Origin of the sequence: Aeromonas sp. FDAARGOS 1407 (assembly GCF_019048725.1) — a bacterium.
GTDB classification, from domain to species: Bacteria; Pseudomonadota; Gammaproteobacteria; order Enterobacterales; family Aeromonadaceae; genus Aeromonas; species Aeromonas enteropelogenes.
Genome location: NZ_CP077399.1, coordinates 1140001 through 1197671, shown reverse-complemented (window position 1 = coordinate 1197671; position 57671 = coordinate 1140001). Strand labels below are relative to the sequence as shown.

The 57671-nt window shown below is 61.8% G+C and carries 46 protein-coding genes, 2 rRNA genes and 1 pseudogene (2 of these 49 only partly in view); 18 read left to right on the top strand and 31 right to left on the bottom strand.

Features of this window, described 5'->3' with window-relative positions; translation table 11 throughout:
* A protein-coding gene (lptF, locus tag I6L37_RS05700) for an LPS export ABC transporter permease LptF (RefSeq protein ID WP_216993483.1) crosses the window boundary here: on the bottom strand, positions 1–918 show its 5' portion. The gene continues 195 nt to the left of window position 1, outside the view; the window shows 918 of its 1113 coding nt (coding positions 1–918); its start codon is at positions 916–918; its stop codon lies beyond the left edge, outside the window.
* A gap of 172 nt (positions 919–1090) precedes the next feature.
* On the opposite strand from lptF, the gene pepA reads away from it, so the two are divergent.
* The 4 genes from pepA (at position 1091) to I6L37_RS05680 (ending at position 6865) form a co-directional block, all read left to right on the top strand.
* Positions 1091–2599 carry a leucyl aminopeptidase gene (gene pepA / locus I6L37_RS05695; protein ID WP_026455991.1) on the top strand — a complete coding sequence of 503 codons (1509 nt, stop codon included), beginning with the start codon at positions 1091–1093 and terminating at the stop codon, positions 2597–2599.
* 174 nt (positions 2600–2773) lie between these two features.
* Positions 2774–3229 (top strand): DNA polymerase III subunit chi, encoded by a 456-nt coding sequence (locus tag I6L37_RS05690; protein WP_216993482.1) that lies wholly within the window; start codon positions 2774–2776, stop codon positions 3227–3229.
* A gap of 65 nt (positions 3230–3294) precedes the next feature.
* Positions 3295–6159, top strand: a complete 2865-nt coding sequence (locus I6L37_RS05685; RefSeq protein ID WP_216993481.1) for a valine--tRNA ligase — start codon at positions 3295–3297, stop codon at positions 6157–6159.
* 118 nt (positions 6160–6277) lie between these two features.
* Positions 6278–6865, top strand: coding sequence for a superinfection exclusion B family protein (locus tag I6L37_RS05680; protein WP_026455989.1), 588 nt, complete (start codon positions 6278–6280; stop codon positions 6863–6865).
* Positions 6866–6939: 74 nt separating this feature from the next.
* On the opposite strand, the gene I6L37_RS05675 is transcribed toward I6L37_RS05680, so the two are convergent.
* Positions 6940–7803 (bottom strand): GyrI-like domain-containing protein, encoded by an 864-nt coding sequence (locus I6L37_RS05675; RefSeq protein WP_216993480.1) that lies wholly within the window; start codon positions 7801–7803, stop codon positions 6940–6942.
* Positions 7804–8295 carry a GNAT family N-acetyltransferase gene (locus tag I6L37_RS05670; protein WP_216993479.1) on the bottom strand — a complete coding sequence of 164 codons (492 nt, stop codon included), beginning with the start codon at positions 8293–8295 and terminating at the stop codon, positions 7804–7806.
* Between the two features lie 161 nt (positions 8296–8456).
* Between I6L37_RS05670 and I6L37_RS05665 the strand changes: the two genes are divergently transcribed.
* Positions 8457–9902, top strand: coding sequence for a catalase (locus tag I6L37_RS05665; protein WP_216993478.1), 1446 nt, complete (start codon positions 8457–8459; stop codon positions 9900–9902).
* Between the two features lie 294 nt (positions 9903–10196).
* Here I6L37_RS05665 and I6L37_RS05660 read toward each other — a convergent pair whose 3' ends face one another.
* Positions 10197–10514: a DUF1496 domain-containing protein gene (locus tag I6L37_RS05660; protein WP_216993477.1), complete on the bottom strand. Its 318-nt coding sequence runs from the start codon at positions 10512–10514 to the stop codon at positions 10197–10199.
* Positions 10515–10736: 222 nt separating this feature from the next.
* Between I6L37_RS05660 and I6L37_RS05655 the strand changes: the two genes are divergently transcribed.
* Both I6L37_RS05655 and I6L37_RS05650 read left to right on the top strand, forming a co-directional pair.
* Positions 10737–11792, top strand: a complete 1056-nt coding sequence (locus I6L37_RS05655) for a hypothetical protein (RefSeq protein WP_216993476.1) — start codon at positions 10737–10739, stop codon at positions 11790–11792.
* Positions 11793–11941: 149 nt separating this feature from the next.
* On the top strand, positions 11942–12718 hold the full coding sequence (locus I6L37_RS05650) for an ABC transporter substrate-binding protein (protein ID WP_042025001.1): 777 nt from the start codon (positions 11942–11944) through the stop codon (positions 12716–12718).
* Positions 12719–12727: 9 nt separating this feature from the next.
* On the opposite strand, the gene I6L37_RS05645 is transcribed toward I6L37_RS05650, so the two are convergent.
* Entirely contained in the window at positions 12728–13561 is an 834-nt protein-coding gene (locus I6L37_RS05645) for a helix-turn-helix transcriptional regulator (protein WP_216993475.1), read from the bottom strand.
* 150 nt (positions 13562–13711) lie between these two features.
* On the opposite strand from I6L37_RS05645, the gene tyrS reads away from it, so the two are divergent.
* Positions 13712–14980 carry a tyrosine--tRNA ligase gene (gene tyrS, locus I6L37_RS05640; protein ID WP_216993474.1) on the top strand — a complete coding sequence of 423 codons (1269 nt, stop codon included), beginning with the start codon at positions 13712–13714 and terminating at the stop codon, positions 14978–14980.
* A 51-nt stretch (positions 14981–15031) separates the two neighbouring features.
* Here the strand turns inward: tyrS and I6L37_RS05635 are convergent, their stop codons facing one another.
* The 4 genes from I6L37_RS05635 to sgrR form a co-directional block, all read right to left on the bottom strand.
* A complete protein-coding gene (locus I6L37_RS05635; RefSeq protein WP_216993473.1) occupies positions 15032–15745 on the bottom strand; it encodes a hypothetical protein in 714 nt (237 codons plus the stop codon).
* A gap of 32 nt (positions 15746–15777) precedes the next feature.
* A complete protein-coding gene (locus I6L37_RS05630; protein ID WP_026457237.1) occupies positions 15778–16173 on the bottom strand; it encodes a thioesterase family protein in 396 nt (131 codons plus the stop codon).
* A gap of 190 nt (positions 16174–16363) precedes the next feature.
* Positions 16364–18541, bottom strand: a complete 2178-nt coding sequence (gene katG, locus I6L37_RS05625; protein ID WP_216993472.1) for a catalase/peroxidase HPI — start codon at positions 18539–18541, stop codon at positions 16364–16366.
* Positions 18542–18688: 147 nt separating this feature from the next.
* Complete coding sequence (gene sgrR / locus I6L37_RS05620) at positions 18689–20401, bottom strand: HTH-type transcriptional regulator SgrR (protein WP_216993471.1); 1713 nt, start codon at positions 20399–20401, stop codon at positions 18689–18691.
* A 100-nt stretch (positions 20402–20501) separates the two neighbouring features.
* Between sgrR and I6L37_RS05615 the strand changes: the two genes are divergently transcribed.
* Together I6L37_RS05615 and I6L37_RS05610 are read left to right on the top strand one after the other, a co-directional pair.
* Entirely contained in the window at positions 20502–20678 is a 177-nt protein-coding gene (locus tag I6L37_RS05615; RefSeq protein WP_156130297.1) for a hypothetical protein, read from the top strand.
* 107 nt (positions 20679–20785) lie between these two features.
* Complete coding sequence (locus tag I6L37_RS05610) at positions 20786–22054, top strand: O-acetylhomoserine aminocarboxypropyltransferase/cysteine synthase family protein (RefSeq protein ID WP_216993470.1); 1269 nt, start codon at positions 20786–20788, stop codon at positions 22052–22054.
* An 80-nt stretch (positions 22055–22134) separates the two neighbouring features.
* On the opposite strand, the gene I6L37_RS05605 is transcribed toward I6L37_RS05610, so the two are convergent.
* Entirely contained in the window at positions 22135–23037 is a 903-nt protein-coding gene (locus tag I6L37_RS05605; protein WP_216993469.1) for a DMT family transporter, read from the bottom strand.
* Between the two features lie 92 nt (positions 23038–23129).
* Entirely contained in the window at positions 23130–23549 is a 420-nt protein-coding gene (locus I6L37_RS05600) for a DUF2214 family protein (protein WP_216993468.1), read from the bottom strand.
* An 83-nt stretch (positions 23550–23632) separates the two neighbouring features.
* Here I6L37_RS05600 and I6L37_RS05595 point away from each other — a divergent pair, with 83 nt between their 5' ends.
* Positions 23633–25234, top strand: a complete 1602-nt coding sequence (locus tag I6L37_RS05595; RefSeq protein WP_216993467.1) for a sensor domain-containing diguanylate cyclase — start codon at positions 23633–23635, stop codon at positions 25232–25234.
* 120 nt (positions 25235–25354) lie between these two features.
* Here I6L37_RS05595 and I6L37_RS05590 read toward each other — a convergent pair whose 3' ends face one another.
* Genes I6L37_RS05590 through I6L37_RS05565 form a run of 6 tightly spaced genes read right to left on the bottom strand, consistent with a single transcriptional unit; the run spans position 25355 to position 30620 of the window.
* Positions 25355–26008 carry an HAD family phosphatase gene (locus I6L37_RS05590; RefSeq protein ID WP_216993466.1) on the bottom strand — a complete coding sequence of 218 codons (654 nt, stop codon included), beginning with the start codon at positions 26006–26008 and terminating at the stop codon, positions 25355–25357.
* A gap of 39 nt (positions 26009–26047) precedes the next feature.
* Positions 26048–27055: an ABC transporter ATP-binding protein gene (locus tag I6L37_RS05585; RefSeq protein ID WP_216993465.1), complete on the bottom strand. Its 1008-nt coding sequence runs from the start codon at positions 27053–27055 to the stop codon at positions 26048–26050.
* A 6-nt stretch (positions 27056–27061) separates the two neighbouring features.
* Positions 27062–27838 (bottom strand): ABC transporter permease, encoded by a 777-nt coding sequence (locus tag I6L37_RS05580; RefSeq protein ID WP_211030528.1) that lies wholly within the window; start codon positions 27836–27838, stop codon positions 27062–27064.
* Complete coding sequence (locus I6L37_RS05575) at positions 27831–28730, bottom strand: ABC transporter permease subunit (RefSeq protein WP_216993464.1); 900 nt, start codon at positions 28728–28730, stop codon at positions 27831–27833. Before I6L37_RS05575 ends, I6L37_RS05580 begins: the two co-directional genes overlap by 8 nt.
* The gene (locus I6L37_RS05570) at positions 28730–29563 is read right to left on the bottom strand and encodes an alkaline phosphatase family protein (protein WP_216993463.1); all 834 of its coding nucleotides are present in this window, start codon (positions 29561–29563) and stop codon (positions 28730–28732) included. Before I6L37_RS05570 ends, I6L37_RS05575 begins: the two co-directional genes overlap by 1 nt.
* A 10-nt stretch (positions 29564–29573) precedes the next feature.
* Positions 29574–30620 carry an ABC transporter substrate-binding protein gene (locus I6L37_RS05565; protein WP_216994126.1) on the bottom strand — a complete coding sequence of 349 codons (1047 nt, stop codon included), beginning with the start codon at positions 30618–30620 and terminating at the stop codon, positions 29574–29576.
* A 197-nt stretch (positions 30621–30817) separates the two neighbouring features.
* On the opposite strand from I6L37_RS05565, the gene I6L37_RS05560 reads away from it, so the two are divergent.
* Positions 30818–31630: a UTRA domain-containing protein gene (locus I6L37_RS05560; protein ID WP_216993462.1), complete on the top strand. Its 813-nt coding sequence runs from the start codon at positions 30818–30820 to the stop codon at positions 31628–31630.
* A gap of 226 nt (positions 31631–31856) precedes the next feature.
* Here I6L37_RS05560 and I6L37_RS05555 read toward each other — a convergent pair whose 3' ends face one another.
* From I6L37_RS05555 to I6L37_RS05540, 4 genes are all read right to left on the bottom strand, one after another.
* Positions 31857–32621 (bottom strand): helix-turn-helix transcriptional regulator, encoded by a 765-nt coding sequence (locus tag I6L37_RS05555; protein WP_026457035.1) that lies wholly within the window; start codon positions 32619–32621, stop codon positions 31857–31859.
* 481 nt (positions 32622–33102) lie between these two features.
* A complete protein-coding gene (gene dcuC, locus I6L37_RS05550; RefSeq protein ID WP_026457034.1) occupies positions 33103–34473 on the bottom strand; it encodes a C4-dicarboxylate transporter DcuC in 1371 nt (456 codons plus the stop codon).
* Positions 34474–35302: 829 nt separating this feature from the next.
* Positions 35303–36301 carry a sensor domain-containing diguanylate cyclase gene (locus I6L37_RS05545; protein WP_201941570.1) on the bottom strand — a complete coding sequence of 333 codons (999 nt, stop codon included), beginning with the start codon at positions 36299–36301 and terminating at the stop codon, positions 35303–35305.
* Positions 36302–36479: 178 nt separating this feature from the next.
* Positions 36480–37346 (bottom strand): AraC family transcriptional regulator, encoded by an 867-nt coding sequence (locus I6L37_RS05540; protein WP_216993461.1) that lies wholly within the window; start codon positions 37344–37346, stop codon positions 36480–36482.
* Between the two features lie 75 nt (positions 37347–37421).
* On the opposite strand from I6L37_RS05540, the gene I6L37_RS05535 reads away from it, so the two are divergent.
* From I6L37_RS05535 to I6L37_RS05525, 3 genes and pseudogenes are all read left to right on the top strand, one after another.
* Positions 37422–37820, top strand: coding sequence for a VOC family protein (locus I6L37_RS05535; RefSeq protein ID WP_216993460.1), 399 nt, complete (start codon positions 37422–37424; stop codon positions 37818–37820).
* A 236-nt stretch (positions 37821–38056) separates the two neighbouring features.
* Positions 38057–38176: pseudogene (locus tag I6L37_RS05530) on the top strand (glyoxalase); the annotation flags it as partial.
* 336 nt (positions 38177–38512) lie between these two features.
* Entirely contained in the window at positions 38513–39670 is a 1158-nt protein-coding gene (locus I6L37_RS05525; protein ID WP_216993459.1) for a helix-turn-helix domain-containing protein, read from the top strand.
* A gap of 53 nt (positions 39671–39723) precedes the next feature.
* Here the strand turns inward: I6L37_RS05525 and recD are convergent, their stop codons facing one another.
* From recD to I6L37_RS05495, 6 genes are all read right to left on the bottom strand, one after another.
* A complete protein-coding gene (recD, locus tag I6L37_RS05520) occupies positions 39724–41763 on the bottom strand; it encodes an exodeoxyribonuclease V subunit alpha (RefSeq protein ID WP_216993458.1) in 2040 nt (679 codons plus the stop codon).
* A gap of 8 nt (positions 41764–41771) precedes the next feature.
* The gene (gene recB / locus I6L37_RS05515) at positions 41772–45377 is read right to left on the bottom strand and encodes an exodeoxyribonuclease V subunit beta (protein WP_216993457.1); all 3606 of its coding nucleotides are present in this window, start codon (positions 45375–45377) and stop codon (positions 41772–41774) included.
* Between the two features lie 2 nt (positions 45378–45379).
* A complete protein-coding gene (gene recC / locus I6L37_RS05510) occupies positions 45380–48754 on the bottom strand; it encodes an exodeoxyribonuclease V subunit gamma (RefSeq protein ID WP_216993456.1) in 3375 nt (1124 codons plus the stop codon).
* 261 nt (positions 48755–49015) lie between these two features.
* Positions 49016–49408: a DoxX family protein gene (locus I6L37_RS05505; RefSeq protein WP_042070987.1), complete on the bottom strand. Its 393-nt coding sequence runs from the start codon at positions 49406–49408 to the stop codon at positions 49016–49018.
* A gap of 39 nt (positions 49409–49447) precedes the next feature.
* Positions 49448–50134, bottom strand: a complete 687-nt coding sequence (locus tag I6L37_RS05500; protein ID WP_042024970.1) for a pirin family protein — start codon at positions 50132–50134, stop codon at positions 49448–49450.
* Between the two features lie 29 nt (positions 50135–50163).
* A complete protein-coding gene (locus I6L37_RS05495) occupies positions 50164–50496 on the bottom strand; it encodes a hypothetical protein (RefSeq protein WP_216993455.1) in 333 nt (110 codons plus the stop codon).
* A 253-nt stretch (positions 50497–50749) separates the two neighbouring features.
* Here I6L37_RS05495 and I6L37_RS05490 point away from each other — a divergent pair, with 253 nt between their 5' ends.
* Positions 50750–51658 (top strand): LysR family transcriptional regulator, encoded by a 909-nt coding sequence (locus I6L37_RS05490; protein ID WP_216993454.1) that lies wholly within the window; start codon positions 50750–50752, stop codon positions 51656–51658.
* 76 nt (positions 51659–51734) lie between these two features.
* Here the strand turns inward: I6L37_RS05490 and I6L37_RS05485 are convergent, their stop codons facing one another.
* Entirely contained in the window at positions 51735–52085 is a 351-nt protein-coding gene (locus I6L37_RS05485; RefSeq protein ID WP_201980767.1) for a hypothetical protein, read from the bottom strand.
* Positions 52086–52284: 199 nt separating this feature from the next.
* On the opposite strand from I6L37_RS05485, the gene I6L37_RS05480 reads away from it, so the two are divergent.
* Positions 52285–53007 (top strand): response regulator, encoded by a 723-nt coding sequence (locus I6L37_RS05480; RefSeq protein ID WP_042024967.1) that lies wholly within the window; start codon positions 52285–52287, stop codon positions 53005–53007.
* 4 nt (positions 53008–53011) lie between these two features.
* On the top strand, positions 53012–54400 hold the full coding sequence (locus tag I6L37_RS05475; RefSeq protein ID WP_216993453.1) for an ATP-binding protein: 1389 nt from the start codon (positions 53012–53014) through the stop codon (positions 54398–54400).
* A gap of 80 nt (positions 54401–54480) precedes the next feature.
* Here the strand turns inward: I6L37_RS05475 and I6L37_RS05470 are convergent, their stop codons facing one another.
* The 3 genes from I6L37_RS05470 to I6L37_RS05460 form a co-directional block, all read right to left on the bottom strand.
* Positions 54481–56433 carry a ligand-gated channel protein gene (locus I6L37_RS05470; RefSeq protein WP_216993452.1) on the bottom strand — a complete coding sequence of 651 codons (1953 nt, stop codon included), beginning with the start codon at positions 56431–56433 and terminating at the stop codon, positions 54481–54483.
* Positions 56434–56845: 412 nt separating this feature from the next.
* Positions 56846–56960 (bottom strand): 5S ribosomal RNA (rrf, locus tag I6L37_RS05465).
* Between the two features lie 179 nt (positions 56961–57139).
* A 23S ribosomal RNA gene (locus tag I6L37_RS05460) occupies positions 57140–57671 on the bottom strand; it runs 2357 nt beyond the window's last position.

Below are 57671 nucleotides of genomic sequence, written 5' to 3'. Positions count from 1 at the left end.
GATGGCCGGCAACAACTTGGCATAGCGCCCCTGACGGGGGTTGACCCTGGCCAGCGGCACTACCAGCAGGGTCAGCACCGGAATGGAGAGGGGCAGCGAGATGCGCCACTGCAGCTCCGCCATCAGGCTGTTGTCCTGGGTCCCCAACAGCTCCACGGTCGCCTTGGCGGCCGCCTTGCGATTGGAGTGTTCCATCTCCTGCTGACGGACGACCAGCCCATACTCGCGAAAATCGGAGATCTGGAACTGCTTGCCGGAGAAGTGCCCCTCGTAACGGGAACCATCCTTCAGAGTCAGCCATTGCAGCCCGTCATCATCAACGCTCACTACACCTTCGTCCGCAACGACCACTGAAGGAGGCTTGTTCCCCTCGGCCCGCTGCAACACGAAGACTTTCTGCAACTTGGAGCCGTTTTCGTTCAAATCCTGGATGTAGGCAACCAGCCGCCCCTTGTCGAGCTCCATGAAACGACCGGCCTGCAGGAAGGAAACCCCGGGATCGGCCTTGAATTCGTCGATCACCTGGTATTCCCGCTCCTTGGCCAAGGGGGCTACCCAACCGGTATTGAAGGCGGCCACGGCCGCCGTCAGCAAGGCCAGTACCATGGCGCTGCGCATCACGAAACGATGGCTGAAACCCACCGCATGCATCACTGTCATCTCGCTTTCTGCGTACAGACGACCGTGGGCGAACAAGATGGCTAAAAACAGGCTGATTGGCAGCATCAACAAGGCCATGTTCGGCAGGTTGAGCAGCAGCAGGGTGGAAACCAGACGCGTCGGCACCTCACCATCGGCGGCATCGCCAATGATCTTGATGAATTGTTGGCTAACAAAGATAAGCAGCAATACGAATAACACTGCCAGCTGGGTTTTCAGGGTTTCCCTGAACAAATATCGGAAAACGATCACAGTCATTCCCAAGTAAACTTGTGTTTTTAGTCGAATGCCTGAAAAATAGGGCCGTATACTGGATTTTTACCAGTTTGAACTGCGGAGCCAGTGGCTGTTCGCTCCGCCTCTGATACCCCAACAAGCACCGCATTATTCAATAAAAGGTGCCTTTTGTCTTTAGGATGTAGGAGATTCCATGGAGTTCAGTGTAAAGAGTGGCAGTCCTGAGAAGCAACGCAGTGCCTGCGTCGTCGTCGGCGTCTTCGAACCCCGTCGTCTCTCTCCGGTTGCCGAACAACTGGACAAGATCAGCGATGGCTACATCAGCTCGCTGCTGCGCCGTGGTGACCTGGAAGGGAAACCGGGTCAAATGCTGCTGCTGCATCAAGTTCCGGGCGTGCTCAGCGAACGTGTGCTGCTGGTGGGTTGTGGTAAAGAGCGCGAGCTCGACGAGCGCCAGTACAAGCAGATCATCAACAAGACCATCACCACCCTGAACGAAACCGGCTCCATGGAAGCGGTCTGCTTCCTGACCGAGCTGCACGTCAAGGGTCGGGATACCTATTGGAAGGTGCGCCAGGCGGTGGAAACCACCAAGGCGGGCCTCTACAGCTTCGATCAGTTCAAGACCAACAAGGCCGAGCCGCGTCGCCCGCTGCGCAAGCTGGTATTCAACGTGCCGACCCGTCGCGAGCTGACCATAGGCGAAAAAGCCATCGCTCACGGTCTGGCCGTGGCGAAAGGGGTGCGGGTCTGCCGCGACGTGGCCAACATGCCGCCCAACGTCTGCAACCCGGCCTATCTGGCCTCCCAGGCCCGTCGTCTGGCCGATGCCTTCGACAACATCACCACCAAGGTGGTGGGCGAGCAGGAGATGGCCGAGCTCGGCATGAACTCCTACCTGGCGGTGGCCCGCGGCTCGGAAAACGAAGCCATGATGGCCATCATCGAATACAAGGGCCATCCGGATGCCAAGCCCATCGTGCTGGTGGGCAAGGGGTTGACGTTTGACTCCGGCGGCATCTCCATCAAACCGGCGGACGGCATGGACGAGATGAAGTACGACATGGGCGGCGCCGCCTCCGTGCTCGGTACCATGCACGCCCTGGCCCAGCTGCAGCTGCCCATCAACGTCATCGGCGTGTTGGCGGGCTGCGAGAACATGCCGGGTGGCAACGCCTATCGTCCGGGTGACATCCTCACCTCCATGTCCGGCCAAACCATCGAAGTGCTCAACACAGATGCGGAAGGCCGTCTGGTACTGTGCGATGCCCTCACCTATGTCGACCGTTTCGAGCCGGATACCGTGATCGACGTGGCGACCCTGACCGGTGCCTGCGTCATTGCCCTGGGTCACCACACCTCGGGTCTGCTGGCCAACCACAACCCGCTGGCCCATGAGCTGCTCAACGCCTCCGAACAGGCCGGTGACCGTGCCTGGCGCCTGCCCCTGTTCGACGAGTATCAGGAGCAGATCGACAGCCCGTTTGCCGACATGGCCAACATCGGCGGTCGTCCGGCTGGCACCATCACCGCCGCCGCCTTCCTGTCGCGCTTCACCAAGAAGTACAACTGGGCCCACCTGGATATCGCCGGGACCGCCTGGAAGAGTGGCAAGGAGAAGGGTTCCACCGGTCGTCCGGTGCCCCTGCTGACCCAGTTCCTGCTGAACCGGGCCGGCGTGGATATCGAAGAGAAAGAGTAACTCTCCTGCCCCATCTGATGCGTGCATCAATGGGGTTGGCGTTACCCCGAACCACAAGGAAGAGGCCCGCCTCTTCCTTGTTTCATTCTTGTGTCAGTGAGCCGCCGACAGGACAACGCCCTGTCAGCCTCGGCGACGGTCAATTTTCCGTCACCGCAAAACGGGATCCACCTGATGAGCCAAGTGACTTTTTACCTGATGAGCGAACAGGATGACGAACGGGGCAGTGCCGTCGAGCGATTCGTCTGCCAACTGGCGGCCGACTCCTGGGGCACAGGCCACCTCTACCTGTTCTGCGACGACGAGGCCCAGGCCCTGCGCCTGGACGAACTGCTGTGGCAACTGCCGCCGGATCGCTTCGTGCCGCACCAGCTGCAGGGCGAAAGCGGCCAGGCACCGGTGGAGATAGGCCACCAGCCACCGAAGCGGCGCTACACCCGCCTCGTCAATCTGGCCAGAGAAACACCTTTGTTTGCAGGACACTTCGCTCAAGTGGTAGATTTTGTCCCCACTGACGAAACGCAAAAGCAGCAAGCCCGCGAGCGCTACAAGCACTATCGCCAGGCGGGCCATACCCTCGAGATGAGGGATCAGCCCGTCCTTGCCGCACCGGATCCGGCGCAGCCCTGACTGCGCCGCCTGTGATCCACGACGAATCAACACCAGAATCCATCCATCCAGAATACGGCGAGACCATGGAAAAGACTTTTAATCACAACGCCATCGAACAGGCGCTCTACCAGCACTGGGAATCTCAGGGCTACTTCAAGCCCCACGGCGATACCAGCAAAGACTCCTTCTGCATCATGATCCCGCCGCCGAACGTCACCGGCAGCCTGCACATGGGTCACGCCTTCCAGCAGACCCTGATGGACACCCTGATCCGCTACAACCGCATGCAGGGCAAGAACACCCTGTGGCAGGCGGGTACCGACCACGCCGGTATCGCCACCCAGATGGTGGTTGAGCGCAAGATCGCCGCAGAAGAGGGCAAAACCCGTCACGATTACGGCCGTGATGCCTTCATCGACAAGATCTGGCAGTGGAAGGAAGAGTCCGGTGGCACCATCACCCGCCAGATGCGCCGTCTCGGTGATTCCGTGGACTGGGAGCGCGAGCGCTTCACCATGGATGAGGGTCTCTCCGCCGCCGTGCAGGAAGTGTTCGTCCGTCTCTACGAAGATGGCCTGATGTACCGCGGCAAGCGCCTGGTGAACTGGGATCCCAAGCTCAACACCGCCATCTCCGATCTGGAAGTGGAAAACCGCGAGATCAAGGGCCACATGTGGCACCTGCGCTACCCGCTGGCCAACGGCGCCAAGACCGCCGAGGGCAAGGATTACCTGATCGTCGCCACTACCCGTCCGGAGACCATGCTGGGCGATACCGCGGTCGCCGTGAACCCGGAAGATCCCCGCTACAAAGCCCTGATCGGCCAGCACATCCTGCTGCCGCTGGTGAACCGTCTGATCCCCATCGTCGCCGATGAGCACGCCGACATGGAGAAGGGCACCGGCTGCGTGAAGATCACCCCGGCCCACGACTTCAACGATAACGAAGTCGGCAAGCGCCACAGCCTGCCGATGATCAACATCTTCACCCTGGACGCCCACGTGCGCGCCGAGGCCGAAGTGGTCGATACCAACGGCAACCCCTGCACTGCCTACGACGCCGCCCTGCCGGCCGAGTTCGCCGGTCTGGAGCGCTTCGCAGCCCGCAAGGCGATCCTGGCCAAGCTGGAAGAGCTGGGCCTGCTGGACGAGATCAAGGATCACGTGCTGCAGCAGCCTTACGGCGATCGCGGTGGCGTGCCCATCGAGCCGATGCTGACCGACCAGTGGTACGTACGCGTGGCGCCCATGGCCAAAACCGCCATCGAAGCCGTCGAAGATGGCCGCATCCAGTTCGTGCCCAAGCAATACGAGAACATGTACTTCTCCTGGATGCGCGACATTCAGGACTGGTGCGTCTCCCGTCAGCTGTGGTGGGGTCACCGCATCCCGGCATGGTATGACGACGCCGGCAACGTCTATGTGGGCCGCAGCGAAGAGGAAGTGCGTACCAAGCACAACATCCCGTCCGTGACCGTACTGCGTCAGGACGAAGACGTGCTCGATACCTGGTTCAGCTCCGCCCTGTGGACCTTCTCCACCCTAGGCTGGCCGAACAACACAGAAGCGCTCAAGACCTTCCACCCGACCGACGTGCTGATGAGCGGCTTCGACATCATCTTCTTCTGGATCGCCCGGATGATCATGATGACCATGCACTTCATCAAGGACGAAAACGGCCAGCCACAAGTGCCGTTCAAGACCGTCTACATTACCGGCCTCATTCGTGACGAAGAAGGCCAGAAGATGTCCAAGTCCAAGGGCAACGTGCTGGATCCCCTCGACATGATCGACGGCATCAGCCTGGAAGATTTGCTGGAGAAGCGCACCGGCAACATGATGCAGCCGCAGATGGCCGAGAAGATCGCCAAGCGGACTGCCAAGCAGTTCCCGGAAGGGATCGGCGCCCACGGCACCGACGCCCTGCGCTTCACCCTGGCGGCGCTCGCCTCTACCGGTCGCGACATCAACTGGGACATGAAGCGCCTGGATGGCTACAACAACTTCTGCAACAAGCTGTGGAACGCCTCCCGCTATGTGCTGATGAATACCGAAGATCAGGATTGCGGCTTCTCTTCGCAAGGTAATGGCGGCGAGATGCAGTTCAGCCTGGCGGATCGCTGGATCCAGTCCCAGCTGCAGGTGGCCATCCGCGATTTCCGTACCGCGCTCGATACCTACCGCTTCGATATCGCGGCCGGCGTGCTGTACGAATTTATCTGGAACCAGTTCTGTGACTGGTATCTGGAACTGACCAAGCCGGTACTGACCAAGGGCTCCGAGGCCGAGCAGCGCGCTGCCCGCCACACCCTGGTGACTGTTCTTGAGACTCTGCTGCGTCTGGCGCACCCGATCATTCCGTTCATCACCGAGACCATCTGGAAGTCGGTGGCCCCGCTGGCCGGCGTACACGCCGACACCATCATGATGCAGGCCTTCCCGGAGTTCGACGCCACCAAGGTGGACGACGCCGCGATGGCGGATCAGGAGTGGGTGAAGGAGTTTATCGTCAGCATCCGCAACATCCGCGCCGAGATGAACGTGGCGCCGAGCGTGCCCCTCAACGTGCTGCTCAAGTGCGATGCCAAGGATGCCGAGCGCGCCGCAGAAAACGAGGCCTTCCTCAAGTCCCTGGCCCGTCTGGAATCCATCCGCGTGCTTGGCGAAGGTGAAGCCGCGCCCCTGTCGGTGAAGAAGCTGATCGGTGCCACCGAGTTGATGATCCCGATGGCCGGTCTCATCGACAAGGATGCCGAACTGGCCCGTCTGGCCAAAGAGGTAGCCCGTCTGGTGGGCGAGTGCGGCCGCATCGAAGGCAAGCTCGGCAACGAGGCCTTCGTCGCCAAGGCGCCGGAAGCGGTCATCGCCAAGGAGCGCGAGAAGCTGGAAGATTATCGTCTCCAGCTGACCAAGCTGGAAGCCCAGCAGGCCGAAATCGCCGCCCTGTAAGTCGACCCGTCCAGTCCCGAAAAGCCCCCTGCCAAGGGGGCTTTTTTATTTGTGCTGCGTTGGCACACCCTTTGCTGAGTGTTGTTCACTATCCACAACAGTTTGGGAAGGATGAGCGATGAAACGGTGGATCCAACATTTCTATCAACTGAACCGCCTTAACTGGCTGATGGTCTGGTTGCTGCTCTGCTGCAGCATCATATTGCTGTTTCCGGCCGCTCTGATGAACGGCGCCGTCAGCCAGTGGGCCACGGATCACGCGGCCTGGCTGGGGGTCGGCATGCTGATCGCCATCTCCTACTTCTGCAGTCAGGGATTCCTCATCGCCTGGGAGTGGGGTTGCGAAGAGTGGCAATCACGCCGCCAGCAGGACCAGCTGGCCCAGATGATCGGCTTTCTCGACTTCAACGAGAAGGCGGTGCTGCGGGAGTTCGTGCTGCAGCGTAAAAGCGTCATAAACCTGCCGATCACCGAACCTGCCGTCAAAAATCTGATGGATGCCGGCGTGCTCACCTACGCCTATGGCAGACCGCTGCGGGAGAAGGATGACGAGAACCAGATCCGTGCCCTGATGATCGCCCTGCCGGCCCGGCCGCTGCTCACCTACAAAGTGCTGGGGCTTTCGCGCGGCAAGATGAGCGAGGAGCAGGTGGAGCAGATCATGAACGCCCGTCCCAAGTTCGCCCAGAAGAGCTTCCAGCGCTAAACGCCGCTTCCCGAAAAGAACAGAGCCGGACACTGTCCGGCTCTGTTTTATCCCTCTTTTATCAGCCCTGTGGCTTACCCCTTGAGGCTGGAGCAGAAGCTCACGTCATCCTGCAGCGGATCGTTGCTCACGCTGTGGTAGAGCTCGAAGCAGGGGCCGTCGCCAAACTCCAGCCCGGCCGCGACTATGTCGCCGATGTGCTCCTGCCAGCGCGGCCCGTACTGGCTGCGATCCGTGATGAGGTAGCGGGACTGGGCATAGCGTCCGGCGGGGATGAGCTGGGTCTCCACCTCCCCTTCGCCACGCACCTCGGCCGGTACCGTGATGCCGATGTCGGTGCGGCACTGGGCCGGCGGCGTCACCTCCGGGTTGTCGTGGTAGATGAAGATCCACTCCCCGCCCTCCAGGCCACGCACGGCCGCCCACTGGTGCAGCCGGCCGCAGACGGCGTCATATCCTTCACCATAGGGACCGGTCACCCGGATATAGGCCAGGGTACGGGCATCCATCTCGACAGTTTTCATGGTGTTGCTCCTTGCTGATGTCTGGCCTTCAGCATAAGGGAGCAGGTCATCCCATGCGTGTCCCTCCTTGCTCTCCAGGTGTCCATTCTTGCGCTTGTCGCGGCGAAACTCCCCCGGAGTGCAGCCGTAGTGGCGACGAAACGCCTTGGCAAACGCCTGGGAGCTGGCAAGCCCCGCCCCGAGGGCAATGGCGGTAACGCTGGCGTCGGTGTAACAGAGCTGCCAGGCCGCCCGCTGCATGCGCAGGCGCCGGCACATCTCCCCTGGCGTCTCGCCAGCCACGGCGGTAAACACCCGGTGGAAGTGGTAGAAGGAGAGGCAGGCGTGGCTCGCCAACGCCTCGATGGAAAGGTCGGGATCCTGCTCCAGCGCCCGGATCACCGGCCGCAATCTGGCCCGATAGTCGACAACCACTCAGCCCGCCTCCCTGATCCGCGCCATGTAGAGGGCATCCACATACTCGCCCTGACGAAAGGCGTAACCACGGGCCAGCCCCTCTTCCACAAAACCGAACTTGCGATAGAGCGTTTGCGCCGCCTGATTGTCGGTATAGACGGTGAGCTCGATGCGGCGCAGGTTGAGCCAGTTGTCGGCCATCTCCAGCGCCGCCACCAGCAGAGCCGAGCCCACCCCCTTGCCGGCCCAGTCATCCCTTACCCCCATGCCGATAGAGGCAACATGCTTGCGCCTGGGATTGGGCTCGATATGGAGTGAAATATTCCCTGCCAGCAGGCCATCGACCTCCGCTACCAGCGCCACCACGCTGCCGCTCTCCAGCCGCTTCTGCCAGACCCCCAGGGTCGGATAGGGCAGTTGCAAGGTGCCCGCCTGGGCATTGGGCATGGCGTAGAGATCCCGCAGGGCGGGGGCGTCGGCCGGTTCGGCATGGCGGATGGTGATATGCATCTGAGGCTCCTTCTCGAAAGCTTCATCATGCAGCATCACAAGGAGCCGGTCACCCCCTGCCACACCCATTTGCAATGCCTATCAAAAGGTGAGGAAAGGCCCATTGGCGCCTTTGTCTCGTGATCCGTAGGCTGGACCCCATATCAACGAGGAGAAGCATCATGACCGACAAGACCCTGCACAGCGCCAACGGCGCCCCCGTCGTCGACAACAACAACAGCCTCACCGCCGGCCCGCGCGGCCCCGTCCTGCTGCAGGATGTCTGGTTGCTGGAAAAACTCGCCCATTTCGATCGCGAGCGCATCCCGGAGCGGGTGGTGCACGCCAAGGGCTCGGGCGCCTACGGTACCTTCACCGTGACCCATGACATCAGCCAGTTCAGCAAGGCCGACCTGTTCAACGCCATCGGCAAGCAGACCCCGGTATTCCTGCGCTTCTCCACCGTGGCGGGCGAGAAGGGTGCCGCCGATGCCGAGCGCGACGTGCGCGGCTTTGCCCTCAAGTTCTACACCGAGCAGGGCAACTGGGATCTGGTGGGTAACAACACTCCGGTCTTCTTCATCCGCGATCCGCTGAAGTTTCCCGACTTCATCCACACCCAGAAGCGCGACCCGCGCACCAACCTGCGCAGCGCCACCGCCGCCTGGGACTTCTGGTCCCGTCACCCGGAATCCCTGCACCAGGTCACCATCCTGTTCAGCGACCGCGGCATCCCCAAGAGCCTGCGCGAGATGAACGGCTACGGCAGCCACACCTTCAGCTTCATCAACGACGCGAACGAGCGCTTCTGGGTCAAGTTCCACTTCAAGACCGAGCAGGGTCACAGCTTCTACACCGATGAAGAGGCCGCCACCGTGGTCGGCCAGGATCGGGAGACCAGCCAGGCCGACCTTTACAACGCCATCGAGCGCGGCGACTTCCCGCGCTGGAAGGTCTATGTGCAGGTGATGCCGGAGGCCGAGGCCCACACCAGCAAGGTGCACCCGTTCGACCTCACCAAGGTGTGGCCCCACAGCGACTACCCGCTGATCCCGGTCGGCGTGCTGGAGCTCAACCAGAACCCGGACAACTACTTCGCCCACGTGGAGCAGGCCGCCTTCACCCCGGCCAACGTGGTGCCCGGCATCGGCTTCTCGCCGGATCGCATGCTGCAGGGGCGGCTGTTCTCCTACGGCGACACCCAGCGCTATCGCCTCGGGGTCAACCACGGCCTGCTGCCGGTCAACGCCCCGCGCTGCCCGTTCCACACCGCGCACCGTGATGGCGCTATGCGCAGCGATGGCAACGGTGGCGCCAGCCCCAACTACCAGCCGAACCGCTTCGGCACCCAGACCCCGAGTGGCCAGCACGAGCCGGCCCTGAGCCTGGAAGGAGCGGCGCTGCACTACGATTTTCGCGACTACGACAGCGACTACTACAGCCAGCCGGGGGCGCTGTTCCGCCTGATGGACGAGGGGCAACGCGCGCGGCTCACCGCCAACCTGGCCCGCTCCCTGGTCAATGTGGAGGACGACGCCATCGTCGCGGCCCAGCTCAAGCACTTCGAGCAGGCCGACCCCGAATATGCCAAGCGGGTAGAGCTGGCCCTGGCTGCCCTGCAGCGCTAAGCGGTCTGCCAATAAAAACGGGGGCCCGAGGGCCTCCGTTTGTACAGTCGCCAGTTGTCATGCACAAAAAACGGAGCCGAGGCTCCGTTTTTCAATGCTGCATCAATCTCGGACGGAACGTGCTTCCCGTTCTTCCCGCTCTCTGGCCAACAGGCGTTTGTACCACCAGCTACTGCGACGACGTTGTGCATTGGAAGAGCGACGAGCCATTTCTTAGGTTCCAGCCATGAGATGAAAGGAGGTGCATTATGCGATATGGATCACGTCTGTGTCTTTAGCTGGATCAAGAAAAGCTCACTGGCCGACGGTAATTGTCTGACGGTTTTTGTCCCTCGCCGGCTCGGCACTAGCCTCCACCGGGGAGCGCCAGATCAGGGGGCCATTGCTCTCCAGCTCGTTTTGCGGCCCGCACTCCAGCCAGGTATCTCCCTGCCGGATGCGCGCCCCCTGGGAATATTTCTGATCCTGGTACCAGCAGATACGCTCCGACAAGGCGTTCAGCGGCAACACCAGCTCGGTAGCGGCCGAATCATCCACGACCGTCGTCTTCAACGAGGCCTGCGCAGGGGTCTGCCAGAGAAGCGCCAGCAGGCAGGGCAAGAGGTATCTCATAGGGGTCATCCTGTTTTCTGTGGAAGCTCTTTTCAGGAAGCGACCACTCCCCGGGTTTACTTGACCGATAAATAGACGACTGGCTGGTATTCCGGAACCAATATGGTAGCCTGCCAGCGCCCGCCGGCAGCATCTCGCGGCCAGCAGCACATTCCCGGTGAATTTGTCGTTTCAAGACAAAATATAACCTTATTTATCAAATCGTTATTGGATATTATCCCGATGCGTATCATGCCGTTGCTCAAGGCGGCCTGCCTGAGCCTGATGTTGTCTGCCTGCGTTGCCCCCCTGTTGATGATGAGCCCCACCAGCCAGCTGATGTGGGCCCTGCTCAAGCCACTGGTCGGCTTCGACCCCAATGAAGTCAATCTGTTCGAACAACCGCTGATCAAGGATCGGATGACCGCCATCCTCGGCCCCAACTACGACACCACCATGCAGCTGCTCAAGACCGCCAACGAGCTGCAACAGGAGGGCCCCCTGTTCTACGTGATCTCCCGCTACGCCCCGGTACCGGACATCGCCAAGCAGGCCGGCATGGTGTGGAACTCGCAAACCAACCAGATGTCCGTGCTGCTGCAAAAAGGGGATGGCTCTACCCAGACCTTTGGTGAGAATCTGGCGGCCACGGCCCCCGTCTGGCCAAGCGCAATGCAAGGCTGGCAGAGCAATCCCATCACCCAGGCAGCCGCCACCCTGAGTGGTGCGGGCAGCAATGCCATCCTCGACACCGTCGTGAATGGGACCCAAGGCAGCGTCACCGACGCCCTGAGCCAGCAGGCTGGCAAGACCATCGCCGATACCGCCAAACAGGGCGTCAACAGCGTGGCGACCTCCACCAGCCAGGCGGCCACCAAGGCGGTCACGACTCAGGCCAAACAAGTCACCGGCAGCGCGGCAGCCAGCATCAGCCAGGAGGCCACCAAGGCGGTGACGACCCAAGCCAAGCAAGCCACCAGCAGCGCGGCAGCCACCGTCAGCCAGGAGGCCACCAAGGTTGTGACGACTCAGGCCAAGCAAGCCACCAGCCATGCGGCAGCCACCAAAGCGGTGACGACTCAGGCCAAGCAAGCCACCAGCCATGCGGCAGCCACCGTCAGCCAGGAGGCCACCAAGGCGGTGACAACCCAGGCCAAGCAAGCCACCAGCAGTGCGGCAGCCACCGTCAGCCAGGAGGCGGCCAAAGCGCTCAGCAGCGCGACCGCCCCCCTGAGCGACGAGGCGCAAACCGAAGCCCGGACCCAGGCCGAAGCCGAACTGGAAGCTCTGTTCAAATGACAACAGGCCACCGCGAGGTGGCCTGTTTTTTTCCGCTCTATTGGATTGGCCCGGTGACGCAGGATATCCACCACCAGCTTGTGACGTTATGGCAAAGGGCACATAGACTGTTAGATAGTCTCAGGCACACTCGATGGAAGGAGTGCACCATGCGCCACCTGCTCGCGGCTCTCGCCTTGCTCTCTCTGCTGATTGCCCTTCCGGCGCCGGCGCTTATCTACTATTCCGAGCAGAACATGCCGCTCAATGGCCAGGACAAGGACGGCAAATCCATCGGTATGGCCGTCGAGCTGCTGCGCCTGATGTGGCGCGAGATGGGTGAGCCGGAGCAGCCCATCCACTTTCTGCCCTGGGCTCGTGGCTGGTACCTGCTGACCCAGCAACCGGATGCCGTGTTGTTCAGTACGGCGCGCACCCGGGAGCGGGATCCCCACTTTCTCTGGGTCTGCCCCATCAGCAATTCACGGGTCTCCCTGATGGGCCGCAAACAGAATGCCCCCAAAGTCGCCAGCCGGGAGGATCTCGCCCCGCTGCGGATCGGCGTCATGCAAGCCGATGTGGGGGAGCAGCTGTTGCTGAACCGGGGACTGGCCCCGGGCAACATGATGGCAGTCGAGCGGATGGATCAGGTGGTGCGCCAGCTCATCATGGCACGCACCGATCTGGTGGCGGGCAACGAGGTGATGTTGCGCCATCAGGTCAGGGAGCTGGGCTTTCCCAACGAAGACTTCGTTACTGTCGCCATACTGGAAGAGCAGGACAACTGCTTTGCCTTCAATCCGCTGGCCGACAAACGACAGGTCGCCCGCCTGCAGCAGGCACTGGACAAGGTGCGCCAGAGCCGCGAGTTCCAGCAGTTGCTGGCCCGTTACCAGCAGGCCAGCACCCTGCCCAAATCCCAGTCCCCTCTGCTGCGCATAAAATAAACGCCGCCATTACTCTCCCGCCCCGGCAGGAGTCTGTGGCGCCGTGATCAGGTGATTCAGGAAGAAATGGAACAGCTCGGCGCGCGAACCGAGGCGCAACTTGCCATAAAGGTGCTTGCGGTGATTCTTCACCGTACCGCTGCCAATCCCGAGCTCGGCAGCAATCGCGTCGGTATCCAGCCCCTGCAGCAATAACCCGGCCACCTGCCGCTCCCGGCGGGTGAGCAGATCCCCTCCCACGCTAGCCATCCCCTGCTCCACCGCCCTCTTGATAAGGGCGCTGTCCGGCAGGGCGGTTCCCTCCGCCAGCCGCGGTTGTGCCTGCTGCCAGTGCTGGCGGCAAAGTGAGTGCACCAGGGGGAACAACTCCTCCAGCCTGGCCAGCTCTGCCGCCCCAAGGCTCTGGCGCTTGCCGAGGCGCCCCAGAAACAGCACCAGGGTCAGCTCCTCGCGCACCGGCAGGATAAGCCCCACCTCCTCCTGCCAGCCGGTAGCCTGGTAGAAGTGCTGACGATAGTCGGGATCCAGCCTGCCCTGTGACACCTGGGCCAGGGTCCAGACCCCTGCCCCCAGGCCCGCCTTCAACGCCTGCATAAAGGGATCCTGACTGAAGTGGCTGGTGAGGTAGCGATCAAACAACAGCGCCCGCTGATGGTTCAGGTTGTCATAGAGGTAAACGGGGCGCTGGCCGACTCCCAACAAGAGCGCGCAATCGAAGGCCACCTGCTGGCGAATGAGCCGCACCAGGGCCGCCGGAAAGGCACTGCCGTTCAGGGCCTCGACCACCTCGGTCAGGTGGGGAATAAGCGATGGGTTGGTGCTGGATGAGTGGCTGCCGGTCATGGTGTTGTCGCTCCCGCTGCGGGGAAGAGGGCACCCCGTCACACCCTGTGATGCTAGCACGCCAGTGGCAAAACTGTCCCCTGGGGGACATAGCGGCGAGGCCCCCCTAACGGTGAGGATAAGGGCTTTTCCCCTGTTGTTGGAGCCCCCATGATCAACCCCCATCTGCTTGACGAGCTGACCCGGCGCGGGCTTATCGCCCAGAATTCCGACCCGGAGGCGCTGGCCTCCCACCTGGCCGATCCGCGCACCGTCTATTGCGGGTTCGATCCCACCGCCGGCAGCCTGCATATCGGCCACCTGGTGCCGCTGTTGATGCTACGCCGCTTCCAGCTGGCGGGTCACACCCCGGTGGCCCTGGTGGGCGGCGCCACCGGCCTTATCGGCGACCCCAGTTTCAAGGCAACCGAACGAACCCTCAACAGTACCGACACCGTGCAGGGCTGGGTGGCCAGCCTGTCGGCCCAGATCAAGGCTTTGCTACCGGCAAGCGACGGACTGGCTGCCCCCGTGCTGGTCAACAATGCCGACTGGATGGGGCAGATGTCGGCCCTCGACTTCCTGCGCGACATCGGCAAGCACTTCTCGGTCAACGCCATGCTGGCACGGGAATCGGTGCGCCAACGGCTGGCCCGCCCGGATCAGGGCATCTCCTTCACCGAGTTCTCCTACGCCCTGCTGCAGTCCCAGGACTTTGCCGTGCTGCACCAGCGCCTCGGCTGCACCCTGCAGATTGGCGGCAACGATCAGTGGGGCAACATCACCAGCGGCATGGATCTCACCCGCCGCCTCCATCAGGCCCAGGTCTACGGCATGACCCTGCCCCTCATCACCAAGGCCGATGGCACCAAGTTCGGCAAAACCGAGGGCGGGGCAGTCTGGCTCGATCCGCTGCTCACCTCTCCCTACGCCTTCTACCAGTTCTGGCTTGGCACTGCGGACGAGGATGTCTACCGCTTCCTGCGCTACTACAGCTTCCTGCCCTTAGCTGCCATCGACGAGCTGGAGGCGGAGGATGCCACACGGCAGGGGCGCAAGCAGGCGCAGCAGGTGCTGGCGGACGAGCTGACCGAACTGGTCCACGGCAAGGAGGCGCTGGCGGCGGTGCGGCGCATCAGCGAGCTGCTGTTTTGTGGCGACGTGGCCCGCCTCGGGGAGAGCGACCTGGCCCAGCTGGCGCAGGATGGTATGCCGAGCAGCCGTATCGAGGGGGAGACAGACCTGGTTAGCCTGCTGGTGAGCTGCGGCCTGGTCAGCTCGAAGCGCATCGCCCGCGAGCTGCTGGCGGCGGGAGCCATCAGCCTCAACGGCGAAATCCGGCAGGATGAACAGCTGGGCCGGGGCGAGCGCCTGTTTGACCGCTACCTGCTGCTGCGCCGGGGCAAGAAGCAGTACCATCTGGTGGAGTGGCTGGATTGAGCCAACTGACTGATACGACAAGGGGGCCGACATGGCCCCCTTGCTGTTTTCTCATTGCGGCTTGTTGGCCCCAGGTAGCGGCCGCCAGGTGAGGCGAGTCACCTGGGTGCCCTGTACCTCGCACTGGAGGCCAAGATCCTGCCACCCCTTCTCCTGGCGCAGGGAGACCTCCCCCGCGATCCCCTGCTCGCTGACCTTGAGCTTATCCTGCTCGAAGATCACCTTGTCGCCCCCGGCCAGTGCCATCAGCTTGCCACTGCAGAGCCAGTGGGCAAGATCGGCCCCCTTGAGCTTGACACCGCCGCTGGCCGCCTTGCGCTCCGCCGGGCTGGGGGCGAACAGCCCGGCCAGCTCGGCAGCCCGTTTGGTGAGCCAGCTCTCGCGCTGCTGCATGCTCATCTTGCTGACAAACTCGGCGGGCTGACCCTTCTCGTCCAGCCACTGGACCAGCTTGCCCCCGTCATCGAAACCGAACCGGGCGGCAGGCTCCTTCACGCCGGACAGCTTGCCCCCCTTGAAGTAGTAACGGCTCTCCCCCTCCTGCTTGCCCTGCTCGTTCATGATGGGCACGGCGATGATGACGGGGGCGCCGTCGATCCAGGCCTGGATGTCGACGCCGTCGTAACTCAGTAGCCGGGTATCGAGGGCACTATCGGCCCCCTTCTCCATCAGGGTGAACTGCTCTTCAAGGGGGCTTGCCACGGCAGAAAGGGAACAGAGTCCCAGCCCCAGGCCGAGGCTCAGGGCGATCACGGTATTGCGCATAAGTGTCCTGTCATTGGCCATCAAGGCCAGGGTTAACTCTCTATCAGCCAGGCGCGCAGCCCCTCGCGATGGGTCTCGCTCAGGGGCAGGGACTGGCGGGTTTGGTAATCGAAATGGATCAGGGTCGTCTCGGCGGTGACGGCCAGCTCGCCTCCCTGCCAGGCTTCCTGCCAGAGCGTGAAGGAGCTTGAACCGATGCGGCGCACCCCGGTTTTGATCAGAACCGGCTGACCGTAGAACAGCTCCCGTTTGAACTGCACCGTGTAGCCCGCGATGATCAAGTGCCAGTTGTGCACGTCCAGCTCGGGGGAGAAGATCCGGAACAGGGGATCCCGCGCCGATTCGAACCAGACCGCCGGCACCGTATTGTTGATGTGTCCGAGGGCATCTGTCTCCTGAAAACGGGGGTGGATCTGCATTTCCAGCATGAGGTGACTCCTTGTCAGCAGGGATTGGCGACTCGCCATCATTGATGGATCAAGATGTTACCCGATGAGAGACCCAAAAGGACAGGTACATGCCGCGGCGCTCGTCACCGCCATGGTGTGTCGCAACCTGGCCGGCCGGGCACCAAAAAGCCCCGCACGGCAGGCCATGCGGGGCTTGGTTTCAGGGGGGTCAGTCCAGCAGATCGAAGCGATCCGCGTTCATCACCTTGTTCCAGGCTCTGACGAAGTCACAGACGAACTTCTCCTTGCTGTCGTCCTGGGCGTAGACCTCGGCGTAGGCCCGCAACACCGAGTTGGAGCCAAACACCAGATCCACCCGGGTGGCCGTCCACTTCAGCTGGCCGCTGCTGCGCTCCCGCAGCTCGTAGAGGTTGTTGCCGGCCGGCACCCACTGGTAGGCCATGTCGGTCAGGTTGACGAAGAAGTCGGTGGTCAGGGCGCCCGCCCTGTGGGTGAAGACCCCATGCTGGGTGCCGCCATGGTTGGTGCCCAGCACTCGCATCCCGCCCACCAGCACCGTCATCTCGTGGGCCGTCAGCCCCATCAACTGGGCGCGATCCAGCAACAGCTCCTCCGGCGTGACCACATAGTCCTGCTTCAGCCAGTTACGGAAACCGTCGGCCAGGGGCTCCAGCACGGCGAAGGAATCCACGTCAGTCTGATCCTGACTGGCATCGCCCCGGCCTGGCGAGAAAGGCACGTTCACCGTCACCCCCGCCGCCTGGGCAGCCTGCTCTATGCCCAGATTGCCCCCGAGCACGATCAGATCGGCGACGCTCACCCCGCATTCTGCGGCCAGCTTGTCATAGACGCCCAGCACCCTGGCCAGCCGCTCCGGTTCGTTGCCCGGCCAATCCTTCTGCGGTGCCAGCCGGATGCGGGCGCCATTGGCCCCACCCCGCTTGTCGGAACCGCGGAAGGTGCGGGCACTGTCCCAGGCGGTGGTCACCAGCTCGCCGATAGTGAGACCACTGGCGGCGATCCTCGCCTTGACCGCGGCCACGTCATAGTCGCTGCGACCGGCTGGTACCGGATCCTGCCAAATCAGATCCTCGGCCGGCACATAGGGCCCCACATAACGGCTCTTCGGCCCCATGTCCCTGTGGGTCAGCTTGAACCAGGCGCGGGCGAAGGCGTCGGAGAAGGCGGCCGGATCGGCGCGGAAACGCTCGGCTATCTTGCGATATTCGGGATCGAACTTCAGCGCCATGTCGGCATCCGTCATCATCGGCTTGCAGCGGATCGAGGGATCCTCCACATCCACCGGCATGTCCTCTTCGGCGATGTTGATGGGCTCCCACTGATGGGCGCCGGCCGGGGATTTTTGCAGCCACCAGTCGTACTTGAACAGGAGTTCGAAGTAGCCGTTGTCCCACTTGGTCGGGTGGGTGGTCCAGGCCCCTTCAATGCCGCTGGTCACCGTATCGCGACCGATCCCGCGACTGCTGTGGTTCATCCAGCCCAGTCCCTGCTCCTCAAGGGCGGCCCCCTCAGGCTCGGGGCCAAGGCGTTTGGCATCACCGTTGCCATGGGCCTTACCAACGGTGTGGCCACCGGCGGTCAGGGCCACTGTCTCCTCGTCGTTCATGGCCATGCGGGCGAAGGTGACTCGCATATCCTGTGCAGTTTTCAGCGGATCAGGCTGGCCATCCACCCCTTCCGGGTTGACGTAGATGAGCCCCATCATCACCGCCGCCAGCGGGTTTTCCAGATCCCGTTCACCAAAGTAGCGACCGCCCGGCTTGCTGCTCGGCACCAGCCACTCCCGCTCGGAGCCCCAGTAGATGTCTTTTTCCGGATGCCAGATATCCTCGCGGCCGAAGGCGAAACCGAAGGTCTTGAGCCCCATGGACTCATAGGCCACGGTACCCGCCAGGATCATCAGATCGGCCCAGCTGATCTTGTTGCCGTATTTTTTCTTGATGGGCCACAGCAGGCGCCGGGCCTTGTCGAGGTTGGCGTTGTCAGGCCAGGAGTTGAGCGGGGCAAAGCGCTGGTTGCCGGTACCGCCACCGCCACGACCGTCCGCGATGCGATAGGTACCGGCTGAGTGCCAGGCCATGCGGATCATCAGGCCGCCATAATGGCCCCAGTCGGCGGGCCACCAATCCTGGCTGTCGGTCATCAGGGCCGTTACGTCCCGCTTGAGCTCGGCTATGTCGAGCTGCTTCAGGGCCTCCCGATAGTTGAAACCGGCCCCAAGGGGATTGGTCTTGCTGTCATGCTGATGGAGGATGTCGAGGTTAAGACTCTTCGGCCACCATGCCATGCCGGAGGTCTCGACCGAGGTGGAGCCACCGTGCATGACCGGGCATTTTCCGGGGGCACTTGCTGGATGTTTGCTCATCGCTGTCCTCATTTACTTTATGGTCAATAACCTGAAACAGCATGGCACAGGGATATTGCATATTCTGTGCGCCTACAGCCGATTTTCTCCATTTCGGGGCAGGCAGAGCGATAGTGCGACTCCGTCTGTCAGCAGCCAACGGGCTGGCTACTGACGAGGATTTTCCTCCTCCGGCGGCCCTGCCAGCTCGGGCCGCAACCAGGCGCTGCGAAAATCGAACCAGCCAAGCGCGGTCATCCGAACCCCGTGCACCCCGACCCGGCTCTCCAGCTCCAGCCAGTGGTGAAACAGCGGCACGAACCAACCCTGGCGTTGCACCTCGGCCAGCAAAGCGCGCGGGCCTGGCTCCTCGCCGCGGGTACGCCACTGGGTCAACCCCTGCCACAAGCCCTGCTGGCCGGCCCATACCTTGCGCAGCAGCGGCGTCCCCTGCAGCCAGGCGTAGGGGGCGAAGGCGTGTTCGTGCTCCAGGTTGAGGGTGCCGAGCCAGAGATCCACGTCTTCATCTTCTCCGCTCACCCAGCGGCCGTAATCCAGGGTACGCACCTCGAGTTCGATGCCCTGCTCGGCCAGCAGGCTGGCCATGGCGTTGGCGCACTCGTTGAACTCCAGATGCTGGTTGAAACAGGCCAGAACCAGCCGCGTCGGTCGATGCGACGGTGCGGGTAGAGGTGAGGGCTGCGCTTCGCGCCAGTGGGGCAGAAGCCCCAGCGCGCTGGTCCAGCCCCGTTGCAGTTCGGGGGCGACCCGGGCCATCAGGGCGATGGGGTTGAGCAGCTGTGCCAGCCACTGGCGCAGGGCAGGATCCTGCAGGGATCCGGATCTGTCATCCTGCAACAGGAAGTAGCAGCCGGACTCGAGCTCGGACTCGCCGCGCATGGTGCCCAACTCCGGGCTGTCGCGCCCCAGCTGCAGGTGGCTCTCCAGCCGCTCCGCCAGCTCGGGCAGCATCCAGATGTCGATTTCGTCGAGCAGGGCACGCAACCCGAAGTAGTCGTCGAACGCCTCCAGACACAGGTGCAGGGGATCGTTGGCAGCCACCTTGTAAGGACCCGTGCCCACCGGCTGCAGGGCAAACCCCGCCTCCCCCTTGAGCTCGCGCGGCAATATGACGGCCACCGGCTCGGCCAGCAGGTGGGGCAGCAGGGGATCCGGGCTGTCGAGGTGCAGATCCAGGGTGCGCGGCCAGGGGCTCTCCAGTCGCGCCAGATGGGCGAACAGCGGGCGATCCCGCAAGGCGAGCAGGCTCTCCATCACGTCCTCCACCGCCAGCTCGCGGCCGTGGTGAAAACGCACCGCCGGCCTCAGGTAGAAGCGCCAGTGGCAGGGGCCGAGGCACTCCCAGTGGTGGGCCAGATCCCCCTCGATTTCCCCATTTTCCTCATTTCGCCGGGTGAGGCCGTTGAAGATCTGGCGGCTGAGGTGCACCTCGGAGCGGCGCATGGGACCGGTGGGCAGCAGCTGGGGCAGCGGCCTGTAGTAGGGCACCCGCAGGATCTGGCGCCCCTCCCGGGTGGCCTGACCGAGCTGTTCGATGAGCAGCGGGGTGAGCAGATCCAGCCGATCCTCGGCCAGTCGCACCGCCTGGGCGAGTTGGCCCTGACTGAGCAGATCCCGCAACCGGCGGCGAGTCAGACTCTCCTGACTGTCGAGCAGGGTGAGCCGGGAACGCCGTCCCCTGCCCGCCTCCGCCGACCAGCTGAGCCAGCCCTGTTCCTGCATCCGGCGCAGCAGCAGGCGGGCATTGCGCGGGGTGCAGCAGAGCAGATCCGCCACCTCGGCGAGGCTGATCTCCCGCTCATCGCAGCCAAGCTGCTGGGCGAGTCGTTGAAATTGCTGGTAGAGGCGACCGGTCGGCATAAAAGAGGAAATCCTGTTGCAATAAGTCATCAGTTTTTACTTCCTCATTTTAGCTCAATACTGCCGGTGAACATGAGAGAGAACCCACAGGAGCCCCATCATGAACCAGGTCATCCCCCCCAAACCGAACCGGATCCAGCAGTACCTGCGCCGTTACTTCAAGCGGATCCTGCCCCGTCCGCTGCCGTTTATCGAGGATCCCATGAGCCAGCTCAATCGCCTGATGCAGTGGGACATGAACCAGATCGACGACAGGGAATATCGCCGCCGCCTCTGACATGGCAGGGAATAGATACGGGAGATCTGCCTGTTTACATCGGCCACGGGACTGATAGATTGGACGTCTATCCATCCATGATGGCGATATCCAACAAGGAGTGTGTGATGAAAGATGCGACCCTGGCCCTGCACCACGGCTTTGCCAACGACCCTACCACCAAGGCGGTGGCCGTGCCCATCTACCAGACGGTGGCCTACGAATTCGAGAGCGCCCAGCACGGGGCGGATCTGTTCAACCTGGCGGTGCCGGGCAACATCTACACCCGCATCATGAATCCCACCAACGATGTGCTGGAACAGCGGATGGCAGCGCTGGAAGGGGGCATAGCCGCGCTGGTGGTTTCGGCCGGTTCCGCCGCCATCACCTACGCCATCCAGGCGCTGACCGCCGCCGGCGACAACATCGTCTCCACTCCCCAACTCTACGGCGGCACCTATACCCTGTTCGCCCACATGCTGCCGAGCTTCGGGGTCGAGGTGCGCTTCGCCAGGGATGACAGCGCCGAGGCCATCGCCGCCCTCATCGACGACAAAACCAAGGCGGTCTACTGCGAGAGCATCGGCAACCCGGCGGGCAACATAGTCGACATAGCAGCCCTGGCCAAGGTGGCCCACGCCCGCGGCGTGCCGCTCATCGTCGACAACACGGTCGCCACCCCGGTCTTGTGTAAACCCATCGAGCACGGTGCCGACATCGTCGTCCACAGCCTCACCAAATACGTCGGCGGCCACGGCAACTCGCTGGGCGGTGTGGTGGTCGACTCGGGCAAGTTCCCCTGGGCGGATCACGCCGAGCGTTTCCCCCAGCTGACCCAACCCGAACCTTCTTATCACGGGGTGGTCTACACCGAGGCCTTCGGCCCGGCCGCCTTCATCGGACGGGTGCGCACCGTGCCGCTGCGCAATACCGGCGCGGCGCTGGCGCCTATGAACGCCTTCCTGCTGCTGCAGGGGCTGGAGACCCTGAGCCTGCGCATGGAGCGCCACGTGGACAACGCCCTGCAGGTCGCCCACCACCTCAAGCATCACCCCAAGGTGGCCTGGGTCAGCTACGCCGGTCTGCCGGGTCACCCCCACTACCTGCTGGCGGAGAAGTACATGGCCGGCCGCCCCTCGGCCATCCTCTCGTTTGGCCTGAAAGAGGGCTACGAGGCAGGCGTGCGCTTCTACGATGCACTGAAGATCTTCAAGCGTCTGGTCAACATCGGCGACGCCAAGTCGCTGGCCTGTCACCCCGCCTCCACCACCCATCGCCAGCTGAGCGAAGAGGAGCAGGCCAAGGCCGGGGTCAAGCCGGAGATGATCCGGCTGTCGGTGGGGATCGAGGCAATCGAGGACATACTGGCAGATCTGGATCAGGCGCTGGAGGCCTGATCGCCCGCCGTAGCTCCCTCAACCGGCAGCAAAGAGAAGGCCCCGCCAAGCGGGGCCTTCGTCTCTCTGGCCGAGCCGTATCAGCGACTATCGGCCGGCACCTTGTCGCGACGGGATTTCCACCACCAGCGCAGCCGGATCTGGGAGACCAGCATGCCCGCCAGCATCAGGGAACAACCGGCGACGGCGCGCTCGTCCAGGGTCTCGCCAAGCAGCAGCACGCCCCCCACGGCGGCGAACACTGTCTCCAGACTGAGGATGATGGCAGCGTGGGCCGGGTGGGCGCCACGCTGCCCCAGCACCTGCAAGGTGTACCCCACACCGACCGACACCACGCCTGCATAGAGCAGCGCCTGCCACCCGGCCAGGGCACCGCCCAGAGTCGGCGTCTCGATGACGAAGGCGGTGGCAAGACTGAGCAGGCCGCAGACCACGAACTGCACTCCGGCCAGCCGGATGGGGGCGACGCGTCTGGCGTAGTGATCCAGCACCAGCAGATGAATGGCCCAGAACAGGGCGCCGATCACCTGCAGCAGATCACCAAAGCCGATGGTGAAATCATCGGTCACGCTCAGCACATAGAGGCCGGCCACCGCGATCAGGGCCCCTACCCAGGTGTTGGCCCCCGTCTTGTGATGGAGCAGCAGACCCAGCACGGGGACCAGTATGATGTAGAGCCCTGTGATGAAGCCCGCCTTGGCGGCCGTGGTATAGAGCAGTCCCACCTGCTGCAGGGAGGCGGCACAGAACAGTACCAGCCCGGCCAGCATGCCGCCCACCAACAACTGGCGGTGCGAGCCCTGAGTGACGGTCGGCTGCCTGGCCTTGAGCCACCACAGCAGGGGTAACAGAGAGAAAGCGCCGAGCAGGAAACGCAGGCCATTGAAGGTATATGGCCCCATATGGTCCATCCCCAGGCGCTGGGCGACGAAGCCCATGCCCCAGATGGTGGCGGCCATCAGCAACATCAGATTGGAACGCATGACGATTCATCCTTAAATCGGCGTTTTACGGAATATCCCGTCCAAGATACCTGCCTCCCCCGTCCCTTGTCTGCAAGGAAAGCGGGTTTTATTCACAGGACCAGCAGGGCCACCAGCAACAGGTTGCTTCTGAGGATCCAGACCACCCGGAAGTGCTGCTGGGTGGAGATCATCGGCGCCTTGCCACTGCGCAGGGAGCGCCGCCAGCGATAGAAGAGGCGGCTGGGGTAGTCGAGGGTGGCGACGATCATCAGAAACAGCGCTGCCTTGGCGAGATATTCGGGGTGGGCAAGAAGCTGTTCCATGGTACGGGCCTGCGCCAACACCAGCAGACAACCGGTCACGAAGAGGCTGAACAACGCCAGGGCGGCGATCCCGTCCACCAGCAGCAGCCGGCGCACACGCACCATGGTCAGACCCCGGCGAAAGATCAGGTATTCGATGGCCAGGGCCAGGATCAGGGTTCCGATGGCACCATCATGGATGACCGGGATCAGGGGGTGTGTCAGCATTGCAAGTTTCTCATTTTCCGCCTTTAGACGTGCGCTGCGCCATCATATATGCTGGAGTCACCCGAGACGAAAAGGATAGCGTCATGTCCCCAGCCAAGCCCAGGAGCACCTGGTCTTTGATTGCCCGAATGCGGCTTGGCCTGCTGCTGCTTTTCATTCCCGTCCTGTTGCTCGGCAGCATCTACTACCTGCACATGGAGCGCACCCTGCGCCAGGAGCAGGAGAACAACCTGATGGCCCGCAACACCCAGTACCTGCATACCCTGATCGAACCCTATCTCGAAGAACTTGAACGCCAGTTTACGCTGATTTATCAGCAGGTAAATTATCAGGATTTCAGCGAGCCGCAGATCCACAACCGCGCACGCTACCTGCAGTCATGGCGTGCCTATCAGGCAGTGATGGAGCTGGATTACATCTATGTGGGCACGGAGCAGCGCCAGATGCTGATCTATCCGTCCTGGCAGGCGGATGACCAGTTCGATCCCAGAACCCGTCCCTGGTACCAGCTGGCCTCCCGCCATCCCGATCAGCTGGTCTGGACTGATCCCTACTACGACTACACCATGGGCACCCTGACCATGGCGCTGGCCAGAACCATCCAGGATCCGGCGGGCAAGCGGGTCGGCGTCCTCTCTCTCGATACCCAACTCACCCCCCTCGCCAACTGGCTAAACAAACGGGATCGGTTGGATCATCAGGAAGAGGGCTACCAGATCCTGCTCAACCAGGATGGCGTTGTGCTGGCTCACCCTGATCGCAACCTGGTGTTCAAACCCCTGCCCCAGATCGGCTGGCAGGTTCGCATGTCGGCCCCGCAGGGCTTCTTCCTCGATGAAACGAGCGACCTCATGGTGGCCTACCACCATATCCCCAGGCTGAACTGGATCCTGCTCAGCGTGGCGCCGACCGCCCATATGCAACAGGTCACCAACAGCGTCTCCATCAACGTACAGCTGATGATCGGATTCGCCTTCGTGCTCTATCTGCTGCTGGCCCTGCTCTGGTCACGTTACTTTCGCCGCATGCTGGGCGAGATCACCCTGCTGATCAGGGCCAGCCGCATCGGCAATATCAGCCCCCAGAGCAACAGCAGGATGCTGGAGCTCGCCAACGTCTACGAGGAGATGGCAGCCGCCAGCCAAGACTTTGCCCAGATCCGCCGCCAGGCCAATCAGGACAAGCTGACCACCCTCTACAACCGGCGCTTCTTCGACGAATGCCTGCAGCAGCAGCTTGATGCCGGCAAGCAAATCGGACTGGTGATGTTCGATCTGGACGACTTCAAGCGGGTCAACGACACCTATGGCCACCAGACCGGTGACGTGGTGCTCCGGCGGGTCAGCAAGCTGGGCTTGAGCCTGTTCCATGAGTGGGGCTGGTTCTGCCGCTATGGCGGCGAAGAGCTGGTGCTTATCTTCCGCCTCGATGAACACACTGACGTGTTTGCCTCCCTGCTGGAAGCCTTTCGCCACGGGGTGGAGCTGCTGGAGTGGCGCGAGCCTGCGCTGCGCATCACCCTCAGCGCCGGGGTGGCCATCAGCCACACCGGCGTATCGGCCAGGGCTCTGGTCGAGCAGGCCGACAACGAGGTCTACCGCGCCAAGCGGGAGGGGAAAAACCGGGTCTGCTTTCCTCTGGCGTCAGCCGACCATTCCGCCCCCTCACCGACCGGCGACGGCTGATCCCCGCACTGGTTTTTCAGCGCCTGGCTGCCAAGCACACCAACTCACAGTAGCAACCAAAACGTCCGCAAAAAAACGAGAGGCCCGCAGGCCTCTCGTGTTGCATTCGGGGGACCAGCGTCACCGCTGCCACGCCAGGGTCGGCCAGCCCAGCTCATCTGCCAGCTGGCGCAGGGCCGGCGCCGGGTTGACCGCATGGGGATGGTCTACCGCCCGCAGCAGGGGCAGATCGTTGTGGGAGTCGCTGTAGCCGTGGCTCTCCCGCCAAGGGTCGGCGCTTGCGGCAAACAGCTGGTTGATGCGGGCCACCTTGCCCTCGCGAAAACTGAGGGTGCCGCGGGTCTGGCCGGTCAGCATGCCGGCCTCTTCATCCAGCAGGATAGCCACGCAGTGATCCATCCCCAGCATCCGGGCCATGGGGGCCACCAGATGCTCGCCGGAGGCGGAGATGAGCACCAGCTCGTCGCCGCGCTTGCGGTGCCACTCGATGCGCTCCACCCCCTCAGGGTAGATGCGCTCGCGCAGCACCTGCTCGGCAAAGCGGGCACAGAGCGGGTCGAGCCACTGGCGCGATTTGCCTGCCAGCGGCTGCAGGGTGAAGGCCATGTACTGGTGCATGTCCATCTTGCCCTGATGGTAGAGGGACATCATCGCCTGCTCCTCGGCGATCATGCCGGCCGGGGCCAGCTCCTCGGTCACCATGTACTCCAGCCAGAGGCTGGCGGAATCCCCCGCAATCAGGGTCTCGTCCAGATCAAACAGTGCCAGTGCCATGGGCGCTCCTCGCAGTGAAAATGGAAATGTAATGGGGCGTCATGCTACCTCACAGAGTTGATCCCGGGCCACCGCCAGGGTCACGGCACTGCCCACCGGCAGCAGATCCCGGGCCGAGCGGTTGAGGCAGTCCACCGTCAGCAGGCCCGCCGCGCAGCTCACCTGATAGCGGATCACGTTGCCGAGCAGTTGCTGTCCGCTGATAACCCCCGGCAGGTGCGGCTCGTCGCTGCGGGTGCCGGCCGGCAGCAGGGAGAGGGATTCTGGTCGCAGCGCCAGCTTGCCGCGGCAGTGCTGGCCGAACAGGGCCTTGGCTTGCTCGCCATCGAGCAGGTTGTAGTTGCCGATAAAGCCCGCCACGAAGGCGTCGGCGGGGCGGGTGTAGATCTCCTCCGGCGTGCCGCTCTGGACGATGGATCCCTTGTTCATCAGGAAGATCCGATCCGACATGGTGAGCGCCTCCTCCTGATCGTGGGTGACGAAGATGGTGGTGAGCTCGAGGCGCTGCTGGATCTCGCGGATCTGCTGGCGCAGGCTGCGGCGGATGCGGGCATCCAGCGCCGAGAGCGGCTCGTCCAGCAGCAGGATCCGCGGTTGCACCACCAGGGCCCGGGCCAAGGCCACCCGCTGGCGCTGGCCACCGGAAAGCTCGGCCGGATAGCGGCGCTCGAAGCCGGTCAGCTCCACCAGCTCCAGCGCCTCCTGCACGCTGGCGGCGAGATCCCGCCCCGGCTGGGGCTTCATCTTGAGGCCGAAGGCGACGTTGTCCCGCACCGTCATGTTGGGGAACAGCGCATAGCTCTGGAACACCATGCCGATGCCCCGCTTCTGGGGTTCCTGCCAGGTAATGTCCTCCCCGGCCACTCGCACCTGACCGCCATCCACCGGGGTGAGCCCGGCCAGCGCCCGCAGCAGGGTGGACTTGCCGCAGCCGGAGGGGCCGAGCAGGGTCACCAGCTCCCCCTTGCGGATGCCGAATTCAATCCCCTCGAACACTCTGGTGTCGCCGTAAGATTTGTGCAGTTGATTCACTTCTAAATGGAACATCTTGATTCACCTATGAAATCTGTTCGCCGCCCAGGTGAGCAGCAGGGTCAGCAGGAAGTAGCTCATCACCAGCGCGCTGGTGAAGTGGCCCGAGGTCGAACGCATGTTGTAGAGGTAGACCTGCAGGGTCTCGTAACGGGTGCCCACCAGCATGTTGGCGAACACGAACTCGCCGAGCAGGAAGGAGAGGGAGAGAAACAGCGCAGCCAGCAGCCCCTTGCGCAGGCAGGGGATCACCACCAGCAGGAAGGCGCGCCGGCTGCTCGCCCCCAGCAGGTGGGCGGCATCCATCAGATCCCTGAGCGGTACCCCCTGCAGGCTGTTGGCCAGCGCTCGGTACATGAAGGGGAGCACCACGGTGAACCAGGTGCCGATCAGGATCCACGGCGTGCCGATAATGGGCAGGGCGCCGTCGGCGTAGATCTGCAGCAGCCCCACCGACGACACCACGGGCGGCACCGCGAAGGGGAGCAGGATCAACAGGTTCATCCAGGGATCCAGCTTTGGGAAGTAGTAGGCCACCACCAGCACGGTGGGCACCAGCACCAGGGTCCCCAGCAGCAGGGTGGCGAAGCAGACCAGCAGGCTTCGGCCAAACGCCGCCAGAAAGCGCGGGTCGCCCCAGAGCTTGAGATACCAGTCGAGGGTGAAGCCGTCTGGCAGCAGGGTGGCCCCCCAGCGGGTGGAGATGGAGTAGAGAAAGGTGGCCAGCAGCGGCAGCAGCAGGGTGGCCACCAGAGCCCCCAGCACCCAGCGCGGCCAACCCGGTTTCAAATCATGCATGGGATTGCCCCCTGTTCACGTAGCTCTTTTTCAGCAGCCACTGGTTGGCGGCCGTCACCACCCCCAGCAGCACCATCAGGATCACCGCCAGCGCCGCCGCCAGATTGGGCTCGAGGAAGATGTCGCCGGAGACCAGGCTGGCCACCCGGATGGTCACCAGGTTGAAGTTGCCGGTAGTGAGGGCATAGGCGGAGGCATAGGCCCCCACCGCGTTGGCAAACAGGATGATCAGGGTGCCGAGCAGGGCGGGAGTGAGCACAGGCAGCGCCACGTGCCACACATACTGTCCCTTGCTCGCGCCCAGCAGCGCGGCCGCCTGCGGCCACTCATCCTGCAGCGCATCGAAGGCCGGGTAGAGCAGCAGCAGGGCGAGCGGGATCTGGAAGTAGGTGTAGATGAGGATGAGGCCGCTGCCCGAATAGAGGTTGAAGCCGTCGATGAGGCCCCAGGATTTCAGCAGCAGGGTCACGGCGCCATTGATGCCGAGAATGATGATGAAGGCGAAGGCCAGCGGCACCCCGCTGAAATTGCCGGTCATGGTGACAAAGGCCAGCAGCAGCCGTTTCACCCGCTCGCCACTGTGGCGCAGCGCCGCCGCCCCGAGCGTGCCGATGGCAAGGCCCGCCAGACTGGCGATGCCGGCGATGCGCAAGGAGTTGCCGAACGATTGCAGATAGAAGGGGGAGCTCAAAATCTCCCGGTAGTAGTCGAGGCCCCAGCCGTCTGGGGTCTGAAAGCTGCCCACCAGCACCCACACCATGGGGGCGAGCTGGAACAGGATCATCAGGAGAACGAACGGCAGCAGCACCAGGGCGGGCAGCCAGTGGCGGCGCAGCCGGCGCCGGGTGACGGTCGGTTGATCCGCGAGGATCTCGGTGGTGGCGGGCATCATCAGTGTACCTCCGGCAGGTTGCCGACCTTGAGCAGCGGCGGGCAGCCTGGCTTGTCGTGGGAAACTCCCAGCAGGTCGGCCATCAGGGCGCAGAGCTGGGTCTGCTGCATGGCGGGGCCGGCCGGCCACTGGGCCACGAACGCATCGCCAAACAGCCAGAGCGGCACCCGGCGCTCTTCGGTCAGGGTGCCGCCGTGGCTCAAGTCGTTGTTCATGCCGTGATCCGAGGTGATCACCACCTGATATCCCTCCGCCAGCCACTGGGGCAGCAGGTCGGCCAAGAGGCTGTCCATCCGGCGCGCCTGATTGCGGTACTGACGGGAGTCGAGGCCGAACCTGTGGCCCGCGTCATCCACCCCCATCGGGTGGATCAAGAGAAAATCGGGGTCGTACTGGCTGCGCAGCCACTCGCCATCCATCAACAGGTGGCTGTCGGGGTAGCCGTCATCCCAGTAGAAACAGCCGTGCTGGATGGGCAGTCGCTCGTCATGGGTGAAGCGATCGCGGGCCGCTTGCCAGGGGCTCTGGTTGTAGAGCTCGCTCACCCAGTGATAGGCCGCCGCCGCGGTGCGTTTGCCGCCCGCCCGGGCCAGATGGAAGATGGACTCCTGCCGGCTCAGACGGCTCACCCCGTTGTGGGTGATGCCGCTCTCCACCGGCGTCGCCCCGGTCAGGATGCACTCGTAGAGGGGCCGGGAGAGGGAGGGCAGGGCGCAGCTCAGAGTGGCCTGCAACCCTTGTCCTGCCTCCACCATGCCCGCGAGGTAGCCCATGCAATGGGCTACCTCGGCAGAGAGGCCATCCACAAGTACTACTATCACCTTGTGTTGCACTGGCCGCTCCTTACTGCATGTTGATCATGACGGTTTCCTGCCACTGGCGCGGCAGGGCCTTGGAGCTCTGCTCCCAGGCGGCGTGATCCTGGACCGGTTTGGCGTTGGCGTACTGCTCGGCTGGCAGCAGCTTGGCCTTGACGTCATCCGGCAGAGTCACGTTGCTGCGGATAGGGCGGGCGTAGCCGCGTGCCAGGTTGATCTGGCCGGCGTCGGAAAGGATGTATTCCCGCGCCAGCTTGGCGGCGTTGGGGTTTTTGGCCCACTTGTTGATGATGGTGGTGTAGCCGGCGATGACGGAACCGTCGCTCGGGATCACCACATCAAACTTCTTGGGGTCGATCTGGTCGCGGTAGTTGAGCGCGTTGAAGTCCCACAGCACACCCACTTCCACTTCGCCCTTCTCGATGTTGGCGATGGTGGGGTCGTTCAGCGACAGACGCCCCTGCTGGGCCAGCTTGCCGAACAGCTCCAGCGCAGGCTTGAGGTTCTTCTCGCTGCCGCCGGTGGCATAGGCCGCCGCCAGCACGCCGTTGTTGGCCTGGGAGGCGACACCCACGTCACCCAGGGTCACCTTGTAGTCGCCGCCCAGCAGGGATTGCCAGCTGGTGGGGGCTGCCTTGACCAGATCCTTGTTGATCAGGAAGGCGATGGTGCCGGTATAGGCCAGCATCCAGTGACCGTCCGCATCCTTGGCCCAGTTCGGAATGTCGGCCCAGGTGGAGGGTTTGTAGGGCTGGGTGACCCCCTGCTTGACCGCGACCGGGCCGAAGGCGCCGCCCACATCGCCGATGTCGGCGGTGGCGTTGCCCTTCTCGGCGGCGAACTTGGCGATCTCCTGGGCCGAGCTCATGTCGGTGTCCTGATGCTTGATGCCGTAGAGGCTGCCGAGCTGCTGCCAGGTATCCTTCCAGTTGGCCCAGCTGTCCGGCATGCCGACGCTGCTGAGCTGGCCTTCACCGCGGGCGGCCTTTTCGAGATCCGCGATGTTCTCGGCGGCAAACAGTGGCTGACTGATGGCCACCAGGGCCAGTGCACTTGCGATCACGCTTTTCATCATTCCATCCCTCTGGACTAGGTCAGTTAAGGTTCGAGAGGGATGCTAGAGGGGAAATATGACGGTGGCGGGGCGCTTTGATGGCAGTTTGATGACAATCGCCCTGTCATGGCGCTGTCATCCTGCACGGTTACAACTCTCAATCCGAGTGAGGCTGGACTACTCCAGCGAGAGTTGAGTCAGCCACAGCAGCCAGGATGATCGACAGGAAGATGAGCGTGATCGAACCGAGATTGAGCGAGCGGGCAGTGGCCGATGGCCGCGCCTCCAAGTGTGAACAGATTTGCCAGACCCTGCGCCGCTATATCGGCAGCGGTCAGCTGGAGGCGGGGCAGCAGCTGCCGGCCGAGCGGGCCCTGAGCGAGCGCTTCGCCACCACCCGCATCACCATCAAGGAGGCTCTCTCAAGTCTCGAGGCGGATGGCCTCATCTACCGGGCCGAGCGGCGCGGCTGGTTCGTGGCGCCCCCCAGGCTCACCTACGACCCCGCCATCCACACCCACTTTCACCAGTGGATCGGCGAGCAGCAGCGCACCGCCGAGACCCGGGTGCTGGCCCACGGCGGCGAGCTGGCCAGCAGCGAGCTCTGCCGCTGGATGGGGCTGGAGCCTTTCACCCCGCTCTATGAAATCCGCCGCCTGCGCCTTATCGACGGCCGCCCCGTGCTGCACGTCAGCCACCACCTGCTGGCCAGCCGCTTTCCCGATATCGCCAGCGCGCCGCTGGCCAGCTCTCTCACCGAGCTCTATCGGGAGCGCTATGGCATAGGCCAGGGTGGGGCGAGTCTCGAGATCACCCCCTCGGCGGCGCGCGGTGCCATTGCCCGCGCCCTCAATCTGGCGGAGGGGAGCGCCGTGCTGCGGCTGGTACGGGTCAACTACGACGAGCGGGGAGCGCTGGTGGATTGCGATATTGAACACTGGCGACCGGATGCCATCCGCATTCACCTCGATACACGAATATTGCAGCCCCTCGCAGGCAAGCTGCCGCAAACCCGGCTCGTCGATTAGGGAATATCCAGAGCACTGCCGGACACAGTGGCGATCCGCATCCATCTCGATACTCACACCCTGCCGCCTGCATTCGAGGGGCCATTACAGACCCTGGTCGCGGATCGGGGATGAGCCGGCGAACACAGACGGGCAACGCGGGTGCGCATGAGGTCATGGGTATCGCCTGAACAGGCGGACAACTCAGGGAGATAAAGAGATGCGGATCCCGCGGGATCCGCCGGGATCAGTTGTCGATATTGGGGATCAGGTCGTCGAAGCTTTGATAGCCGCAGTCCGCCAGTTGCAACGACATGGTGTAGGTCTTGCTGTGTTCCTGATGGCCGATGGCGGGGCGATTGAGCTTGAGTTCCTGATGCCAGTACTCCTTCATCCGCTCGATCAGCGCCATCGCCTCGCTCTCGTTGAGATGGAGCTGACACAGGGCCATGTAGTTGTTGGGCTTGTGCATGTTCTCCACCAGATAATCCCCCAGCACCGACATCGCCTGGCGGGCCTGCTGGCGAGCGAAGCGGCTGTGCTGCTCGAAGCTGATCCGTTCGCTGATGAGGAAGTGATAGCTGTTGTCGAGGCCAAGCTGCAGTATGCCGAGCTTCTCCAGCTTGCGCAGGTAGAGGTAGCAAGAAGCGTCGGTCAGGCCATACTCCCGCTTGAGATCGATCAGAGTCTTGTCGCGCCAGAAGATATTGGCGAGAAAGGCGTAGAGGCCGGGCTCATTGTGAAACGCCTCGTCCTGCTCCTGGGTGAAGACGGCGCGCCGACTCTGGGCATCCTGAGTGCGATCCAGCAGCTCTTCGAATGACAATCCCACCAGATGGCAGATCTCCAGCAGGGTGTCGAATGGCAGGGAGGGCTTGTTCATCATCCGTTTGACGGTGGCGATGGAGACCCCCATGGCCTCCGCCAGGGTCTGATAGCGGATCCCCTTGTCGGTCAGGCTCTTTTTCAGGGTATCGAGGATCTGGTTGGCCAGGGTCTGGCTGTAGGTCATGCCACTCTTCCTTGTTGTTGCAGCTTGATTGCATGGTTATGCCGAGTCAGCTTATGAGCCACATTAAGGCATAAGGCTCAAATATTGACACCGAAAAATTGTCATCGAGAAAAAATGCCCCTGCGAAGGGCGAAGGCCAGACCAGTTACGGAAGCAAGTATCAAAAATTGATACTTGGCAGCGCATATCTTTCAACTCGTAAACATTTTACTAGTGCTGCATATAACAAGGCGCATAATCAAAACGTATCGAATTCAAGACCTTCCTGGTTGAGAAATCGATTGTTTGCTTCCAAATTTTTTTGATTTTAAACCGCAAGGTTTTTTCTCTTTCCTGGCATTGAGCGGCGCTTGCAAGAGCCCCGCTCTTTTCTTTTGCCCGCATCCGGCGAAAAAGGCAATTCCTCCCCCACCAACCAAGCAGATTTGGTGCATAAAAAAGCGCCTGCCAATGACAAGCGCTTGCCTCCTTGTTGTAGCGATCAGATATAACGGATCGCGGTCAGCACCATCACCACCGCCATGCTCGCCATCATGGGCACGAAGGTACGTTTCACCACATCCACCGGGCTCAGATTGGCAATGCCGGCTACCGTGATGATCACCCCGGCCACCGGAGAGATGGTGCGGCCAATCCCGGCGGCAAACAGGATGGGAACCAGCAGCAGCAAAGGGTTGATGTCGAACTGGCCCGACACCAGCGGCACTATGGGAATGAAGGCCATCACGGGCGCATTGCCGGAACCTGTGATAAAGGCGGTCAGCAGGATGAAGAGCGAGAAGACCAGCGACAACCCGATAGGATTGAGATCGAACGACTTGGCCAAATCAATCAGCTGGGTGATGGCGCCAATATTGGTGAGACCGGCGGAGAAAAACTCGGCCGCCAGCATCAGGGTCAGCACGCTGCCGAAGATCATGCCGGTACCGGTCAGCCAGGCTTCAAAGTTGGCAAACGCCTTGTTGATGGAACGATAACGCAGCGCCTCGATAATGATGCAGAGGGTCATGGTCGACATCATGGCCACCGGAATGGTCATCTTGATGGCGCTGACAAACAGCTCGGAGAAGCCGAACAGAAAGACAAAGGGGATCACCGGCAGCAGGGCGTAATAACCCGGAGTGTCATGGTGTTTCTCCTCCAACTCGTGCAAATACTTGCCACGCTCGGCGGCGGTATCGTAACCCTCTTTGCGGTCGCAATATCGCTGCCATGCGATGTTGACGAAGGGAATACACACCAGCAGGGCGATCTGGAACAGCAACTGATGATTCACCACAAACGGCATCACCTCGATATTGATCGCCTTGGCTCCGATCACCGCATTGATCTGGCCGGGACCAAACTCCCAGGCGGTGGGGATCACGATAGTGGCCACCGCCGTCTTGGCACTGATCCCGGCATTACGCAACAAGGGATAGAGGGTGCCCATCAACAGCAGGGAGAGCGAGGTCGCCCCTGTGATAAAGACATAGAGGATGGAAACCAGCAGCAGGATGATCCCCAGCAGGACATAGGGGTTCTCCAGCGCCATGATCGGGCGGGAAGTGGCCTTGACCAGGGCCGCCGAGGCGCCGATCTGGTTGAGGTAGGTCGCCACCCCAGCAATCGCCACCAGGGTCAAACCGGTAGAGGCAAGACGGGAATTGGTCACCATGGCGAACTTCTCCCACAGATCGAAGAACCAGAAGCCCTGGCTCTCTTCGGCAGGCAGAATGGGAGTAATCCCCATCCATTGGGCATAAGCCAGCAGCACCAGACCCGCCGTCAGCAAGGTCGCCTGTGGATTGAATCGCTTGAGCATGGCGTAGGCCACCAGCCCCACCACCACCAGAATCAATATTGTCGACATATCTCCCCCTGTTGCGGCACAGATTAGGCCTGGCCACATCTGATTGCTGTTGCTGAAAATAGGCATTTCGGCGGGGGCAACAATAGCCTGAAAATATAATAAGGGATTGTGATTACTCTCCCAATAACCAATATTGAGTCAACTGTCATACACCAAAGATATATCGTCTTTACAAGAATATGCCCCGTAGCATGGGGATAAGCGAACTTATTATGATGTGGCCCTATAAAACGGGTACAACCTGAATTAAGGCGCACTGTCTCGATCATCGAGCCTTCAGTTCCCTCCTTGAGCGGGATGCACACACCCAGTCCAAAAGTCCGTTACAACAAAAATAATCAACACTTTATGCTAGTTATAAGGTTTAAATGCAGGCGCAAACTTCATTGCACCACAAATGGCCCGGTTGGCACTTCAGGGTTAATCAGGGTAAAAAAATCAACTTATCTCCACGAGTGATAAATAATCGCCCAACAAATGATAAGTAACCTGTCGCCGCGTAAACAGGCCGCAAAATAGCAAATCAGTTCAAGCAAAGAGTCCGTTTAATATATAATCCGCAGTGAAGAGATCTATTATTGAGCCTTAACACCAATACTTATTAATTTATCATCATGACAATACTCGCTATCGCTTAAAATATATGAGTAACAGCGACTCATTATTATCAACCATCCATACGACAAGCCCTCTCCTCATAGAGAGTCAACAAGATATCCATGACAGTTATCCAGGAGAGCAGCACAACCTAGGTCAGGCCAAACCACACACCGTGACAAAGGGCCGGAGGCATCGCCATCCGGCCCTTTGTCATATGCCATTACCTCCCTCAACAGACCCGGTTCTTGCCCCGCTGCTTGGCTTGATAGAGGGAGCGATCGGCCCGCACCATCAGGCTTTCCGGCGGCTCGCCCTGCTGGTACTCCGCCAGTCCGAAACTGATGGAGATGGACATATGAGGACAGATGGAGGCTACCGCCATCAAGGCCTGCAGCTTGTTCGCCACCTTCCTGGCATCCTCCAGGCCCGTGTTGGGCAACACCACCATAAACTCGTCGCCACCCCAGCGGGCCAGCAAATCGATCTCGCGGATATGGTTGCGCACCAGCGCCACTATGTTGATCAGGGTCTGATCCCCGGCGGCGTGGCCATGGCTGTCGTTGATCCGCTTGAAGTCATCCACATCCATGGCGATCACGGTAAACACCTGATGGAAACGGCGGGCCCGCTCGCACTCCAGTTGCAACACCCGCTCCAGCCGGTAGCGGCTGGCGGCGCCGGTCAGGGAGTCAGTCTCGGCCAGCTGGCGATTCTCCTCCACCTTCTGCAGCAAGGCGGCGTTGAGCTGCTCCAGCTCGGCGGTGCGCTCGGCCACCAGCTGTTCCAGCGACTGGTTGCGCCGCTCCAGCTGATCCAGCAGCAGCTTCTGGGCATTGATATCGCGATGAGCGCCTATCATCCGGGCCACGGAACCATCCTCGTTGCGAGCGATGATCCGGCCGTAGTCCTCGATCCAGACGAAGGATCCATCCTGGCAACGGCAGCGGTACTCGACCCTGTATTCGGGAGAGGTGCCGTTCAAACAGGCATCGAAGTGGGCCATCACCCGCTCCATGTCATCGGGGTGGATCACCGTCTCCCAGGTGAAGACGTTGTTGCCCAGCGAATGGGGCTCGTAACCCAGCATCCGGTACCAGCCGGGGTTGCGATAGACGAACCCGCTATTGGCGTTCCAGTCCCAGATCCCGTCGCTGATCACCTCGAGGATGCCGTGAACTACCGCCTCGCTGACATCCGATATCCGGATCGTCGTGCTCTCCTGCACCATAGTTATCATCCTGATTTCTGCCCCATGACCCTACGGGGAACAAGTCTATTCAACCCATCGAATTATCTTGGCACAGGATCCGGGATCTCTCCGCTTTCTGGCTCACCCGGCAGATCGGCCACCACAAGCAGATCCCTCTGGCCAAGCGTCATCATGAGTATGGCGAAGGGTTTCACTCTTATCCTTTTTTGAAGGCGGGATGATGCCGGTTGCGATAGTGGCTGGGGGCCAGGCCAAACTGGCGCTTGAAGGCGGTGGAGAAGTGGTACTCGTTTTTGAAGCCGCACTGCCGGGACAGCCGCTTCATGGGATCGGCGCTGCTGGCCAGCAAGAGCGCCGCCCGCTGCAACCGCAATCGCTGCAACAACCCCATGGGGGCCAGCGCGAAGTGCTGCTGGCATAGGCGGTAGAGCTGGCGCTCGGAGAGATGCAGAGTGCCGGCCATGCGCGCTATGTCCCAGGGCTCGGCCAGCGCCTCCTTGAGCAGCAGCTCGAGGCGCAGCGCCAGCCGCTCGCCGCGGCTCTGCCCCTCCCCTTTTTGCAGCAGGCGGCGCAAGTAAAAGCCGAGCTGCTCCACCAGGAGGGCACAGAGCAGCGGATCCTGATGGCGTTCCTGCTCTGCATAGAGGTTCTCGACGGTGCGCAGCAAAGTCGCCTGCTGGGAAGTACAGCCGAGCCGGGGGCGGCTGGCAAAGGCATCCCAGGGGGAGTCCCTGTGCAGCAGCAACCACACCAGATCCCACTCGCCCGCCTCACCCAAGTGATAGCAAAGTGGTTGGCCCGCCGGGATCAGGACCCACTCGCCGACCGGAAGTCGCTCGAGGCGATCGCCCACCAGTACCTCCCCCTCGCCCCCCAAGGTCAGCAAAAAGCAGTGCATATCGGCAAAGCGGCGCGCGATACGGTAACGGGTCTTGAGGCGAGAGAACCCCGCCAGCCACACCTGCTCCTGCGCGAGGGCCGGCAGCAGGCTGTCACAGCAGATCTGCTCGCGGCAGTCGGGGGAGACATCGATAAGCTCGGTGTTGGCAGTTTCAGACATCATCAGGACGGCATCAGCCATGTCGGCAAGGATGGCGCGAGCATAGCATGGAGCCATCAACCCAAGGAGTGACACATCATGCACATTCATCACGTCGCCATCTGGGCGCAGGATCTGGAGGCTCTCAAAACCTTCTATTGCAAGCTGTTTGGCGGTCAGGCGAATGAGCGCTACCACAACCCGACCAAGCAGTTTTCCTCCTACTTTGTCCGTTTCGAAGACGGCGCCAGCCTGGAGCTGATGCACACCCCTATCCTGTTTCCGGCGGATCTGCACCTGCCGCATCCGCTGCAAGGGCTGGCCCATATCGCCTTCTCCCTCGGCAGCGTGGAGGAGGTGGACAAGATGACTGCCCGCCTCAAGCTGCTCAAGGGCGCCGAGGTCAAACACCTGGACGGCCCCCGCTGGACAGGCGACGGCTATTACGAAAGCACCTTCCTCGACCCGGAAGGCAATCGGCTGGAGCTCACCATCTAATGCCTCAATAATCCCCTCACCCTGACCCTCTCGTAAGTTCGATTAGCGAAGCGTAATCGGACAGCGGTAACGGCATTGTTCCCTTCTCCCGTTTATTTATAAAGAATGGGGAGAAGCGCTGGGGATAAAGGGGAGGAAAAAAGAGATTACACGGTAAACGTTGGGCTTCGCTACGCTCAGCCACAACCTACGCAACTTGTAGGTTGGTGCTGAGCCTGCGAAGCCCAACATACGAGATCAAGCTGCTCAAGGGGGCCGAGGTCAAACACCTGGATGGCCCTCGCTGGACCGGCGACGGCTATTACGAGAGCACCTTCCTAGACCCCGAAGGCAACCGGCTGGAGCTCACCATCTAATACCTGAATGCTCCCCTCACCCTGACCCTCTCGTAAGTTCGATTAGCGAAGCGTAATCGGACGATGGTAACGGCATTGCTCCCTTCTCCCGTTTATTTATAAAGAATGGGGAGAAGCGCTGGGGATAAAGGGGAGGAAAAAAGAGATTTCTCGGTAAACGTTGGGCTTCGCAGGCTCAGCCACAACCTACACAATCGGTAGGTTGGTGCTGAGCCTGCGAAGCCCAACATGCGAGTTCAGCTTATAAGCATTTAAATAGTTCCATTTCGGTCATATTTGAAGGTAAACTGACGACAATTACACAATACAATTTACATTACTTCATGGTTTTATTAAATGAACAGCATCATTTATAACTTACTCTCAAAAGGTAAAGAAGGTCTCTGGTGGGACTTCAAACAAAAGTTCCACAATAATATGGTTGCAATGATCCATGATATTCTATGTATGGCTAATGTAATTCACAATGGGAATAGATACATAGTTTTCGGAATATCTGATTCATTAGAAGTAGTTGGATTAAACGACAGTGATAAAAAATATACCCAAGCTGATATTATAACTGCGCTTAGAGGACTACGTTTTAGTGAAGATAACATTCCAAACATTCAGCTTGATTCCTTACAATTTAATGAAGCCAAGTTAGCAATCCTAACAATATTTAATGAGCCTTTAAAACCATATTACCTGACAAAAGAATACAGTCATCAGGGTAGAACAATACGAGCAGGTGTTGTTTATTCACGGACAAATGATGCTAATACACCATTAGATTCATGTGCCAATCCAATTGATGTCAGAACGATGTGGTTTGAAAGGTTCGGTCTCAACCTAACAGCCCCTGATAGATTCTCTATTCTTTTAGAAGATGCCAAATGTTGGGACTATGATGGTATTAGCCAAGCCTTCTATTCTAATGATCCTGATTTCACTATTGAGATTGGGAGTGTAGAACATGAGGGGGGTAATTATTGGTGGCAAAACTTATATTTTGAGAATGCAAGACAGTTTGACTACCACTTAAAATATAAGAACAAAATTATTAAAACCTTGCCTGTAGTTAATTTCTACAACGAGGGTTTGACTATACCATTCCCAAGCATTGAGTTTATTACCTATCCAGAAGCTCAAGATGGGACAAATGCCGAATTTTACTGTGAGATTTACTATTATAAGAAAGGAACTATTGAATATAGTTTATTTCAACATATAAGAAAAAGTGAAGTGCATTGCGAAACATATCAAACACTGTCTACACCAATCACAACTCAACTGAAACCACCCATAATAAAATTGCCATTTTTTATAATCGGCAGTGACAGTGAGCTAAATGAACTTTCCGAAAAATTCATGGAAAAATATAATGAGTTTAATTCCTGCAAGTCAGTTTTAATGAGAAAGCATTACCCTGACGGAAATTATAATAGATGGGATGTCGAAAAAATTTTTTCGGAATGGGCTTTTGAACAAATAAATTCCCCCTCTGAATGTTAAATTAGTGAATGACATTAAAACGGCGGTAAATCCCTTTACCGCCATCCAATCGCTCACTCCCCCAACCTCTGTGCCAACCCTGAATAACGCTCGGTCTTTTTCCGTACCGCCTGTGCCAGCAGGGCGCGATCGCCGTAGAGATCGAGCCGGGCCTTGGCACGGGTGATGCCGGTATAGACCAGCTCGCGGGTCAACAGCGGGCTGGGGCTGTCCGGCAGCACCAGCACGGTATGGGCAAATTCCGAGCCCTGGGATTTGTGGATGGTCATGGCATAGACCGTCTCATGGGGCGGCAGCCGGCTGGGCAACAGCGCCCGTAGGGTGCCGTCCGGCTGCTCGAACCAGACCTTGAGCCGCCCGCTTTCATCGGGCAGGCAGAGCCCCATATCGCCGTTGTAGAGGCCGACCCCGTGGTCGTTGCGCACCACCATCACGGGGCGGCCGGCATACCAGTCGCCATCGCGGGCAATCAGCCCCGCCCGTGACAGGGCCAGTTCGAGCCGCTCATTGAGCCCCTCGACCCCGAACGGGCCGTCACGCAGGGCACAGAGGATCTGGAAGCCGTTGAACGCCTTGAACACGGCGGCGGGCTCCTCCCCCGCGCGGGCCGCCTTCAGATAGCTGCCGTAACCGGCCACCCCCTGGGCAATCAATTCGTCGTAGGCCTCCCCCGCCCAGGGGTGCAGGCTGATATCCATAAATCCTGCGCCCCAAACCGCCTCCACCGCCGCCGCATCGCCGCTGTTGCAGGCGCGCGCCAGCTGGCCGATGCCGGAGTGCTGATCGAAGCGCCAGCTCTTGGCCAGCAAACAGAGGCTGTCACGCACCGGTGCCCCCGCGGGCGTGCCCTGCAGGCGGTAACCGGTCTGGCGGGAGAGCCAATCCGCCTGGGCGGGGCTGATGCCCTGTTCGATAAAGCTGCAGATATCGCCGAGCACGGCCCCCGCCTCCACCGAGGCGAGCTGATCCTTGTCGCCGAGCAGAATGAGGCGGGCGTGACTTGGCAGCGCGTCCAGCAGGCGCGCCATCATGGGCAGGTCGACCATGGAGGCCTCATCCACCACCAGCAAATCGAGGTGCAGCGGGTTGCCTTTGTGGTGGCGGAACTGGCTGCGCCCCGGAATGACCCCGAGCAGCCGGTGCAGGGTGCCCGCCTCGGTGGGAATGGCTTCCACCCACTCAGGGGGCAAGTCCAGCGCCTGCAGGGCAGAGCCGATACTCTCGGTGAGGCGCGCCGCCGCCTTGCCGGTGGGGGCCACCAGCCGGATCGCCGGGGCCTTGCCCGCTTGCAGACCGGTCTCCACCAGAATGGCCAGCAGCTTGGCGACCGTAGTGGTCTTGCCGGTGCCGGGGCCACCGGAAATGACCGCAAAGGGGCGCGCTGCGGCGGTGGCCGCCGCCAGCTTCTGGCCGTTGCAGCAGAGCGACTCGGGCACCAGCGCATCCAGCTTGGTCAAATCGCTGGCCGCCTGGGCGCTGGCCAGCAACGCCTCGATGGCGGACCACTCCACCTCGTTCGGGAACACCAGGTCCAGATACTTCTCGATAAAGTGGCGGGCCGAAAAGTCGGGGGCGAGGCGGGCTTTGAGCAGCGCCCCGAACACCAGGCCGTAGTCGCGGGCAAAGAGGCGCGACAGGGCCGGGGCGATCTCGGGCCATTCGGCGCGTTCACTCAAGGCACGAAGATGGCGGGCCACCCCTTGCTCGTGATCGTGGTAGCGGGTGAGGTAGAGACGGCCGTGCCAGAGCCGCAGCGGCCAGCGCGGGGCTTGCCCCTCATCCTGTTCGCTGCCAACCAGCGGGCTTGCCGCAAACAGGGCGGGCCAGCGGGCCGGATCCGCCAGATCGGCCAGCAGATCCCGGCCCTGATCCGGATCCAGCCCGAACGGGCGCAGGGATCCGGTTGCCAGCATCTCCAGCGGCAGGCAGACATGGCCACGCCCCAACTCGAAGCAGGCGAGCGCCGCCCCCAGCACCAGCTCGGGACTGCCACCAAGGTCGGCCACCAGCTTGGCAAATTGCAGATCCAGCTGGCGGATGCGCCCCGCCAGCGCCAGGGCCTTGAGCCGTTCGATCATCATTGCGATCATCATTGCGCTCTTCATGCTTCTACCCCGTTATCCCATTCTTGTGCGAGGGCGGGCGTAACCCCCTCGCTAAACAGCCGATCCAGCCCCTGCACCAGCTCACGGCTGGGGCGGGTATGGAAGATCCCCCCCTGTGGCATGCCACGCAGGAACAGATAGAAGACGCCGCCAAAGTGCTGGTCGAAGTCGTAGCCCGGCAGACGCAGGGTGAGCAGCCGGTGCAGCGCCAGCGAATAGAGCTGGTATTGCAGGTCGTAGCGATGCTCCACCATGGCCTGCTCCAGCGCCGGCCGGCTGTAGTCGGCCGGGCTCATGCCGAGGTGGTTCGACTTGTAGTCGAGCAGATACCAACGCCCCTGCCACTCGAACACCAGGTCGATAAAGCCCTTGAGCATCCCCTGCACGGTGGCGAAGCTCAGCGGCTTGTTGCCCCGCGACAGCGGGTCGTGCTGCTGGCAGAGCGCGGTCAGCGCAGGTGCCGTCACCCGCCCCATGGGCAGGAAGAACTCCAGCTCCACCTGCTTGCGCTCGGGGGCCAGATCCCGCAGCCGCACCGGCTCGCCAAAGCCCGTTTCAAGCGGGGTATCCAGCACCGCCTCCACCTGCTGTTGCAGCACTTGGGCCCAGCTCTCGTCGAAGCCGTCCTGCGCCAGCAGGGTGGCGATATGCTGTGCCAGCGGCTCGCCTGCGGCACTTTGAAAGTCGATGGTCTCGAACAGGCTGTGCAGCAGAGTGCCGGGGCGCGCCCCCTTCGGGAAGGTGAAGATGGAGGGCTGGGGCGCCTGCACTGGCTCTTCGGCAGCCAGCGCAGCCGCCTCGGTCACCACCTCGTCATCGAAGCCGGGGTTGGCCAGCACACCCTTGCTGTGACCGTGGCCCTGGGCCGCGAGACCAGAGTAGGAGCTGATCCACCAGTCCCGCTCAAGGGTGCCGCCAAAGCGGCGCACCTGGGGCTCGCCCAGTTGCTCCTCTTCGGCCGGCAGCGGGGCCGGGCGGGTGAGCGAGGGCTCACCGACGGCCACTCCGGGCAGATCTTCAGCAAGCGCACTGAGGGCGGTGGCCAGGGTTGCGGCGTCCCCCTCCTCCCCCTTTTGCAGCAGGTAGCCGATGGCGGTCTGGTGCAGGTCGGTCTTCTCCGACTTGCCATTGCCGGAGCGCACCGGCGCCAGCCCCAGCCAGGTGGCGTAGACCCCCCGGGTCAGCGCCACGTAGAGCAGGCGCAGATCCTCGGCGAGGCGCTCCTTGTCGGCCTCTGCCAGAGAATCCTCGGCGCCGGTGAGATCGAGGATGGTGCGATTGCCCGCCTCATCGGCCTCGTGATAGAGCGGGGTGTCGGCGCTGCGGTGGCTGCAGATAAAGGGGAGGAACACCAGCGGGTACTCCAGCCCCTTGGATTTGTGGATGGTGACGATCTGCACCAGCTTGCGCTCGGACTCCAGGCGAAGTATCTGCTCCGCATCCTGGCCGCTCTGGCGGTTCACCGCCTCCCCCAGCCAGCGCAGCAGGGCGTATTCGCCGTCCAGCTCGCTGCTCACTTGCTGGAGCAGCTCCCCCAGATGGAGGAAGTTGGTCAGCCGCCGCTCCCCGTAGGGGCTCGCCAAGAGGGAGGAAGCGAGATTGCGCCGGTGCAGCAGGGCCCGCAGCATGGCCAGCACGCCGCGCCTGTGCCAGACCTTGCGGTACTCCATAAACTCCTGCACCGAGCTCTCCCAGGCCCGCTCGTCCGAGGCAAGCTCGTCGAGGGCCTTGGCGTCGAGATCGAACAGGCCGGTGGCAAGCGCCGCCCGCAGGCTCCTCTCCTCGCTCGGGTTCTGGCAGGCGTGCAGAATGAGCAGGATCTCCCGCGCCTCCACCTGCTCCAGCACGCTCTCGCGATTCGACAGATAAACCGAGGCGATGGCGAGCCGTGCCAGCTCCTGCTGCACCAGCTTGCCCTCGGCGCCGGTGCGCACCAGCACGGCGATATCGCCCGCTTTCACCGGCTCACTGCCGATCAGCGCCTTGCCCTCACGAGCGAGCGTCAGCAGGCGGTGGATCTCCGCCGCCGTGGCGCGGGCCATCTTGCTCTGGTAGTCCCCCCGGTTGAAGGTAGGCTGGCCGGTGAGCTGCCAGCAGTGCAGCACGGGGGCGATTTCGCCCTCCAGCAACAGCGCCTTGCTCTTGCCCTGCGCCTCCACCGGCAGGAAGGGGATATCCGCCTCGTAGATAAAGGGATCCTTGGCCCGCTCGAACAGGCCGTTGACCGCCGCCACCAGGGCGCCGCTGGAGCGCCAGTTGCGTCCCAGGGTGTAGTGGGCGCTCACATTTCGCCGCGCCTGAATGTAGGTGAAGATGTCGGCGCCGCGAAAACCGTAGATGGCCTGCTTGGGGTCACCGATCATCAGCAGCGCCGTGTCCTGGTGGCCGCCATAGAGCCGATGGAAGATACGGTACTGCTGGGGGTCGGTATCCTGGAATTCATCGATCATGGCAACCCGGTAGGTGGTGCGAATGCGATCGCAGAGCCGCTCGCCAAGGCTAGAACCCAGCGCCCCGTCGAGGTCTTTGAGCAGATCGTCGAACGAGAGCTGATGGGCCTGGCGCTTGCTCGCATGCATCCGGCTGCGTACCACCACGGCGGCCCGCTGCAGGATCAGATCTCGGATACCGGGGCGGCTCGCCAGCAGCGCGTCGATCTCGCTGAACAGCAGCAGGGTGGGCACTGCGCCCCCCTTCTTGAGGTTTTCCTCCAGCACCGTCTGGCCGAAGCGCTCCAGCTCCTTGGGAATCGCATAGCCGCTGGCCTCATCTTGCGCCCAGTCGGCTATCTTGGCGAGCCAGCCCTCGTAGTTCTTGCCGGTGTAGCGGCTGATCTGGCCGTCGGTCTGGCGGCGGATCTCGTCCACCTGCGCCAGCCAGGCCTCCTTCACTGCCGAGATGCGACTCATGGCCGCCTGATGGCGGGCGGCCAGGGTCTCATCCCCCGGCGGCGGACGCATCTCCAGCTCGCTGTTGTCGAGCCAGCCGTTCATCTCCCGCAGCAGGGCGGCGGGGCTTGGCCAGAGCGCGCGCACCGCGCTTGCCAGGGTTTTGTCCACCGGATAGAACTCGGCGCGCCAGTAGTCGCTCACTGCCTGCAGCCTGAGCTGACTGTCGTCGGTGAGAAATTCGGTTTCGAAGAGGGCGCCCGACTCGAAGGCATTCTGCTTGAGCATCCGCTGGCAGAAGCCGTGGATGGTGAAGACGGCCGCCTCGTCCATCTGCCGTTCGGCGGCCAGCAGGCGGCGGGCCGCCAGCTCGTGATCCTCCACCTCCTCCAGCAGCTGGGCCAGCAGGGCGTCCTTGCTCTCACCACGCATGAAGGCGAGGCGCGCCTCGTGGATGCGACCGCGGATCCGCCCGCGCAGCTCGGCAGTGGCCGCCTCGGTAAAGGTCACCACCAGGATCTCGGTCACCGACAGCGGCCGCTCGTGAGCGCTGGGCTGGCCGGCGTCTTCGCCTTCTTCGATGAGCGGACCGTGGCCCAGCAGCAGGCGCAGATAGAGGCCGGCGATGGTGTAGGTCTTGCCGGTGCCGGCGGAGGCCTCGATCAGCCGCTCGCCATGGAGGGGAAAACGCAGCGTATTGAGCGGGTTAGCCATGATTACATCATCTCCATGGTGGTCAGCAGCGGGGTCAGGTGTTCCCGGGCCAGCGCCTGCAGCTGGGCCAGTACCTCGTCATCGAGTTCCGGGAAGCAGCGGGCGACATAGACGTCCTGCCCCTCCCCCGTCACCATGTAGCCGCCGTTGAAGCGGGCGAGCGCCGCCTTGTCGGCGGCCTCCGGTTTCTCCGGATCCTTCTCGATCTCCTTGATCCACTCCCAGGCGGTGCTGGGGAAAAACGGCAGCGGCCGCTTCATCCCCTGGGTCCAGAGCGCCACCAGCGCCGCCAGTCTGGGGCGGGCTTCGTCTGCCGGGAGCCTGGGCAGGCGCAGGCTCTGCTTGGCGTCGAACAGCAGGGTGTCACCGGGGGCATCACTCAGGGAGAGGCAAAGGTGCTGGATCCAGCCCAGCAGCAGATCCTTGCCGTTGAAGCTGCCGGGCTTAACTACCAGCAAGCGCCCCTTCTGGGTGTCGATCCACCCCTGCAACTGGCCCTGGGTCAGGGAGATATCGATCTCCACCGCCTGTTTGTCCGCCTCATTGGTCGCCACCCAGGGACGCAGGCGCGCAGCCAGCTTGCCCATCTCGGCGTCCAGATCATCCAGCAGCAGGCTGCCGAACCAGCCCTGGGGCAGCAGGCCGGAGAGCTGCAGGCGCTGGCGACGCTCCTCGCTTTCCCCCTGTGCCAGATGGGCATCGAGCAGCAGCGCCTTGAGCTGGTAGTGCTGCAGGCCGTCCAGCTCGAACGGTTCGCTGTCCTCGATCTCGGCCTCGTCCAGCTCGAACCACACCTTGAGGCGGCGGTTGAGGAAATACTTGGCGGGCTGGCGATAGAAGCGCAGCAGCTCCGCCAGCTCCAACCCCTGCTCTTTCCCCCATTCTGGGGGCAGCGGCAGCTCGCCGCTCTGGAAGTTGGCGGCCCCGCGCTCTGGGCTCAGGGCCGGCAGCCAGTCGGCGGCATAGGTAAAGAGGCCGGAATTCTCCGCTGGATAGAAGTAGCTGCGGCTGTAGGGGGTGAGCGGGTGTGCCACGATCAGGTGTTCGAGCAGCCGCTTGCCGGACGTCTCGTCGTCGAGCGCCTCATCCCCCGCCAGCACGAAGCCCTGACGCACATAGTCGATCAGTTCCGCCAGCAGCACGGAGGGCACCTTCTCGCTGTTGTCCTGGGCACTGAAGCCCTGATAGCTGATATAGAGCCCCTGCTGGGCGCTGAGCAGCGCCTCGAGGAAGAGGTAGCGGTCGTCGTCGCGACGGGAGCGATCCCCGCGCCGGCCCGCCACCGCCATCAGGTCAAACCCCATGGGGGGCAGGGTGCGCGGGTAGACGCCGTCGTTCATGCCGAGCAGGCAGACCTGCCGGAAGGGGATGGAGCGCATCGGCATCAGGGTGCAGAAGTTGACCTGACCGGCGAGGAAGCGCTGGCTGGAGCGGGACTCCCCCAGCACGCTGCCGAGGTAATCCTGCAGCAAATCGGCACTGATGGGCTGCTCGAAGCGGGCCTCGCCGAGCTGGGCGAGCCAGTCCGCCAGCTGGCTGCGAATAAGCTGCAGCTGGCGCTCCTCATCCTCATCGGCCAGATAGAAGCGCTCCAGCAGTTCGTTGAGGCAGGCGATCCACTCGGGCAGCGGCTGCGCCTGTTGCAGGCGGGGCAGAAATTCCGCCAGGGAGTCGACGAACCAGGCGAGCTTGCCGAGGGCCAGTCCCTGCTGCCCCTCGATATCGGCGTAAGGCAAAATGCCGGCCACCGGCTCGCCATCCCCCATGGCAAAGCCGAGCAGCATGCGGCGCAGGCCGAACAGCCAGCTGTTGCCAGAGAGGCGCGGCAGATCGAAGCGCTCCGGGTAGCCGTCATCCAGCCCCCAGCGGATGCCGGTCTCCTGCACCCAGCGCCGCAGCTGGTTGAACTCGTCGTCATCGAGCTCGAAGCGGCGTAGCACGGCAGGCACCTCGAGGATGGCGAGCAGCTCGCCGGCCCCCAGCCGGGCGTTGGGGAGTCTGAGCAAGGCGAGGAAGCTCTGCAGCAGCGGGCTCTCCTGGCTCGCCGCCCGATCCGACACCGCAAACGGGATCTGGCCTCTCGCCCCGAACACCGCCTGGATATAGGGGCCGTAGCTGTTTACATCCGGCATCATCACCACCACGTCTTTCGGGGTGAGGGTGGGGTCTTGCTCGAACAGCGCCAGCAGCCGGTCGTGCAGCACCTCGAGCTCGCGCATCGGGCCGTGGCAGGCGTGGATCTGCAGGGATCCATCGCTCGCGTCGATCGGGCTCTTGTGCTGACTGCTGTCGAGATCGAACTGACCGGCGCCCCGCTCGGCCAGCTCCAACACATCTTTCTGGATGGCGCGCAGCAGCCTGGCCTGGCCCTGTTCATCCTGATCGTCGATATCGACGAAGGCCTCGATTTGCGGCACCTCCAGCTCCATCAGCTGGTGCAGGTAGTCGCGCCCCAGCTTGCCCATGGAGGCGAGCAGCGGGTTGGTGGGGCCCTGCAGGGTGTCGAGATCGGTGCCGGGCTTGAGCTTGTTTTCGAGGCGTGCCAGGGTCTTGCGATCGAGCAAGTCGCCCCAGTAGTAGCGGCAGGGGTTGGTGACGAACAGGTGCACCTCCACCTCATCCCGGCTGCCGAGGGCCAGCAGCGCCTCCACGTAGCGCGGCGGCAGCGCCGAGATGCCGAACACGAAGACCCGTCGGGGCAGCGTGCCCGGCAGATCCGGGGTGCGCTCCAGCTCGTGGATAAACTCCTCGTAGAGGTTGGCGCGGTGGTAGCCGCTGGGGGCGAGCGCCAGGGTGCGGGCCACCAGCTCGCGCCACAGCTCCGGCTGCCAATCCTGACCGCTCACCCCGGCCAGCTCCTGGCTCCCTGTTCCGACAAGTCCTTCCCCCTGTTCCCAGCGGGCGATCCAGTCCGGCCGATAGACCAGATACTGGTCGAACAGATCCGCTACCTTCTGGCAAAGCTGCCAGAGGCGTACCTGCTCCGGTGCCTTGGCGGGATCCTGGGCAGGATCCACGTCTTCCCCACTACCCAGATAGGCAGCCAGAGGTGCAAAGGCGGGGCGGTCCAGCAGGGCGGGCAAGATGGTCATCAGCTGCCAGCTCATGGATCCCTTGTTGTAGGGGCTCTGACGAGGTACGTCCGCCAGCACCCGGGTGAACATCTCCCAGATAAAGCTGGCGGGCAGCGGAAAGTCGATGTTGGCGGCGATGCCGAAGGCCTTGGCCAGCTCCAGCTTGAGCCACTGGGCCATACCCGGGCTCTGCACCAGGATCTGTTCCCGCTCGAAGGGGTGAGAGAGGGGCGCCTGCCGGATGCGACTCACCAGCAGCTCTTTGAGCAGATCCAGCTGATTGGAGTGGTAGAGGGTAAACATGAGCAATTCCCGCCAATGCAAAAGAGGTGTGATCGCGGGAAAACCTCAAGGATCCCCGCCACTTCAACAAGAATTGGGATTGTCGGGGATCGGGGGGGAAGATGCAAAAGGCACTTGTTGCCGCCGCTCGGGCAAGCGCCGAATTATGAGAGGTGCCACATATTGGCGGCCAGCCTTGCCACCAGAGCGGCGCTGACAAACAAAAAAGCCGGAGCATGGACTCCGGCCAAAAAGCATTGGAAAACTCGAACTGTCAGGGCATTACCAACTCTTGCCGAGGCGGGCATCCAGGCTGAAAGCGCCTGCACCTGCCGCCGCCAGGGCCAGGAAACCACCGGCGACCGAGATGTTCTTCATGAACATCAGCATCTGCATCTGATCAGCCGGTTGATAGTGGAAGATGAAGGCGGCCATCAGGGTGAAACCGGCCATCAGCACCGAGAGGCTGCGGGTGAACAGGCCCAGCATGATGGCGAGGCCACCACCCAGCTCCAGCAGGATAACCAGCGGCAACAGGAAACCGGGCACGCCCATGGCCTCCATATAGCCCTGGGTACCGGCGTAACCACCGATCTTGCTCCAGCCCGCCATCACAAACATCAGTGCCAGCAGTACGCGACCCACCAGCAGTGCCACATCTTTCATCTTGTCCATCTCAATCTCCTCGTTCACGCCGCATCAGAGCTGGCAACTTCAGGGTAGGTCAAATAACAGGGCCTGAGTGGCACTTGTTGCCACCAGCTCCCAACTTGATTCATCACGACTGAGCACCCCGTCGCCGGGTCGGGCAGCCAGACCGTTGGCGGTCAACTCCCCTGAAATCATCTGCAGGTAACCGTGCCGACCAGCCAGCTCCCAGGTGAGGGATTCACCGGGCTCAAGCTGCACACGCCAGACCCGGGCCTGCTGGCGGATCCTGAAGGATCCATCCTCGCCATCCGGTGACGCCACCAGCGTCATGCCGGGCCTGGCCTCTATCTTCTTCTGCTGATAGCCGGGGGGCGTATCGTATTCGTTCGGCTCGATCCAGATCTGCAACAGGGAGAGCGGCTCGCTCTGCGAGGGGTTGTACTCGCTGTGACGGATCCCGCTGCCTGCGCTCATCAACTGGAAATCCCCGGCCGGGATCTGCTCGGCGTGGCCGAGGCTGTCCTTGTGCTCTATGGTGCCGGTCAGCACACAAGTCAGGATCTCCATGTTGGCGTGAGGATGGGTGGCGAAACCGCCACCCGGCGACACCAGATCCTGATTGATGACCCGCAGGACCGAGTGGCCCATCCACTCCGGGTCATAGTAGTGCCCGAACGAAAAACTGTGGCGCGCATCCAGCCAGCCAAAGTTGGCCTTGCCCCGCGCCTCTGCGGCTCTCAATTGCATCATGATGTGCTCCTCATCTCTGAAGGTTCGCCTTAGCGGGGGTTGCCACCGCCGATGCCGAACGGAATACGGTACTCGCCGCTGTCACCGGCCAGGCTGACGGTCAGGTTGCCCTGGGTGCGGCTCGGGATCTTCACCTGCTGGGTGCCGACCAGACTGGCGTGGACGGAAGCCAGCAGATCACCGGACTGATCGCGCACCTCCAGCATGGGGTTGGCCTTGCCATCCATCGCCGCACTCGCATGCCAGTTTACAAACAGCACTCCCGGGGTGGCGTTGAAGTCAGCCGGCACGGAAGCCTGGGCAAAACCTGCGGTCATCAGGCCTGCAACGGCCAGCATCTTGATTACGTTTTTCATGTTCACTCTCTTGTTTTATATGTCATTGCCAAGGCCGCTTTGGCCCGAATCAATGCATCCATGCAAGAGGTCATTCAAATAGTATGTTGTTCTTTCACCGACGTCTGACGTGCCCTTTGGGGTTGTCACAGCACTGAACTACCTTTTATTTGGCCACTTGGCGTTCCTGCCTAAGCGTTGATTGAATATTAAAGTTGCCTGGCCTAACTTGTTAGCGAGATAAACTGGCAAACATATTCAAAAAAATTGAAGGCAGGCTATGGCCAAGGAACTGAACAAGGAACGGGCGCTGACCCTGGAGGCGATCCGGGTGCTGGACGCCATCGATCGCCGCGGCAGCTTTGCGGCAGCGGCCGACGAGCTGGGCAAGGTACCCTCGGCGCTAAGCTACACGGTACAGAAGCTGGAAGACGAGCTGGACGCCATGCTGTTCGACCGCAGCGGCCACAGAACCAAATTCACCCCGGCCGGCCGCATGCTGCTGGAACGGGGCCGGGTACTCTTGGAAGCAGCCGAGCATCTGGTGGGCGAGACCCGGGCCCTGGCCCGTGGCTGGGAGACCGACATCACCATCGCCGTCGATGCCCTGGTGCCGGTGCAGGCGCTCTACCCGCTGGTGGAACGGCTGGCCGAGCTGACCGATACCCGGCTGCGGCTGCGGGCCGAAGTGCTGGCGGGCAGCTGGGAGTGTCTGGAGGATAGCCGCGCCGATCTGCTCATCTCCTCCCTCAATCCCGACATCATGATGACCGGCATCAAGCACCAGCTGCTCAGGGAGGAGGTGATGCTCTACGTCGCCCACCCGGATCATCCGCTCCACCTGGAAGCCGAGCCCCTGGCGGACGAGACCCTGCGCCGTTACCGCGCCATCGCGGTGGCCGATACGGCACTGCGTAAGCCGGTGCTTACCTACCGTCTGCTCGACAAGCAGCCGCGCCTCACCGTCAGCTCCATGAGCGAGAAGCGGGATGCCCTGCTGGCGGGGATTGGGGTCGGCACCATGCCGCAAAGCTGGATCGAGGAGGACATCAAGGCGGGACGGCTCAAGGTGATCTGCCCCGAGTATCGCCATCAGCTGCAGGTGGTGCTGGCCTGGCGCCGCGATACCATGGGCAAGGCCAAGAGCTGGCTGGTGCGGGAGATCCCCAAACTGTTCCAGACGCGATAGGGGCAGGAGCGCCGGCAGCAACGAGAAAGGGGAGCCTCAGGCTCCCCTCTTTACGACTGGCTGTCGGCGATGGCGCTTACTGGTTCGCCTCGGCGAACTGTTTCATCGCTTCGGCATGTTTGGCCATGCCGTTGGCACGCTCGCCGAGGTTCTTGATAAACTCGGCCTTCTTGGCCGGATCCTCAATGCGATCATAGCGTTGCTGCAGGTTGGCCTGGATCTGCTCCGGGGTCATGTTCTGCATGCGGGCCATGCGGTCGTGACGACCACCGTGGTGCTTTCCACCCATCATGCCGCTGCCATCCATCGGGCAGTCCACCATGGGGCCCGGTTGAACGGTCGGAGTCGCTTCACTGGCAGCGTAGGCACCCAGCGGCAGGCCGAGGATCAGGGTAGCGGTCAGCAGGGTTTTGGTCAGCTTTTTCATGGTCTATCTCCTCTCGGGATGAATCGGGTTCGGCACTCTTGCCTTGCCCTCAAGTAAACACCCCTCTGGTGTCTGAACTTTGCCAGTATCACCCTTTTTTGTAGCAGAGTGTGGCATCTTGCTGATCTGGCACACTTTGACACAAACCCTGCAAGGGATTTCCGTATACTCGAGCCAACCCCAAGCAAGAGAGGCAGTCATGAATCAAGGCAGCACCCACATTCTGGTCGTCGACGATCACAGCGAGATCCGCGATCTCCTCAAGCGTTTTCTGGAACAGCATGGCCTGCGGGTCAGCTGCGCCCGGGACGGCAAGGAGATGAAGCGGCTGCTGGAGGAGCGCGAGTTCGATCTGCTGGTGCTGGATCTGATGATGCCGGGTGAGGATGGCCTGACCCTCTGCCGCGAACTGAGGGTGAAATCCAACATGCCCATCATCATGCTCACCGCCATGGGCGAAGAGACTGACCGCATCATAGGGCTGGAGATGGGGGCCGATGACTATCTGGCCAAGCCGTTCAACCCGCGCGAACTGCTGGCCCGGATCAAGGCGGTGATGCGCCGCACCCAGGCCGACACCCAACCCTCGCCCGAGACCCTGACCCGGGATCTGCGCTTCGATCGCTGGCTGCTCGATATCAACCGCCGGGAGCTGGTCGACGAGGATGGCGTGGGGCTGAGCCTCTCCACCGCCGAGTTCGATCTGCTCAAGGTGTTTCTGGAGCGACCGCAACGGGTACTGAGTCGGGATCAACTGCTGGATCTTGCCCGCGGACGCGAGGCGGTGGCGTTTGATCGCGCCATCGACACCCTGGTGAGCCGGCTGCGCCGCAAGCTGGAGCGGGATCCCAAGAATCCCGAACTCATCAAGACCATCTGGGGTGGAGGCTATATGTTCTCCGCCGATGTGACGCAGGTATAAGTTGATGGCCGCCTTCAAGCGACTCGGCTCGGGTTTGTGGCCCAAGGGACTGACCGGCCAGATCATCCTGGTGGCGCTGGCCGGGCTAATCCTGATCCAGCTGCTCAGCATCCAGATCTATCGCACGGATCGGGAGGAGGCGCTCGGCTTCGTCAACAGCCGCAACGCCATGCAGCGGATCATCTCTGTGGTGCGCCTGCTCTCCCTCTCCCCCCCTTCGCTCTATGACGAGATCCTCAAGGCGAGCCGCAGCGAAACCCTGCTGCTACGTCTCTCGAATGAACCCTTGCGGCCGGACAATCGCAGCCCCCGCTTCGAGCAGCTGGTTCGCTCCCGCCTCAGCTATCCAGCCGGGCTCGATGTCGAGATCAGCGCCGAGCTGAAGCAGGATTCCCAGCGCAGCAAGGCGTGGGAGCACCACGCCCGCATGATGCGGGATCGCAAGGGGCCGCCGCCACGGGACATGCGGCTCTATGGCTCCATCGAGCTGCCCCAGGGAGGCTGGCTGCAGTTCAGCTCCCTGGTAGACAAGGAAGCGGGCAGCTGGTCCTGGCAGACCACCCTCAACCTGATGCTGGTCGCCAGCCTGGTAATTGGCCTGATGGTGCTGCTGTTTCGCCGTGCCACCCGCCCCCTTAAACAGCTGGCGGCCAATGCCGATCGTCTCGGTCGCGGTGAGGACATCGATCCTCTGAAAGAAGAGGGGCCCATCGAGGTACGGGAATCGATCCAGGCCTTCAACCGGATGCATACCCGGCTCGCTCGCTTCGTGCAAGACAGAACCCGGATGCTGGCGGCCATCTCCCACGACCTGCGCACCCCCATCACCAGCCTGCGGCTGCGCACCGAGTTTCTGGCTGACGGAGAAGACAAGGAGCGGATCCAGCAGACCCTGCAACAGATGGAACAGATGCTGGCTGCAACCCTGAGCTTTGCCCGGGAAGAGGGGCAGCAGGAGGCGACCCGGGAGCTGGATCTGGTCAGCCTGCTGGAGAGCCTGTGCGACGACTATGCCGATACCGGCCAGCCGGTTACCTGTCTGGCCGAAGGCAAGCAGGTCTACGCCTGCCGGGCCAACACCTTGCGCCGGGTGCTACAGAACCTCATTGGCAACGCCATCAAATATGCTGGCAGCGCCGAGGTGTCGCTGGAACGCACCCGGGACGAGCTGCTGATCCGGGTCTGCGACAACGGGCCCGGGATCAATGAGGAGCATCTGGAAGATGTATTCAAGCCCTTCGTGCGCCTCGACGAGGCGCGCAACACCGAATCGGGCAGCGTGGGGCTCGGCCTCTCCATCGCCCGCACCCTGGTGCATCAGCACGGCGGTGAGCTGACGTTGCAAAATCGGCCGCAAGGAGGGCTCGAGGCCAGGATCAGCCTGCCGCTCTAACATTTGCCCATCATTGAGAAACCGGAGATAAAAAACGGGGTCGCCCCTCACAGGGCGACCCCGTTGCATTGCACTCGGGATCAGAAGTTGTAGGTCACACCGAGGTTGTAACGACGGCCATCCAGCACAGTGCCATAGCTGCCGTAGTCCACCGTCTTGTCGAACAGGTTGTAGATGCCGGCGGTCACATTCAGGTGCTTGTTCGCCTTGTAGACCAGACCCATGTCGAAGAAGGTGTAGGAGGGCGTGCCTTCCGCCATCTTGACCCGGCTCAGGTATTCAGAGGTTTCGCCACGGAAGTTGACCCTGGACCAGAGGCCAAGATCCTCTGTGGTCTGCCAATCAACGCTGCCGTTGAACATGTGGCGGGGCATCTGGTTCAGCGCATGGCCGGCCAGCGGGCCGCTCTTCTGTTCGGACTCGGTGAAGGTGTAGCTGGAGCTGACTGACCAATCCTCGTTGATCGCCCACTCCAGCATGCTCTCGACGCCGCGCATGTTCGCCTTGTCGACGTTGATGCGATCGCTGATGAAGTCGTAGCTGTGACCATTGAGGGTGCAGGCGGGATCATTCTTGCTGGAGCAGCGACGCACCTCGGAGATCTTGTTCTTGAAGTCGGTGTTGAACAGGGTCACACCCGCGTTGAGGCCCTGGCCGCCATCCCACAGCAGGCCAATCTCTTCGCTCACGCTGGTCTCCGGCTTCAGGTTCGGATTTCCGACCAGCATGCCGTCCAGAGTGCCGCCACCCGTGACCTGACCCCAGTTGGCCGCAGACATTCGCAGATCCGGCGAGCGATAGCCGGTAGAGACGCCTCCCTTCAGGGTCCAGGCATCATCCAGGTGCCATACCCCATAGAGACGCGGGCTCCAGTGAGTACCGTAGTTTTGATCCCGATCCATCCGGACACCGCCGGTCAGGGCAAACGTCTCGGTCAGCGACCACTCGTCCTCGACAAACAGTGCCCAGCTCCAGCGGGTCAGCTCACTGGCCGGGTTCGCCACCTTCAGGGTATTGCCCTGATCCTGCAGATCTTCATAGCGATACTGACCACCGACGCTCAGATAATGATCCCCCAGAATGAACTGGGTATGGGTGTCCAGTATGGTGTTGGTCAACTCCATCTGGCGACCCGGGTTGGTGTTGACCTCCTGCTGCAGGTAGCTGCTGGAAGAACCGAAGTCATACTGGCCGGTATGCGTCAGTGCATAGTTGGTACGCTCATAGCGGTTGAGGCTGGGCTTGGCATTGTCAGCGACTGAGTTGCCCGGAGTGCGATCCCGATCCTGCAGGCTGCGACTGGCCTCCAGATCGAAACGGTTCTGCTCGTTGGGATTGAAACTCAGCACGGCGGTGCCGCTGCGGGTTTCCTGCTCGGCAAAGCCCTGGGCGAATTTGTCTTCACCACGATGGGCCAGCTGGCCGTTGAAGCGCAGGCCAAGCACGTTGTCGATCAAGGCGCCGGCGGCGTAGGCATCGGTCTGGAAGCTGTTGCCCGCATCCTTGTTCTCCTGGAAGGTGGAATCGGCGTGAACCGAGCCTTGCCACGCCATGCCCGTGGTCTTGCGGGTGATGACGTTGATGACGCCGCCCATGGCATCCGAACCATAACGGGAAGACATGGGTCCGCGCACCACTTCAATCCGCTCGATGGCCTGCAACGGCGGCAACCAGCCCTGCTCGATACCGGGACCGTCGCTGTTGGGGCGGGTGCCGCGGCTATCTACCTTCTTGCCATCGACCAGCATCAGGGTGTATTTCGAGCCCATGCCGCGGATGCTGATATCGCTGCTGCTGCCCCCGCCTGTGATCACTACCCCGGGCACATCCTTCAACGCATCGGTAACATCGCGATAGGCGCGTTTTTCCAGCTGATCACGGGTAATGACGGAGATGGATGCAGCAGAGTCTTCAATTTTCTGCTGGAATCCGGAAGCCGTCACTACCATCACTTCGGACTCGGCGGCAAGGGCCTGCATGGAGAGCGTGGAGCAGATCAGCAAGGCAAGCTTGTTCGGTTTCACTGTTATCATCTTCTGGCCTGAACGTTTAAGTAGGAAAGAGGCGTATTCCCTTACTTCAGTCGTTACACCATCCCGGTCTCCTGCCAGGAAGGGGATAAATAAGGTCCATATGAAGAACAACTTATCAATCAGGCCGAATTGTAACTATCATTGCCACTAAGATCGAACAATAATCATTATCATTTAATGTTTTGTGAGCTCAATACGTAGCTAAACATAATATTATGTTTTATATGGATTATTTACGTTCTGGAGGGAACTGGGGAATCACAGCCGGAAGCGGCACAGGGTATCTGGTGAGCCAAGAATGGCCAGTAAACCGGCCAAGGTTGCCATGGTGAGCGCAGCAGAGACGATGTATAAGCGCTAAATAGCAGGCAATAAAAAACCCCGCTCAGTGAGCGGGGTTTTCATGTTGGGTGCCTGGCAGTGTCCTACTCTCGCATGGCGAATGCCACACTACCATCGGCGCTACCGCGTTTCACTTCTGAGTTCGGCATGGGATCAGGTGGTTCCACGACGCTATGGCCGCCAGGCAAATTCTTCATCGATTTGTCCGGAACAAATCGAAACCGCCGTAGGCGGGCCCGAAGGGTGAGGTTCAGGACGAACCGAATAATCTTGGAAAGCTGACGTGAATAACGACCTAGTCGCTATCACTGAATTCGTAGTTCGTTCATTCGCTACAAGGCCCAGAACACTTCTTGGGTGTTGTATGGTTAAGCCTCACGGGTAATTAGTACGGGTTAGCTCAATGCATCGCTGCACTTACACACCCCGCCTATCAACGTTGTGGTCTCCAACGGCCCTTCAGGACCCTCAAGGGGTCAGGGATGACTCATCTCAGGGCTCGCTTCCCGCTTAGATGCTTTCAGCGGTTATCGATTCCGAACTTAGCTACCGGGCAGTGCCACTGGCGTGACAACCCGAACACCAGAGGTTCGTTCACTCCGGTCCTCTCGTACTAGGAGCAACTCCCTTCAATCATCCAACGCCCACGGCAGATAGGGACCGAACTGTCTCACGACGTTCTGAACCCAGCTCGCGTACCACTTTAAATGGCGAACAGCCATACCCTTGGGACCGACTTCAGCCCCAGGATGTGATGAGCCGACATCGAGGTGCCAAACACCGCCGTCGATATGAACTCTTGGGCGGTATCAGCCTGTTATCCCCGGAGTACCTTTTATCCGTTGAGCGATGGCCCTTCCATTCAGAACCACCGGATCACTATGACCTACTTTCGT

Coding starts and splice junctions, on each gene's coding strand:
- pepA (WP_026455991.1), top strand. CDS start 1,091: ATGGAGTTCAGTGTAAAGAGTGGCAGTCCTGAGAAGCAACGCAGTGCC.
- I6L37_RS05690 (WP_216993482.1), top strand. CDS start 2,774: ATGAGCCAAGTGACTTTTTACCTGATGAGCGAACAGGATGACGAACGG.
- I6L37_RS05685 (WP_216993481.1), top strand. CDS start 3,295: ATGGAAAAGACTTTTAATCACAACGCCATCGAACAGGCGCTCTACCAG.
- I6L37_RS05680 (WP_026455989.1), top strand. CDS start 6,278: ATGAAACGGTGGATCCAACATTTCTATCAACTGAACCGCCTTAACTGG.
- I6L37_RS05670 (WP_216993479.1), bottom strand. CDS start 8,295: ATGCATATCACCATCCGCCATGCCGAACCGGCCGACGCCCCCGCCCTG.
- I6L37_RS05665 (WP_216993478.1), top strand. CDS start 8,457: ATGACCGACAAGACCCTGCACAGCGCCAACGGCGCCCCCGTCGTCGAC.
- I6L37_RS05660 (WP_216993477.1), bottom strand. CDS start 10,514: ATGAGATACCTCTTGCCCTGCCTGCTGGCGCTTCTCTGGCAGACCCCT.
- I6L37_RS05655 (WP_216993476.1), top strand. CDS start 10,737: ATGCGTATCATGCCGTTGCTCAAGGCGGCCTGCCTGAGCCTGATGTTG.
- I6L37_RS05650 (WP_042025001.1), top strand. CDS start 11,942: ATGCGCCACCTGCTCGCGGCTCTCGCCTTGCTCTCTCTGCTGATTGCC.
- I6L37_RS05645 (WP_216993475.1), bottom strand. CDS start 13,561: ATGACCGGCAGCCACTCATCCAGCACCAACCCATCGCTTATTCCCCAC.
- tyrS (WP_216993474.1), top strand. CDS start 13,712: ATGATCAACCCCCATCTGCTTGACGAGCTGACCCGGCGCGGGCTTATC.
- I6L37_RS05635 (WP_216993473.1), bottom strand. CDS start 15,745: ATGCGCAATACCGTGATCGCCCTGAGCCTCGGCCTGGGGCTGGGACTC.
- I6L37_RS05630 (WP_026457237.1), bottom strand. CDS start 16,173: ATGCTGGAAATGCAGATCCACCCCCGTTTTCAGGAGACAGATGCCCTC.
- katG (WP_216993472.1), bottom strand. CDS start 18,541: ATGAGCAAACATCCAGCAAGTGCCCCCGGAAAATGCCCGGTCATGCAC.
- sgrR (WP_216993471.1), bottom strand. CDS start 20,401: ATGCCGACCGGTCGCCTCTACCAGCAATTTCAACGACTCGCCCAGCAG.
- I6L37_RS05615 (WP_156130297.1), top strand. CDS start 20,502: ATGAACCAGGTCATCCCCCCCAAACCGAACCGGATCCAGCAGTACCTG.
- I6L37_RS05610 (WP_216993470.1), top strand. CDS start 20,786: ATGAAAGATGCGACCCTGGCCCTGCACCACGGCTTTGCCAACGACCCT.
- I6L37_RS05605 (WP_216993469.1), bottom strand. CDS start 23,037: ATGCGTTCCAATCTGATGTTGCTGATGGCCGCCACCATCTGGGGCATG.
- I6L37_RS05600 (WP_216993468.1), bottom strand. CDS start 23,549: ATGCTGACACACCCCCTGATCCCGGTCATCCATGATGGTGCCATCGGA.
- I6L37_RS05595 (WP_216993467.1), top strand. CDS start 23,633: ATGTCCCCAGCCAAGCCCAGGAGCACCTGGTCTTTGATTGCCCGAATG.
- I6L37_RS05590 (WP_216993466.1), bottom strand. CDS start 26,008: ATGGCACTGGCACTGTTTGATCTGGACGAGACCCTGATTGCGGGGGAT.
- I6L37_RS05585 (WP_216993465.1), bottom strand. CDS start 27,055: ATGTTCCATTTAGAAGTGAATCAACTGCACAAATCTTACGGCGACACC.
- I6L37_RS05580 (WP_211030528.1), bottom strand. CDS start 27,838: ATGCATGATTTGAAACCGGGTTGGCCGCGCTGGGTGCTGGGGGCTCTG.
- I6L37_RS05575 (WP_216993464.1), bottom strand. CDS start 28,730: ATGATGCCCGCCACCACCGAGATCCTCGCGGATCAACCGACCGTCACC.
- I6L37_RS05565 (WP_216994126.1), bottom strand. CDS start 30,620: ATGAAAAGCGTGATCGCAAGTGCACTGGCCCTGGTGGCCATCAGTCAG.
- I6L37_RS05560 (WP_216993462.1), top strand. CDS start 30,818: ATGATCGACAGGAAGATGAGCGTGATCGAACCGAGATTGAGCGAGCGG.
- I6L37_RS05555 (WP_026457035.1), bottom strand. CDS start 32,621: ATGACCTACAGCCAGACCCTGGCCAACCAGATCCTCGATACCCTGAAA.
- dcuC (WP_026457034.1), bottom strand. CDS start 34,473: ATGTCGACAATATTGATTCTGGTGGTGGTGGGGCTGGTGGCCTACGCC.
- I6L37_RS05545 (WP_201941570.1), bottom strand. CDS start 36,301: ATGGTGCAGGAGAGCACGACGATCCGGATATCGGATGTCAGCGAGGCG.
- I6L37_RS05540 (WP_216993461.1), bottom strand. CDS start 37,346: ATGATGTCTGAAACTGCCAACACCGAGCTTATCGATGTCTCCCCCGAC.
- I6L37_RS05535 (WP_216993460.1), top strand. CDS start 37,422: ATGCACATTCATCACGTCGCCATCTGGGCGCAGGATCTGGAGGCTCTC.
- I6L37_RS05525 (WP_216993459.1), top strand. CDS start 38,513: ATGAACAGCATCATTTATAACTTACTCTCAAAAGGTAAAGAAGGTCTC.
- recD (WP_216993458.1), bottom strand. CDS start 41,763: ATGATGATCGCAATGATGATCGAACGGCTCAAGGCCCTGGCGCTGGCG.
- recB (WP_216993457.1), bottom strand. CDS start 45,377: ATGGCTAACCCGCTCAATACGCTGCGTTTTCCCCTCCATGGCGAGCGG.
- recC (WP_216993456.1), bottom strand. CDS start 48,754: ATGTTTACCCTCTACCACTCCAATCAGCTGGATCTGCTCAAAGAGCTG.
- I6L37_RS05505 (WP_042070987.1), bottom strand. CDS start 49,408: ATGGACAAGATGAAAGATGTGGCACTGCTGGTGGGTCGCGTACTGCTG.
- I6L37_RS05500 (WP_042024970.1), bottom strand. CDS start 50,134: ATGATGCAATTGAGAGCCGCAGAGGCGCGGGGCAAGGCCAACTTTGGC.
- I6L37_RS05490 (WP_216993454.1), top strand. CDS start 50,750: ATGGCCAAGGAACTGAACAAGGAACGGGCGCTGACCCTGGAGGCGATC.
- I6L37_RS05485 (WP_201980767.1), bottom strand. CDS start 52,085: ATGAAAAAGCTGACCAAAACCCTGCTGACCGCTACCCTGATCCTCGGC.
- I6L37_RS05480 (WP_042024967.1), top strand. CDS start 52,285: ATGAATCAAGGCAGCACCCACATTCTGGTCGTCGACGATCACAGCGAG.
- I6L37_RS05475 (WP_216993453.1), top strand. CDS start 53,012: ATGGCCGCCTTCAAGCGACTCGGCTCGGGTTTGTGGCCCAAGGGACTG.
- I6L37_RS05470 (WP_216993452.1), bottom strand. CDS start 56,433: ATGATAACAGTGAAACCGAACAAGCTTGCCTTGCTGATCTGCTCCACG.